Genomic DNA, 49,771 nt, shown 5'->3' with positions numbered 1-49,771 from the left:
TTTATTGAAATTTTCATATTAATTTACAATATTTTCAAGAGGCATAGCCTAAAATTTGAAATAGCTTAACTCCTACCGGAGAAAATATAGCTTTTTGTGGCTTAATCATATAATTGATTCTTTTATAGTTTTAGAATATTTACTAATTTGACAGAATAACCATAGTGGAATAAAATTATTATAGATATAATTTAAATACTCTTTGATATGTGTTAAAATATAAAAGTTGTGGGAAAGATTTGGTTAAGAGTGACTTTCTAAAAATAAACAACTAGGCGATATTTAGACTAATAATAATTATAAACTGTATATAATATTACCTGTTAAAAAGGAGAGCTATAATGAAAACATTTCAAGATTTAGTTAATGAAACAATGGATGTTGAGGATTTAGAAGAATTAGAGTCAGCAGCGGATTTATTTCAATTTGGTATTGAGAAAGGATATTATAATAAACGTCAAGCAGATCAATTTAACGTTACTTATTGGAAAATGAAAAATAAATGTTTGGCTTATGAAGTAGCTAAAGAAATAAAAGGTAATAAACTAGATATAATTACAATGGTTACTAGTGCTCCAACTGAAATAAAAGATAATATACGTGAACTTACTAATTATGTGAATGGACGAGTAAAAGCACTGAAAGGTAAAATGAATGGAATTAGATAGTTGAGTTGCTGTTCATATATGAATGATTAATTTGAAATCCATTAAAAATTATATTAATTATTAGGATTGTGATTCAAATGAGAGTTAAGGGTATATAACCATACAATTGAACAAACTTGTTGGGAATATACCCTTTAATAAAATTATATTCTAAACATTTCGAGCAAAGGTGTAGTTAATTTATAGTTAGTAGTAGCTCGGTGTATCAGTTCTAAATGTCCAGTTATATTTAAGGGTTTGTATAGTATAAAAGGTATAGAATAGTATCTAATTGCAGTATATATATTTATAAACACTTATATGTTAGCCTTATAGAGAAATATAAGGAATAATTTCAAAATGTGGGAAGACTGATGTATAAAGCATCTGCGGTACTTATAGGTATATTAATTGCTATAATGGTTACGTTTAATGGAATTTTATCAAATTATACAAATCAGTATATTTCAATATTAATAATTCATATAGTAGGGCTTTTTGTTGTAGTTACAGTTTTAATATTTAGGAAAGAAAAAATTATAATTCCTAAAATACCTACTATTTATACTACTTTACTTATATTTATGGGTCAACTTTTTACAGGTGTACTTATTGATTTTTTTAAAGATGGGTTTGTTTCAAAAGGAAAGATTATAGGAGGATTATTAATTATACTAGGTTTAATATATAATTCATTTGTTGACAAGAAAGTGGTGCCTGCATAATTGATTTTAAAGTACATAAATTGTTATATTAACATCAAATAAATAAGATTATATAAAAAAAGGTTTATGGAGGATTATATATCATGGAGAAGCTAGTTAAAGAAAGGCTAGATAGGTTAAGTGGTTTGCTTAGCCAAGTGTCTATGCAATATAAAGGGCAACAGCGATCAACTAATCATTTTGTAGCATTAACTTATACATTAAATAAAAAAGAATTTAATAAAGAAAAAATCCAAGATGTAAGAAAACATATCAAGAAAACTACAAATATAATCTCTTCGTATAGAGGCGCTACTATGACGATTTTGTCAGGATTGCTTGCATCTAAATATGGTGATCCCAAACAGAAATTTAATAAAATATTTAAGTATGGTAAAAGAATGAAAAATGCAGGATTCAAAAACAGTATATTTTTGCCATTATCGAGCTATGTTTTATTAGTTACATGTGAAGAAGAACAATCTGAAACGAGAATAAATAAAGCTATCGATATATACAAGAAATTGAAAAAGAATCGTAAATGGTTAACCAGAAGAGAGGATTATCCACTTTCTATATTTTTAGCTAATTCGGATAACTCAGTTAATAATATTATAGATAATATGGAAGAATGTTATAAATTATTAAACACAAATGGGTTTAAAAAGAATAATGAATTAAAAATATTATCTCATATATTAGGATTTTGTAAGGAAGATAATGAAATTAAGGTATCAAGATGTAAAACAATGCTTAACTCGCTTAAAGAAAATAAGATAAAGGTGTATCACGGTGGATATGCAGCAATAGGATTACTAACAGTTTTTGGTGATGAAGGATATAACGCATTAAAGCAAGTTATCGAAGTTGTAAAAACAATTAAATCTAATAAAAAATATAGATGGTTAACAAAGGAGACTTATTTATATACTGCAGTAGCTTTAGTCAGTGATGTTTATATACAAAACATAAAAAACAATAAAAAATTTATTAAATTAAAGAAGCAAATTTCTATTGAAGCATTAATTGAAGTACAAATTATAACTACTTTGGCGGCAGCAAATGTAGCAACATCATCAGCTAGATCAGCATCTTCATATTGACATTTTGCTTGATTTTATTAAAATAGAAAATAAGCTTTAAATAACATAAAAGAAACCTACTTTATATAAACTGTTATCAGCTTAATATAGAGTAGATTCTTTTATGTTATTTTTTTGATTTATAAATTGTTTTCAATATTGCAGGAGATTAAAAGTAGGAAATTATTCTAATGTTTAACAGGTAATTCATCTAGAGTTTTTAACTGATATCCTTGATTTTCCCAATTAGTAATTATATTATCTAGTATTTCAGCGTTAGTTTTTGACACCGTATGTAATAGCATAATACCACCGTTGTGGGTTCTTTCCATGATGCGTTTTTCGGCATCCTCATGTGAGGGTTGTTTATCCTTAATCCAATCCATATAAGCAAAACTCCAAAATACAGTTTTATATCCATAGTCTTTAGTGTATTTTAAAGACAATTCACTATACCTTCCCATTGGTGGTCTGAAATATTTAGACATTTTTTTGTGAATAATATTTTCGTATGCATCTTCCACATCAGACAGTTCTTTATTGAATTTACCTTCATCTTTTATAGAAGCCATTGAAGGATGGTGATTGCTATGATTACATACTAAGTGTCCATCAGCTACCATCTTTTTAATTATTTCAGGATTAGATGTAATATATGGTTTTACAACAAAAAATGCGGCTTTTACATTATGTTTTTTTAGAATATCTAAAATTGGGAGGGTATATCCAGCTTCGTAACCTTCATCAAAAGTTAGGTATAATATTTTTTTTGATGTATCACCTAAATAATAGCACCCGTATTTTGACATGATTTCACTGTTTTCCTTGGGACCTTGAGGAGGAGTATTGTCATTACGGGGTTGAAAATACCAACTATATTCTTTAGTACTTAATCCATCATTATTTTTATTAATAAACACATCATTAAAAAAATCATATATTGTAGGTATGTTAGTATTACATTTGTTAAGGCATTTGATAGATTGATTTTTAGAAACTTTATTTAAATCACTTTTTAATTCGTTGCCATAAGCAATACTTGAAAAATAGTTAACAAAGAGCATTGATGAAATAATAATACTTAACATTTTTCGTTCCATGTAAATCACCTCTAGTTGATTGTATTTTGTTAAATTAATTAATCTATAACTTAGTATGCTCAGAAAATATGTGTAGATATTCATAATTCAGACTTTGTAATATTGGTAACTTTTATTTATATTTGTCTATTTAATTTTTACTATAGTTCAAAATTTATGGTATTACAAAAACAATATATTCAATTCTAGCGCATAACTAATTTGATAAAAGTTTTACTTTAAGGTTATTATTATTGTATACTATTAGTATGTCCACTTTGGAGGTAATTAAATGGAATTAAGTATGCAACAAGAAAAAATAATTCATGACAAACCCTTAAGATACAGCTTAATTAAAGGAAATGAAGGAACAGGTAAAACAACAGTAGCTATTTATAGAAGCCTTTATTTGGAAAATAATTATTGCTTATATCAAGAGGATAAAATATTAATGTTAGCATCTAAAGATGAAGATATAAATCATATTAAAACAACATATAATAGAGCGAAAGAAGAAACTAGATTAGATTATTTAACTTTATTTTCTAATAAAGAAAGAAAATTACATGTGGTTACATTGAAAACCATTTTACATACATATTTTATGAAGTATAAAAGTAAATATAAACTTAATGATGAGATAATTTTAGACAAAATAAAAAAAGAAAGTATTATGAAAGAATGTATACTGGAGATTAAAAGTATTTATCCAAAATTAAGAATATTACATACTGATTATGCTGGCTTTTTTGTAGAAGAAGTAAAGTGGATGAAAAGTTGTGACTATTTAAATCTTGAGTTCTATTTACAAGTAAATAGAACAGGAAGAAGATGCGGAAAAGGTAAAGGACCACAAAAAATTCTTAAAAATTCTAGTGCTAGAAAGGCAATATTTGAACTCATGCTTACCTATAATAAAAAGCTTAGATTAAAGAATTTAATTGATACTGAGGATATGAATGTTTATGCTCTGAAAATGGCAAAAATAATTGTAGACGATAAATATTCTCATATAATAATTGACAAAACTAATAATCTAACTAAGATACAGTTGGATTTTGTTAATGCAATATTTAAACAAAAGGCTTATTCTAGCATGATGTTTATTGTTGACGTTGATAGAGCTCACAATACTAATTCTTGGATGGTAAAAGGAAAAAGAGTTAATGCTAGACCCTTAGGAGAAAAGGTAAAATCTTATATATTTAAAAGCAATTATAAAACACAAGAAAAGATTGTGACAAAAAATAAGAATATAGTAAATGAAAAATTAGATGTTAATGGATTGGAGAATTTTAAGTACTGTGATATAAGACATAATAGAGCATATGATTTTATGAGAGATTATAGTAGAGTATCAGATATTATAGTTAATGATGAAAAAGGTGATTATGAGTATTTAAATGAAGAATTATTAGAAATTCCCGTTTTCAGTGACATAGCAGCTGGTGAACCTATACTTATCAACTCAGAAATAGAAGGTAATTTTTATATCCCAAAGTTTTGGTTAAGAGGAGTAAAAAACCCATTTATTTTAAAGGTTAAAGGAGATAGTATGATTGGTGCTAATATTAATCATGGAGATTATGTGATAATACGTCAAGAACAAACTGCAAACAATAATGATATTGTAGCAGTAGACATAGGTGGAAATGCTACATTAAAAAGGCTTTCCATAAGCAAGGACAAGATATTGCTTATGCCAGCAAATGAAAACTATCAGCCTATTGTTGTTGATAGTGAAGATACATTTATTATTGGCACTGCTGTAGGAATTATAAAACACAAAAAATAGTTTGTGATGGGAGAACAATAAATATGAAATTATTTTTTAGTTCTGATATCCATGGTTCTTTATTTTATTTAAACAAAGCTATAGAACTTTATAAAAAAGAGGAGGCTTAACTATAAAAATAGTACCTCAGAAATTTCTGAGGTACTATTTTTATTTTCTGAGATAATAACTAAATTTATCTTTTGTTGTAGTTGTAACTGATAGATTTCTTTTATGAAGTATATTAGTAAACTCATCAAGTTGTCCATCGCATATATTAGCATAGTCAGTTTTACCATTTTTTACCCAGCTCATAAATACATATGAATGGGAAGGTGAACCTGCTTTTCCTGGCATATCTGTGGTGAAACATATATCACCGGGTTTTAATTGATTAAAGCGAGTATCTTTTTTCCATCCAATAGAAATTAGAGAATCACTCAATTGTTTTACAGTTGTTGTTTTAGCAGGAATGGCAATGGAATTAGATCTCAAAATTTCTGATAAGAGATATATATTAACACCTTTTGTTTTTCCACCATTTAGTTTAACTGCTTTTTTTAAAACAACGTTTCGATTTGCTTCTATCTTTAAATAGTTATATATTTTTGTTGGAGCTATAATAGGTTTTATAGTGCTAGTTTTGGCAACTTTAGTGACAGCTTTAGTTTTAGTAGGTTTAATTGTATTTGAATTTTTTGTAACAGGTTTATTGGCAACCACATTTGTTTTGGGTTTCATTATTGATGTATTCATAAAAAGTGAGAATACTATTATAGATACTACAACTATGAGAAGTCCTACAACAACCACATTGTTTTTAAACTCATTTTTATCGGCTAAATCATGCATTTCCTTTATGTATTTTTCACTATCATCGCCTTGGTTTAACTTCGTTACATTAGCATGTTCGGTGTCTGAAGTCTCTTTTTCTGGAATGGTTTTATTTACATACAATTTATTTATAATTTCGCTATTGTCTTTTTCTTCTTTATTGTCTTTCTTAATTTCTTCATCATCTTTATTCATTTCGTTCTGCTCGCAAATATAGGTAGAAATTTATTGCTTAACCTATATTTATGCAGCACCTCCCTTTGTTTTTTATTGGTTATACTAAATTTTTATTATTCATTTGAAATGACACAATTAACTGAATTATTTATACCACCTACTTTTTACAGTATAAGTATAACATAATATTATAAAATAGCTGAGTGTTATAAGTGAAAATTTAAAATAATTTAACATTTTACGAAACATGATTATCAATTGTGGACATAAATATAATATACTTGTTCATATAATCTACTTTTATGAGATTTAAATTGTACAAAGATATTTTTTTACTATAAAGTATTAAGAATATTAAGCTTTTTTATAGTATTGTTAATTAGAATACTGTAGTATAATATGTTTAGTTGTTAATAATTAGTTAGTGAGGGATAAATAATGGCTGTTAAAATAGTAACTGATAGTACTTCATATATAAATAGTAACTTGATAGAAAAATATGATATTTCTATAGTTTCATTAAGTGTTATCTTTGAAAAAGAGGAGTTCAAGGAAGCTAATATTAAAAATGAAAGCTTTTATGGAAAATTAGAAAAAAGCTCAAGTATGCCTACCTCATCTCAGCCATCACTTGATGAAATGTACAGCACAATAGAAAGGCAGATACAAAACAATAATGATGTGGTGGGGGTATTTCTTTCATCAGATATGAGCGGAACTTATTCTAATGCGTGTATTGCTAAGAGGATGATAATTGAAAAATATCCAAATGCAACAATTGAAATTATAGATTCTAGATCAAATTGCATGCAATTAGGTTTTGCTGCACTAGTAGCTGCAAAAGCAGCAAAACAAAATAAATCAATAGATGAAATAGTTAATTTAGTAAAGGATAATATAAAAAGAAGCAAATTTATGTTTATTCCAAGCACCTTAGAGTATTTAAAAAAAGGCGGTAGAATTGGTGGCGCAAGCGCACTTTTGGGCACTATTTTTCAAATAAAACCTATACTTACGGTAGTAAATGGTAGAACGGAATTGTTTAATAAAGTAAGAACAAAAAAACGTGCCATACAAACTATGATTGATGAATTTAAAGAAGATATAACAAAACATGGATTAGGTGATGTAATGATCCATCACATTAATGATGTGGAAGGAGCATTGGTTTTTGCAAAAATAGTTGAAGAATGCGTTGGTAGAAAAATAGACATAGCTCCAATTGGACCTGTAATAGGAACTCATGTTGGACCTGGTGCACTAGGCATTGTATATTATACAGAAACAGATCTAAAAAAGAACTAAGAAAATATAATATAATATATCACTATTAAGATAGCTAAGTAATGATAAGAGACACTTTACGTGAATATTATTACAGATATAAACGTATAAAAGAAACATATAAATTATGAGATAACTTAGTATAATTATACATAAAACTCTTTAAACAACATCGTTTACATATCTTGTTTTTGTTTTGTTTATATTAGCACATTATCCGTGAAACTGAGGACTCGGGATATTATATTGGACTAAAAATAGTTACATATATTGTTAATAAACTGTTGAATTTGAATAAAGTTGCAATAAAAAACTATAATTATGCATTGACAAATTATAAAATTTAACTTAGAATGAAAGAAATTATAAATATAAAAGTAATAAAATTAAAAAAGATTTAAAAGGAAAAAGTACACTTTTAAGTTAGTCCTGTGAGGCTAGAAAGGAGTATAAATTATTATGAAATGTGTTTTTTGTTCTGCCAATTTTGAATTGAATACTATTAAATGTAATACAGTTATTGATTGTAAAAATAAAACTGTAAGTATGTTTTTTATTTTGTTAATAAATATTATTAACATATTAAGAGGGGTAACAGATTGACTATATTAATAGTCATTTTGTTATCTTTATTATTATATTAGGGAGATATATACTTTTAGGCAATCTAAGGAGGATTTTATATGAAAGGTAAGTTAATTTTAGAGAACGGTATAGTATTTGAAGGTAATTTGTTTGGATATTTAGAGGAAAGTGTTGGGGAAGTTGTTTTTAATACAGGCATGACAGGTTATGAAGAAATTCTAACGGATCCATCTTATTATGGACAAATAGTAACTATGACATATCCTCTCATTGGTAACTATGGAATTAATTTAGAGGATTTTGAGTCTAAGTCTCCCAAAGTGAAAGGTTTCATTGTAAGAGAAAAATGTAATTATCCAAACAACTTTAGATGTGAAATGGAGCTTGATGGATATTTAAAGCAGAATAAAATAATAGGACTTGAAGGAATTGATACAAGAGCATTAACTAAAATACTTAGAAAAAATGGTACTATGAAAGGTATTATTGCAACATGTGAGCTTAGCAAAAGTGAAATTGAGAAAAAATTAAACAACTTCAGTAATAGAGATGCAGTAATGAATGTTACTACAAAAGATTGCCACACAATTGAGGGCAGGGGTAAACATGTTGCTATTATGGACTTTGGAATAAAAGAAAATATAATTCGTTCGTTTAAACAAAGAAATTGTAAATTAACAATATTTCCGGCAGACGTCACAGCAAAAGATATATTAAAGGTTAATCCAGACTTAGTTTTTTTATCAAATGGACCTGGAGACCCAAAGGATTTACAAGATGTAATTAAGACGTTAAAAGAAATTATAGGCAAAAAGCCAATAGTTGGAATATGTCTTGGACATCAACTTTTAGCATTAGCTCTTGGGGGACAAACTGCTAAACTTAAATTTGGGCACAGAGGTTGCAATCACCCAGTTAAAGATATTGAAGAAAATAAAGTTTACATCACATCACAAAACCATGGATATTATGTAAGTAAGCTTCCTGAAAATATGGTAATTACGCATGTAAGTGTGAATGATGGAACAATAGAAGGCATGAAACATAAAACTCTTCCAATTTCTAGCGTGCAGTTTCATCCAGAAGCTTGCCCTGGGCCTAGAGACATTGACGTAATTTTTGATAAATTTCTTTCATTAACAGAGTAGAAACTTAAACTGTTTTTATATTTAATAAATAAACACATACATAAAGGAACATTCAAATAAATAATATTGGAGGATTTATATGCCATTAGATAAGAGCATCAAGAAAGTTTTAGTAATTGGATCGGGTCCAATAATAATAGGTCAAGCGGCGGAGTTCGATTATTCCGGAACGCAAGCATGCCAAGCATTAGAAGAAGAAGGTGTAGAAGTTGTACTTGTAAACAGTAATCCAGCAACTATAATGACAGACAAAGAGATTGCTGATAAAGTCTATATAGAACCATTAACTATAGAATTTTTGGAAAAAGTTATTGCAAAAGAAAGACCAGATAGTTTACTTGCAGGTATGGGTGGACAAACTGGGCTAAACTTAGCTGTAGAATTATCTGATAATGGAATTTTAGAAAAATATAATGTTAGAGTAATTGGAACATCTATAGAAGCCATAAAGAAAGGTGAAGATAGAGAGATTTTTAGAGACTTAATGCAAGAAATTAATCAGCCTGTGGTTGAAAGTGCAATTGCTACAGATATGACTTCTGGATTAAGCCTTGCAAGTGATATAGGTTATCCCGTAATTGTAAGACCAGCTTATACTCTTGGAGGTAGTGGTGGAGGAATTGCTGATACTGAGGAAGAATTAAAAGAAATTTTAGAATTAGGATTACAATTAAGCTCAATAGGTCAAGTTCTTCTAGAAAAAAGTATCAAAGGATGGAAAGAAATAGAATATGAGGTAATGAGAGATGCCCTTGGCAATTGCATTACAATATGTAATATGGAAAATATAGATCCTGTTGGAATACATACAGGCGATAGTATTGTTGTGGCACCAAGTCAAACTCTTTCTGATAAAGAATACCAAATGCTTAGAAGTGCATCTATAGATATTATAAATAGTGTAGGTATAGAAGGCGGTTGCAATGTACAACTTGCACTTGATCCATTTAGTTTTGATTATGCAGTAATAGAAATTAATCCAAGGGTAAGTAGATCTTCAGCATTAGCATCTAAGGCTACTGGGTATCCCATTGCAAAAGTTGCAACTAAAATAGCGTTAGGATATGCGCTAGATGAAATAAAAAATGCAGTAACGCAAAAAACATATGCATGTTTCGAACCATCTCTGGATTATGTTGTTGTTAAAATTCCTAGATGGCCTTTTGATAAATTTGATGGGGCGAATAGGATACTAGGCACAAAAATGATGGCAACTGGTGAAATAATGGCTATAGGGAGTAATTTTGAAGCAGCTTTATTAAAAGGAATTAGGTCTCTCGAAATTGGTCAATATACGTTGCAATATAATTCTTTGGTAAAAAGAAGTTTAAAAGAATTGAAAAAAAGAGTTATGGAACCTGATGACGAGAGAATATTTAATTTAGCAGAAATGCTTAGACGTGATTACAGAGTAGAAATGGTTTCTGAAATTACGGGAATAGATAAGTTCTTTGTAAATAAGGTTAAATGGATAGTGGATGAAGAAGAAAAGATAAAAAAATCGACACTTAAAGATATGAATAAAGAATGGTTACTTCTATTAAAGAAAAAAGGATTTTCGGATAAAGGAATTGCAGATTTATTGAATACAAGTCCAAATGTTATTTATGAACTCAGAAATTCATTGGATATTAAACCTGTGTATAAGATGGTAGATACATGTGGAGGAGAATTTGAAGCATTATCACCATATTACTTCTCAACTTATGATGAGTATGATGAGGTTGAAGTGAGCAATAGAAAAAAGGTTATGGTAATAGGTTCAGGTCCTATAAGGATAGGTCAAGGAATTGAGTTTGATTATGCTTCCGTTCATAGTGTATTTGCACTTAAAAAGCTAGGGATTGAAACTATAATAGTAAATAATAATCCGGAAACTGTAAGTACAGACTTTAATATATCGGATAAATTATATTTTGAACCGTTAACAGAAGAGGAAGTATTTAATATTGTTGAGAAAGAAAAACCAGATGGAGTTATTCTTCAGTTTGGTGGTCAAACTGCTATTAAGCTTGCTAAGTTCTTAGAAGAAAAAAATATATCAATATATGGAACTAAACCGGAGCAAATAGATGCGGCAGAAGATAGAGAAAAATTTGATGCACTTCTAGAAAAATTAAATATAAATAGACCAAAAGGAAAAGCCGTTTGGAATTTAAAAGAGGGACTAATAGAGGCCGGAAAACTAGGGTATCCAGTTTTGGTAAGACCGTCTTATGTATTGGGTGGGCAAGGAATGGAAATAACTTATGAAGAAGATGAATTAAGTTATTATCTAAAAAATGCATTCATAAAAGATAAGAAAAATCCCGTTTTAATAGACAGATATTTATTAGGTAGAGAAATAGAAGTTGATGCTATATGTGATGGCGAGGAAATACTAATACCAGGTATTATGGAACATTTAGAAAGAGCAGGGGTTCACTCTGGAGATAGTATTACAATGTATCCAAGCCAAAACATATCAGATGCTATAAAAGAAAAAATATTGCAATACACAAAGAAAATTGCAATAGGACTCGAAATAATTGGTATGGTTAATATTCAATTTATAGAATTTAAGGATGATTTATATATAATAGAAGTTAATCCAAGAGCCAGCCGTACAGTTCCATATATTAGTAAGGTTAGTAAAGTTCCGATAGTAGATCTTGCTACAAGAGTAATGCTTGGAGAAAAATTAAAGGACTTTGGGTATGGATTCGGAATTTACAAAGAACCGAAATTAGTATCAGTTAAGGTTCCAGTATTTTCAACTCAAAAACTACCTGAGGTTGAAGTGTGTCTTGGACCGGAAATGAGATCAACTGGGGAAGTTCTAGGGATAGGAAGAAATTTTGACGAGGCGTTATATAAAGGGCTTATTGCTTCTGGAATGAAGGTTAAAAAAGAAAAGGGCGTTATACTCGCAACAATAAATCCACAAGATTATGAGGAATTTTTATATATAGCTAAAGCCTTTAATGAGCTTAATTTTAAATTTATAGCAACGAAGGGTACAGCTAAGTTATTAAGAGATAATGGTATCAACGCGAGTGAAGTTAAAAAAATTACAGAAGGAACTCCTAATATAATAGATGTTATAAAGAGCAGACAAATTGATTTGGTAATCAATACACCTACTAAAGGAAATGACTCGAAAACAGATGGGTTTAGAATTAGAAGAACTGCAATTGAGAGTTCGCTTGGGGTAATAACATCACTAGATACTGCTAAAGCGTTGGTAGATCTTATGAAGAAAAATATCAAAAGCGAAAATTTAGAAGTGTTTGACATGGCAGAGTAATTACTAAAGTCCTAAAAATATATTAATAACATTTATTTGTTTTAACAAAATCTCAAATTATAAATTGAAGTGCCCTTGGCATATTTAGATGCTAAGGGCACTTTTGAACTTTTTTATTCACAAAAACAATCATAATCAAGTAGATTAGCAAACTTTTATTATTTAATATGCATAAACACTGTATAAAATGAATATAAAACTAGAAAACAAGAAAATAAACATTGCATTTTTATAAAAAGTAATATATAATTAATAAAAGAAAGCGAGTTAAATCAATAATAAATATTGAGAAACGGATAATGAAGGAAAACAATACAAAAGAAACAGTATTCATAAGAATGTATAAATATTCATAATATTTTATTATAAATGGGGGAATGGTATCATTGAAAAAAATAATGTCAATTATATTAATAGTTACTATGACAGGAATATTACTTGTAGGATGTGGGAAAAAGGGAACAAATAATTCTCTAACAGCAGTTAAGAAAGCTGGTAAGCTTACAGTAGGATTAGATGATTCTTATCCACCAATGGAATTTAGGGATGCTAATAATAAATTAGTTGGATTTGATGTAGATTTGGGAGATGCAGTAGGAAAGAAGTTAGGAGTAAAGACAGAATATATTACCAATGATTTTAATGGAATGGTTTTAGCTCTTGGATCATCAAAATTTAATGTTATAATTTCAGCTATGAGTATTACAGATGCTAGGAAAAAGAGTATAAATTTTTCTGATTCTTATGTAATGGGTGGTCAAGTTGCAATTATAAAACAAGGAAACACAAAAATAAAAAAAATAGATGATTTAAAAGGCAAAATAGTATCTTGTCAACTAGGCTCTACAGGAGATACTGCAGCAACAGCTATGAAGGGACTTAAGGAAGTCAAAAGGTATGACAAAATCACAGATGCATACCAGGACCTATCAATTGGAAGAGTAGATGCAGTAGTTATGGATGCTCAAGTTGGCCAATATTATGTATCCAAGAAGCCAGGTAAATATAAGGTATTATCTGAACAAATTAGTAAAGAACCTATCGGAATTGGATTTAAAAAACAAGATAAGGAATTACAAGCAGCTGTGCAAAAAGCGCTTAATGAATTAAAAGCCGATGGAACTCTTTCTAAGATTTCACAAAAATGGTTTGGATTTGATGCATATAAGAAATAGCTAGTTAGGCTAGGTAACAATCTATAATTGTTACCTGCTTTAAAGGAATTTTAGGAGGATTAAGATGGATATAAGCATTTTAAAGGAAATGTTCCCTGTGTTATTACAAGGAAGTTTGCTTACAATAGAACTAACAATAATATCAGTAGTACTTGGAACTTTAATAGGGATAGTTACAGCATTACTGAAACTATCTAAAAATAAATTAATGGTTGGTATAGCAGGATTTTATACCTGGATATTTAGAGGAACACCAATGCTTCTTCAACTAATTGCTTTTTATTATGTGTTGCCATTTGTAGGTATTATGCTTTCACCATTTCAAACGGCAATAATAGGACTTAGTTTAAATTCAGGTGCGTATATGGCAGAAATTATAAGAGGCGGAATACTTTCAGTAGACAAAGGCCAGTTTGAAGCATGTAAGTCACTGGGATTCACGTATTTTGATACTATGAAAAGAGTGGTATTGCCTCAAACATTTAAAATAATTATTCCGTCGGTTGGTAATGAGTTTATAACAATGCTTAAAGATACGTCTTTGGTGTCAACTATTACCATGTCGGAAGTTATGAGAAAAGCACAGATTTTATCTGCATCAACATTTAGACCAATGGAAGCTTTTTTTATAGCAGGATGTTTATATCTTTTTATGACAACAATTTTCACTACAGTTTTTGCGCATTATGAAAAAAAACTGTCAGTATATTAGTAGAGGTGAGACGCAGTGAATATGATAGAAACTAAAAAATTGACTAAAAAATTTGGTTCATTAACTGTATTTGAAAATTTAAATGTAACAGTTAAAAAGGGTGAAGTGTTAGTTATACTAGGGCCGTCTGGCTCGGGTAAAAGTACATTTTTAAGGTGTTTAAATCATCTTGAACAGCCAAATTGTGGAGAGGTTTTCATTGAGGGAGAAAAGCTAGATTCAAAAAACAAAAAACATATGAGAAATACCATAGAAAAAGTAGGAATGGTATTTCAAAACTTCAATTTATTTCACCATATGACTGTATTACAAAATGTAATTGAGGCACCAATTACTGTTAAACATGAACCTCGCGAAGAAGTATTAAAAAGAGCAAAAGAAATTATTGCGAAAGTTGGGCTTAAAGAAAAGATGGATGATTACCCGTCAAAATTATCAGGAGGACAAATGCAAAGAGTAGCTATAGCAAGGTCACTTGCTATGAGACCAGACATAATGCTTTTTGATGAGCCTACATCATCTTTAGATCCAGAACTTGTTGGAGAGGTTCTAGGGGTAATGAAAAACCTTGCAAAAGATGGTATGACGATGGTTGTTGTAACTCATGAAATGGGGTTTGCAAAAGAAGTGGCAGATAGGGTAATATTCATGGACGGAGGGAAAATAGTAGAAGAAGGAACACCAGATGAATTCTTCACAAATCCTAAAGAACAAAGAACTAAAGCATTTTTAAATAAGATATTATAGGAAGGACCTATTTAATAAATAATGTATCAAACTGTATAATTTAAAATTGAAAGGGGTTAATAAAAATGAAAGAAAAAGTTGTTTTAGCGTATTCAGGAGGATTAGATACTTCTATAATAATAGCTTGGCTTAAAGAAAACTATGATATGGATGTTATTGCAGCATGTATTAATGTTGGACAAGATGATGATATGAAAGCAATTAAAGAAAAGGCTCTAAAATCAGGAGCAGCAAAAATATATATTGAGGATTTAACTGCTGAGTTTATTAAAGATTACGTATTTAAAGGAGTTAAAGCAAATGCTACTTATGAGGGAAAATATTTATTAGGTACAGCCTTTGCAAGACCCTTAATAGGGAAAAAACTTGTGGAAATCGCTCATAAAGAAGGGGCAAAATATATATGTCACGGATGTACTGGTAAAGGAAATGACCAAGTTAGATTTGAAGTTGCAATAGCTGCAATTGATCCTTCTATAAAGATAATTGCTCCTTGGAGAATCTGGGACATTAAATCAAGAGAAGATGCTATAGATTATGCTAATGCTAGAGGTATAGAAACATCAGTTACAAAGGAAAAAATATATTCAGTTGATCAAAATTTATGGCATGCAAGTCATGAAGGTGGAGATATTGAAGATTTTAAAAATGAGCATAAACGTGATATGTATCTTATGGTTACACCTCCAGAGCAAGCTAAAGATGAACCTGTCTATGTGGAAATATATTTCGAAAAAGGAATTGCAAAAAAAGTAAACGGAATTGAACTTGAACCAATGGATATTGTTAAAGTATTAAATAAAATTGGTGGAGAAAATGGAATAGGAATTGTAGATTTAGTAGAAAATAGACTTGTAGGAATGAAGTCAAGAGGAATATATGAAACTCCAGGTGGTACTGTTCTTTATGCAGCACATAAAGAACTAGAGGAAATAACTATAGACAAGGCTACACTTCACTTTAAATATATAGTAGCGCAAGAATATGGAGAATTAGTTTATGATGGACTTTGGTTTACTACTATGAGAGAAGCTCTTGATGCATTTGTAGACAAAACTCAAGAAACTGTAACAGGAAGCGTCAAATTAAAGCTTTATAAAGGAAATATTATGGTAGCAAGTAAAGAATCACCTAATGCATTATATGATGCAAGTATATCTTCATTTGGTTCAAGTGTATTATATGATCATAAAGATGCAGAAGGATTTATTAATTTATTTTCATTACCAAGCAAAATAAAAGCATATAAACATTTAAACAATTATTAAGAATAATTACAAAATATACAGAAGGTAAAGCAGGTGATAGTATGAAACTTTGGGGTGGAAGATTCCTTGAGAAAGAAAGTAAGCTTATGGAGGATTTTAATAGTTCTCTAAGTTTTGATAAAAGATTATATTATGAAGATATTATGGGCAGTATAGCTCATGTTAAAATGCTCGCTAAATGTAATATCCTAACTGATGCTGAAAGTATGACTATAGCTAAAGGATTGACTTCTATTATGTCAGATATTAAAGATGGAAAACTGAAAATCGAAGGTGATTTCGAGGATATTCACAGTTTTACGGAAATAAATCTTACAAAACTTGTAGGTGACGTGGGTAAAAAACTTCATACAGCAAGAAGTCGAAATGATCAGGTTGCAGTTGATATGAGATTATATTCTAAGCATAAGGCATTTGAGGTTATTGATAACTTAGACATTATTTTAAGCACTATTAAAAAATTGGGAAATGACAATGCTGTTATAATGCCAGGGTATACACATATGCAAAGAGCCCAGGTCGTAACTTTTAGACAACATATTATGGCATATTACAATATGCTTAGTCGAGATAAAAAAAGACTCACTAGTGCCACTGAAATTATGGACGAAAATCCTCTTGGATGTTGTGCTCTTGCTGGAACAACCTACGATACAGATAGGGCTTTTACAACAAAAGAATTAGGGTTTAAAAAACCAGTGGAGAATTTTATGGATGGAGTAAGTGATCGAGATTATTTATTAGAACTTCTATCAAGCTTTTCTATTATAATGATGCATTTTAGTAGGTTAAGTGAGGAATTAGTTTTATGGAGTACTAAAGAGTTTAATTTTATTGAAATTAGCGATGAGTTCTCGACAGGTAGCAGTATAATGCCACAGAAAAGAAACCCAGATGCAGCAGAATTAATAAGAGGTAAAACTGGAAGAGTGTATGGAGACTTAATGAGCCTGCTTACAACTATGAAAGGAATTCCACTTGCCTATAATAAAGATATGCAAGAAGATAAAGAACCTTTTTTTGATTCAGTTGATACAGTACTTAAATGTATAAAGGTTATGAATCAAATGCTCGCAACTTTAAAAATAAAAAAAGATAATATGCACAAAGCAGTTAAAAAAGGTTTTTTAAATGCAACTGAAGCGGCAGATTATCTTGTTAAAAAGGGAATGGCATTTAGAGATGCTCACGCAGTTATAGGCAATATTGTAATAAATTGTGAGAAAAAACAAAAAGCTATAGAAGAATTAAATTTAGATGAACTTAAAAGTTTTAGTAATTTATTTGATCAAGATGTATATGAATTTATAGATTATGAAAACACTTTAAGTAGAGGTATAAAAAAAGAAATGTAAAGACTGACTTATAGGTGGTAAAATATCCACTTAGATGAAACACGTAACAGGTAAAGATTTGCCTGCTATGTGTTTTTTAAATTATATGATATAAATTAATATAGAGTACTGCATAATACATTTATTTTTTATAATTGGTTATTTAAAAGAGTTGCTTCTTAGCATTTGATATCTTTTATAATCAGTGTCCCAATTCTTAAGAAAGTCTTTAGCACAAGATTCACCAGAGTTATATAAATCTATAATTTCTTTGCTTCCAATATTAAAATCTGTAGTTTTGACATCGAGAGTATTAATTTTAACAGTACGCAGAAAATCCATTTCTTTTATATGGATATCATCCTGTGCTTCTAGCATAGTTTCTATAATTGAAGAAGTGAAATTTAATATATTTGTGATTTTATGTTCTCGTATTTCTTTGTTTCCTCCAAGTTTAAAACCTATTGTTGGCCAGCGAGGAACACCATTTACATCAAATAACCAAACTGGATAATTACTTAAGACACCACCATCAACAACGAATGATTTTTTATTGGTATTTATATTATTTAATATAACTGGTTGAAAAAAATATGGAATGGATACACTCATTCTGATGGCTAAACTTACCTGGAGATCATCAGGATTTATACCGTATTCTGCAATGTCTTCTGGCAGAATTATCATTTTCCCGTTACTAATATCTGTTGCTATAATATGCAATTTATATTTTCTCTTATATTTTTTATTACTTAAAAGAAAACCATTTTCTTCTGGAATAATTAAATCTCCAAAAGTAACTTTATTTTTATTAGTAAGTTTTAATTTATATGACAGAATCTCATCAACCCAATTTTCTATATAATTGCCTTTATAAATTCCTTTTTTAAAAAGCAAATTGAGAGTATTAGACAATATAGGTATATTAAAATGACTTTTGTCAGTAATTTTAGTGTAGTCAAGTTCTAGCATTAATTTTTTTATTTCTTCAGCGCAGTAGCCTACTGCAACTAGTGCAGCTACAATAGAGCCAGCAGAGTTTCCACAAATATTTTTCCAGCAATAGTCATTATTTTCAAATGCTTTTAAGGCACCTACAAGACCAATACCTTTTACTCCACCCCCTTCAAACACAATGTCTGCAAATTTTATATTATTAGAAATATTCATACATACCACCCCTTACGAGTAATATATGAATAAACATCTTGTGATGACAATATTATAAAAAATATATGAATTTTAAGATGTCTTAGAAAAGTTGACATTAGAAGTAAATTTAGTTAACATATACATATGTTAACTAAATTTAATATTAAAAACTAGGGGAGTCAATAATTTTGTCTGAGAAGAAACATATAAGTTTCGACCCTTATAACCTGAATTGGATAATGCCAACGTAGGGAAACAATAATTTGCAATTAGTTTTATCTAGTAATACATAAATTGTGCAAGTTATATGTTTATAAAACCCTTCGCTTTATTATGAGCAGAGGGTTTATTTTATTGTTTTTATTAATAAGTTTTGAGATATTAAATAAAGTTTCATAAAAAATTTTAGGGGGAATTAGTGTGTCAGTAGTAAATGTAAGTCTTCAGGTTATACCAGTTGTAACAGAGGAAAGAATCTATCCAGTAGTTGATAAGGTTATAGAATATATCCAAGCAAGCGGTGTAAAATATGAGGTAGGTCCAATGGAAACTACAATGGAGGGTGAATTAGATAAATTGTTAAAAATTGTAGCAAAAGCTCAAGAAATTTGTGTAGAGCAAGGAGCAGCGAGGGTTATATCTATGGTGAAAATCGATTATAAAGCTGAAGGCGTGACAATGAATGAAAAAGTATATAAATACAGAAAATAAGTTTATACCAATACTTTTTCAATTGATTATTCTTTTTATATGGCAGATAGCTATAGACAAGTGGAAGGTTCCTCAGTATATACTGCCTTCGCCAAAGGACATTATTATTACTTTAGTTGATATACTACCCAATATTACAAATCATATTTACGCAACTATATATGAAGCATTATTTGGGTTTATAATATCAATTTTGTTTTCATTATTGTTAGCTATATTAATGGATAATGTAAAGATTATTAAAAAGTGTATATACCCAATTTTAGTAGTTTCTCAAACCGTTCCGATTATTGCCTTAGCACCACTTTTTATAATATGGTTTGGTTTTGGTATATTGCCTAAAGTTATTGTGGTAGTGCTAGTATGTTTTTTCCCTATAGTAATTAGTTTGGTTGATGGATTAGAATCAGCTGACTTAGATATGGTAAATCTTTTAAAGACTATGGGGGCAAGTAGACTTCAAATTTTCACCATGGTAAAGTTACCATCATCTACTGTAAATTTATTTTCAGGTCTTAGAATAGCAGCAACCTATAGCATTATGGGAGCGGTTATTGGAGAATGGCTTGGAGGAGATAAAGGGCTTGGAGTATATATGATTAGAGCTAAAAATTCATATGAACTTGATAAAGTTTTTGCGGTAATTGTGATTATAGTGATTTTAAGCATGACACTATTTGGTCTTTTGTATTTGCTACAATATATTTTCACTCCTTGGACCCGAAATTCAATAAATAACAATAAGCAAAATTAAATAGCATTTATTATTTTAGTTGGAGGTAAGGTTATGTTAAAAAAAGTAATTTCAATATTATTAGCGACTTCTATGACTATGACATTGTTTGTAGGTTGCAGCGTGAAAAAAGAAAATGCAAAAAAAGAAGTACCCTTGAAAAAGATTACTGTTATTTTAGATTGGATACCAAACACGAATCATACTGGATTGTATGTAGCAAAAGATAAGGGCTTTTTTAAAGAAGAAGGATTAGATGTGAATATTATTCAGCCAGCACAGGGAAGTACTGCAAGCTTAATTGCTGCTGGAAAAGGAGATTTTGGTGTAAGTTATCAAGAAGATGTAACATATGCAAGAACTGCTAAAGAGCCACTCCCAATCAAGGCTATAGCAACAATTATGCAACATAACACTTCTGGGTTTGCATCTCCTAAGGAAAAAAATATCAAGTCACCTAAAGATTTTTCAGGAAAAACATATGGTGGATGGGGTTCACCTTCTGAAGGTGCTATATTAAAAGCACTTATGCAAAAAGATAATGCTGATTTTTCAAAATTAAAAATAGTCGATGCAGGAACAGATGATTTTTTTGCTGTAACTAAAAAAAATATTGATTTCGAATGGATATTTTACGGATGGACAGGAATAGAAGCTAAACTTAAAAAAATCCCCATAAACTATATTGACATTAGAAAGTTAAATTCAGATTTAGATTATTATACTCCAGTAATAATAGCTAATGAAAATAAGTTAAAACAAGATCCTCAAACGGCAAGAAAATTTTTGAAGGCTGTCACAAAGGGATATGAATATTCTATAGCAAAACCCGAAGAAAGTGCTAATATCTTAGTGAAAAATGCACCTGAGACAGATAAAACTCTTGCGCTTGAAAGTCAAAAATATATGAATACACAATATAAAGCTGAAGCTAAAAGATGGGGAGTAATGAAAGAATCTGTCTGGAACAATTACACTAAATTTCTTTTAGATAGAAAGCTTATAGATAAAGATATGAAAGCAAGTGAGGCATTTACTAATGAGTACTTACCAAACAAATAACGAAAAAATAAGATTAGTAAATATTAAGAAAAACTTTGGAAATATGAATATAATAAAGAATGTTTCTTTTTATGCAAATAACAATGAATTTATAAGTTTGCTTGGGCCTAGTGGAAGTGGTAAAAGTACAATTTTTAATATTATATCAGGTCTTTTAGATTAAGATGCTGGTGAAATTATAATTGATGGAAAGGAATGCAGAAGTCGTCTTAAAAAGGTAAGCTATATGCATCAGAAGGATTTGCTACTTCCTTGGAAGAATATTATTGACAATGTAGCATTACCTCTTATTATAAAGGGTATTTCTAAAAAAAATGCAAGAATTCAGGTTCTTAACTATTTTAAAGTTTTTGGAATTCTAGGCTTTGAATATAAATATCCATTTCAGTTATCAGGAGGTATGAGGCAGAGGGCTGCTTTACTTAGAACATATATGGCATCCTCTGATATTATGTTGTTAGATGAGCCTTTTGGTGCACTTGATGCAATTACTAGGGCGAAGATGCATTCTTGGCTTTTAAAAGTAATTAAAGAGCTTAACGCCACTATAATATTTATAACTCATGATATTGAAGAAGCTATATTTTTGTCTGACAGAATATATGTATTATCAGATAAGCCAGCAACAATAAAAAAAGAAATTATAGTTGAACTTCCCAAAGATAGAACTAAGGATATAATTACATCAATTAAGTTTAATGAAATAAAAAGAGAAATTTTACAAACATTATAAACATAACATCTAACTTAGAATAATTAAGTTGGATGTTTTTTTTATAGTATTATAAAAAAGGTATTATAAATACAAAGTTGTGGAAAAATATAATAAGAATTAAATACTGGAGGAGACTAGATGAAAAAAAATGTATCCCAAAGAGAATTTAAAAAAATAAAGAGTCAAATTAGTCAAATTGAAGACATAGTTCATCATTCAAAGCTAGGAGCTCTTATTGAACATGAAACAGCCATAAGAAAAAAATTAAAAAAGATTAAAGAAATGGAAAACGAAGGTTTCAAGGATTTTGAAAAGGTATATGAGAAATACGAGGAATTATTAGAGGATATATCAAAAAGAATGCTAGAGGATTATAACGATAGGAATGGTACTGATTTTGAGTTTTATAAGGTTTTAAGAGGAAACTATAACACTTTTTTAAATTATGGGTTCATGATATTACTCACAAAGCAACATATACCTAAATTAGTTATTAAGGAGTTTGAAGAAAATTTTCCTGACAACCCCAAGGATGAGTATACAGAAGCTAGAAATATGGATAGGAGGGTATATATTCATTTAGGTGATACGAATACCGGTAAAACTTATAATGCTGTAGAACGTCTAAAAACCGCACAAAAAGGTATATATTTATCACCACTAAGAATTCTTGCTTTAGAGAATTTTGAAAAATTAAATAATGAGGGAATAATTTGTGACCTATTAACTGGAGAAGAACAAATATTAAAGATAGGTTCAACCCATGTTTCGTGTACAATAGAAATGGCTAATTTAAAGGAATATTATGATATAGCTGTAATTGATGAAATTCAAATGATTAAAGACCAACATAGGGGAATGGCATGGAGTAAAGCTTTATTAGGATTAAGATGCAGTGAAATTAATATATGTGGAGCTGCTAATGCAAAAAACATACTAGAAATAATTATAAATGATTGTGGGGATAAGTATGAGATAAAAGAATATACAAGAGATATTCCCTTAAAAGCTGAAAATATAGATTTTAATTATAAGGATATTCGAGTGGGCGATGCAATTGTAGTGTTTTCTAAAAAGAGAGTATTGGAAATAGCAGAAAGGTATTCTAGTATAGGTATTAAAACTAGCATAATATACGGTGATCTACCACCAGAAGTTAGAAAAATGCAATACGAACAATTTACCAATAAGGTGGCGAAAGTTTTAGTAACTACTGATGCAATCGGCATGGGAGTTAATTTACCTATTAGAAGAATTGTTTTTATGAGTATAAAAAAGTTTGACGGTGAAGAAGTGCGTGAACTAACATCACAAGAAGTAAAACAGGTTGGTGGACGTGCAGGCAGGCGAGGTATCTATGATGTAGGGTATGTAGCTAGCGCTGGAAATACTCAAAATTTCATTAAATCTAGATTAGAAGTTCAAGATGAAGAAATAAAGAAAGCAGTTATTGGACCATCAGATGCGATAGTGAAAATTAAAGGGTTACCGTTAATTGAAAAACTAGTTTTATGGAGTACTAGAGAAGAGAAATTAGATTATTATACTAAGATGGATATTAGTGATTATATATTAATTTTAGACAGAATAAAGAATTATAAACTAAAGCAAGAAGTTCAATGGGATTTATTAAAAGTTCCATTTGATATATCAAGAGAAGAATTAATGAATACATTTTTGCTTTATGTAGAAGAGCTATTTATTTATAAACAAGATAGGTTATTTAAACCAGAATGTTTAAAAAGCAATTTAGACGATTTGGAAACATATTATCAAAAAATAAATATCTATTATTCATTCTCTAAAAGATTCAAATTAGAATTTGATGTAGATTGGGTTTATGATGAAAGAGTAAAGGTCAGCAAAAATATAAATGAAATACTAGTGAGAATATAAAAATGGGTGTTTGATATGATTTAAACATACCTAATTCATTGTTATAATTCCAAGTTATAATAATTAATACACTATTTTCTAAAAAAATTTGACTTATACTATATTAAGAGTTATACTATATTTCGTAGTGTTAATACTAAGTACGACTCCTTGGTCAAGAGGTTAAGACGCCACCCTCTCACGGTGGATTCAGGGGTTCGATTCCCCTAGGAGTCACCATTAAATTGTATTGGGGTGTAGCCAAGCGGTAAGGCACTAGACTCTGACTCTGGCATTCGCAGGTTCGAATCCTGCCATCCTAGCCAATATTTTTCATTACATATAAAATGATAATAAGTATAATAACGTATATAGGTAATCCCAGCATAAAATTTATTTTGCTGGGATTACCTTTTTATATTAAATAATAAAATGTGTTACATTTTATAGGGTGAATACTTTCTTTAAATTTGTATTAATAATTATATTGTTTATGTTGAGTGTTTATTTGCAAACAAACCGCAATTTTTATGTATTACATAATATAAATAGTAATATTAAGCACACTAATGTAGAAAAATAAAACTTAAAAAATTTTAGGTGGGTGAAATTTTGATTGATATTGATGAAAAGATTATAGAAAAAGATAGTGAATCAGGAACCTATAAGAGAGGACATGAAGAATATCAAAGTAATAAGGTTAAACATATGGATATAGATATTCAAGAAGCAGGAGACCTTATAGAAACAAAGATAAGTTCAAAAGTAGAGTCTTCAAAGTTTACTCAGTATAAAGTAGATGCGAGTTTTAACAATGTTGATAATTTTATAACATATCATTGTGATTGTAATGCCTATTACAGTTATTATGGACAAACAAACATGTGCGAACATGTAGTTGCTACATTGTTAAAATATGTTCATGAAAAGGAACAGATACTTAAAACCAAAAAAATGGATAAAACAAATAACCTAATTAAACAAATATCTAAAAATATAAGTGATGAACCGAGGACAAAATTATATTTAAATATAGAAATAAAATATGAATGTGAGTCTAATGTTTATAATAGCAAACCTTTTGTGGGTCTTAAAGTTGGTGAGGATAAGTTATATGTGGTTAAAAACATAAAAGAATTCTTTGTTTGCTATAATAAAAGTTATCAAACTATGGAATTTGGTAAGAAGTTCACATACAATCCTTATTTGCATTGTTTTCAAAAAGAAGATTTAAATATTATAGAGCTTTTTAATGAAGTAAGTGAATTACAAGCAGTGGCAAGTTCTGTCGATAAATATAGGGGTAATACTATAAAGTTTTTGTCTGGTAAAAAAGCTTTCTTTACAGATAGCATGATAAAAAGGTTATTTAAATGTTTATACACTAGGGACTTAACAGTGGTAATGGATGGTGAAACGTTTAATAATGTACATATATTAAGGGAGTCTATACCTTTAGAATTTAAAATTATTAGAGAAAATGATAAATTTATACTTAAGCAAAATAAACTTTTGCCTACTGCGTTAACTAGTGATGGTGAATTCTTTTTCTATGAAGGTAAAATATATGAGCCACCAATTAAACAAAGAGACGGGTATTTGCCATTTTATAATAGATTTAAAGAAGAAAATCATAACAGCATAGAATTTTATGAAGAAGAAAAAAATGATGTAGCTTCATTTGTGATTCCAACTTTAAATAAGATAAGTGGTAAGGTTGATATAGACATGTCAATTGAAAAAGAATTCTATATAAAAGAGCTCAAAGCACTTATTTATTTTGAAAAAAAATCCAAAAATGTAGAAGTAAGTATAACATTTAAGTATGGGGATATTGAGATAAATCCTTTTAACGTTAGTGAAAACAAAATAGAAGAAAATAGAACACTTATAAGAGACATGGAAAAGGAAATGAGCATTATAAATCAATTTTATGATTTTGGTTTTACTCGCGTAGGCAAGAAATTTGAGATGAAAGACGAGGATAAACTTCTAAAATTTTTAGTATCAGGATTAGTAAAACTACAAAATGTTGCAGAGGTATACTATTCTGAAGAATTTAAAAAAATCAAGGTGCATGGAAACACTGGATATAAATCAAATATAACTCTTAATAAAAACAATTTTCTAGAGTTTAGCTTTAGTATTGATGGGGTAAATAATACTGAACTTAAAGATATATTTGCGTCACTAAGGGAAAAGAGAAAGTATCATAGGCTTAAAAATGGAAGCTTTGTATTATTAGATTCAGATAATATATTAAAGGTTGCTCAAATGATAGGGTATCTAAATATAAAAGACAGTGATATTTCTAAAAACAAAATTCTACTTTCAAAATATAATGCTATATACATAGAAGAAAAACTAAAAAGAGAACAGATGGATTTCGTTGAAACAAATAAAAAATTTAATGATTTGGTCAATACTGTAAGGAATATAAAGGAACTAAAAACTATAATACCTAAAACTTTAGATAACATAATGAGAGATTATCAAAAGATAGGATTTAAGTGGTTAAAAACACTTGCGAGTTGTGGATTTGGAGGAATTCTAGCAGATGAAATGGGGCTTGGAAAAACACTTCAGGCAATAGCGTTTATACAATCTGAAGTAGAAGAAAATGAGGGTAAAATGCCAACACTTGTAGTATGTCCTACGTCAGTTGTATATAATTGGAAAGATGAAATAGAGAAATTTGCACCTTCACTAAATTGCATTGTTATATCTGGGAGCAAAAGACAAAGAAATGAACAAAAACAAAATATTGATGACTGTGATGTAGTTATTACAACATATGCACTTATTAGACGGGACCTTGAGGATTATGAAAACATAAAATTTAGATACTGCTTTTTAGATGAGGCACAGTTTATTAAAAATTTTAATTCATTAAGTGCACACTCTGTAAAAAAAATACATGCCCAATGTAAATTTGCACTTACAGGAACCCCTATTGAAAATTCGCTTACAGAGCTTTGGTCAATCTTTGACTTCATAATGCCAGGTTATATGTTAAATCATAGTGCTTTTTTAAAAAAATATGAAGTCCCTATAGTGAAAAATAAAAGCAAGGAGGCACTTGAGGAACTAAATAATCATGTTAAACCATTTATACTTAGGCGGACTAAACTTCAGGTTGCAAAAGATTTACCTCCTAAAATTGAACATAGGATCTCAGTAGAAATGACTGAGCAGCAGAAGAAGGTATATCTAGCTTATTTAAGTGATGCAAAAGGTGAACTTAAAGATGATATTAAGGAAAAGGGATTTAATAAAAGTAAGTTTAAAGTATTATCAATATTAACAAGGTTAAGACAGATATGTTGTGACCCTTCAACTTTCATAGAAAATTATAATGGAGGTAGTGGCAAAATGGATGCTTTAGATGAAATCTTGGAGAATAGTTTAGAGCAAGGCCACAGAATATTAATATTTTCTCAGTTCACAAGGGTTTTAAAAAATATTTCAGTTAGATTAGAAAACAAGGTGATAAAGTATATGTATCTTGATGGTTCAACAAAGGCAGAAAAGAGGGTAGAAATGGTTAAAACTTTTAATGCAGGTGATTCGCAGGTATTTTTAATTTCTCTTAAAGCGGGTGGAACTGGCATAAATCTTACTGGTGCAGATATGGTAATACATTTTGATCCTTGGTGGAATCCAGCCGTAGAAGACCAAGCAACAGATAGAGCTCATAGAATTGGTCAGAAGAAAACGGTAGAAGTAATAAAATTGATTGCAAGAGGGACTATAGAAGAAAAGATATTTAAATTGCAAGAAAAGAAAAAACAAATTTCAAAAAGCGTAATCAACAATAAAACGGGAGCAGAATTACTGCTTTCTCAGATGAGCCAAAATGACATTGAAGATTTATTTATCTAAAAAAACAGACACTAGAATCTTTAAGAGATTCTGTGTCTATTTTTTAATTTCATTTGGAATTTTCTAATTTTACAGTTTGTCCAATATCAATAATCTTAATACTACCATCGTTTATTTTTTTTAAAGTTTGATTAGTAACCTCATCATCATCTTGAGCTAAAATATACGTTTTATAATGAATTGGAATCATAATTTTAGCGTTCATCATTTTAAACATTTTAAAGCTTTGCTCAGGTGAGCAATGCAAATTTTGAAATTCATCTGGTTTATAGCAACCTACGGGCATAATAGCAACATCAGCTATTAAATCTCTATATTCATCAGTATAGGCGGTATCCCCAGCAAAAAAAACTTTTCTTGAACATCTTTCAATTACATAGGAGTTACTCTCAGCACTAGCTTCCCAAGGATAACGTTTTCCATCATGGTTAGCTTCTAAAGCTTTTATTTTTATGTAATTATCATTATATATTTGATTATGTGTTAATATAATTATATTTTTAAACCCTAAGATTTTTAAAGAAAATATTAGATTTTCAGGTGCGATAACTATAGCATCTTTATTAATTTTTCTAAGAGTCGAGTAATTCATATGATCCATATGGCCATGGGATAGAAGTATATAATCAATATTAATTTTGGAAAGGTTTAAAGATGGTTTGACTAACCTTTTTATTTGACCAAGATTTTTACTTGTTACAGGGTCGGTTACTATAATTTTATCATTCAAATTGATAACTACAGTAGCGTGTCCTACCCAGTGAATAGAGTTTGTTACTACTGGTTCATGTAATGGATCATGTATGTGTTTAAAGTACAACTTAAAGTTTCTACGATGTAATTGGTACATATAACCAAAAACTTTTGCAATTCTATTAAATTTCATTTATTACCTCTTAATTTTAACATATTTGTTATGAAATATTGTGTATGCTAATTATACCACAACACGGTATATGCTTTATATATGGTTAATAGATATTTCTTTTGAAACGGTAAGAAGGAGACTACTAGCAGTAAAATCTTGATGACAAAGGTAATTTTTTAAGTTCTCAAATTTATAGTTATATACAAATGCCTGAGGAGCATTAATAGGTAGAGAGGAAAAGAAAAGTTTTGCAAAATTAATTGTGAAATGTATATTGTAGTATTTTATAATGCATCCTCAGGATTTATTTAAAATTTACTAAAACTCAAATGGTTCGTAGTCAAAGTCTACATTGGTGGTTATTTCCATACCATCGGAGTTTATATTAGTATTTTCTTTAAAATTTTCTTTGAAATTTTCAGCTAGTTTAGATTTTTCTTCGAATTCTTCATATTGGCTAGAGCTATCATTGATTTTCTCTACTTGCTTAGGCTTATCCTCTAATATCTGAGCTTGTTTAGAATTTTGTCCCCAATTAACTTTAATTGTAAAATTACCATCATTTTTATTACCATTAAATTCGACTTCATAATTTAAGTCCTCATTATCTGGTATTAAAATGTGTTTTCCGTCTATTTTGAGCTTGTCTTTAAATAATTTTATGATTACATCCTTTAAATAAAAGTAAAATTTTTCTTTGTTTCCAGTGTGTTTTTCTTTATAATTCATTTACAACGCCTCCTTACATTATAATAGTATTCCGATTTAAACATAAGGGTGATAATAACAATATATTTTTAAAAAATGATTTCCTGCAAATAATGAATAATTATTCATTATTGAAGTTTTATATTATTGAAAATATGATATATTAATATTAAGATATTTACATACTGAATTTTTATTAGTAAATAGCAAAGAATAAATATAGTATTATAAAATAGCAATATAAGGAAGGTGTTTTTGTGAAAATTTATTCATGGAACGTTAATGGCATAAGAGCTATAAAAAACAAGGGGTTTATTGAATGGATAATTGTTGATCAACCTGAAATTTTATGTATACAAGAAACAAAAATACAAGAAAATCAAATAAGTGAAGAGCTTAAAAACATAAAAGGTTATTACTCGTATTTTTCTTGTGCGCAAAAGAAGGGTTATAGTGGTGTAGCTACATATACAAAGCAAAAACCAATATCTGTGACTTATGGAATTGGAATTGAAAAATTTGATAGCGAAGGTAGGATATTAATAACAGAATTCGAAAATTGTACTGTTTTTAATATATATTTCCCTAATGGTCAGAAAGATGATAATCGATTAAATTATAAAATGGAATTTTATGATGCATTACTCAACTATTGTGAGACATTGAGAAAAAAAGGAAAAAAGTTAATCATTTGTGGAGATTACAATACAGCACATAATGAAATTGATATTAAAAATCCAAAAGCTAACGAAAAATATTCAGGCTTTTTACCTATAGAAAGGGCTTGGATGGATAAATTCATATCTTATGGTTATGTTGATACATTTAGATATCTTCACGAGGAAGAAGTGAAATATTCTTGGTGGAGTTACAGATTTAAAGCTAGGGAAAAGAATGTTGGTTGGAGACTTGATTATTTTTTTGTAACTGAGAATTTAATAAGCGAATTAAAAGAAGCGTCTATTTTAAATGAGGTTGTAGGATCAGATCATTGTCCTGTAAGCATTATTTTATAGTAATATATATAAATTTCTATTAAAAGCAGCATTTTAAAATTACTTTTATTTAAATTATCTCAGCGTATAATAATATCATATGTAACAAGTGTATAATATTAGTTACTGAGGTTTTTAACGACACCTCCAAAGAAATTATTTACTTGTAAGTGGGGAAAATGTAACTAATTAAAATCAAATGTATTAATATCATTTTGAAGGCGTTAATGCTACAGTATCTCAGATGATGATCAAAATAGAAGGGAAGTTTTAACTATGAACAATGAGAAAAATTTGTATCCTGTTAAATATAAAAAGAGATATGGTTATATAGATAATAAAGGAAATGTAGTTATTGAATGCAAATTTAATGATGCACAGGAATTTGAAGGAGAATTAGCAATAGTTAGTATAGATGAAAAATGTGGATTTATTAATAAAGATGGAGAATTTATTATAGAGCCTAAATATGATGAAGTTAAGCAGTTTAATGAAGGTTTTGCTGTAATAAAGTTAGATGGTAAAAAAGGATATATTAATTTAAATGGGGACCTTATAGTTGAACCCAAATATGAAGAGGCTAATTCCTTTATTGAAGGAAGAGCATCAGTTAAGAAAGGTTACATGTGGGGGTATATTGATAGACAAGGTACAGAGGTAGTAAAGCCAAACTTTTTAGATGCTAACGATTTTAGTGAAGGATTAGCGGCAGTACAAATAGGTGGTAAAATAGCTTATATAGATAAAAATGGCAAGATTATAATAGATGCAATTTATGACTATGCATATGAATTTAATAGTGGAATGGCATCTGTATGTGCTAATGGTAAATATGGTTATATAGACAATAAGGGAAAAACGATTATACCACTTAAATATGCTGTATGTGGAGAGTTTAGTGAGGGATTAGCGCCAATTGAAATGAGAGAAAAATATGGATTTATAAATCTTAGTGGAGAAATAATTATAAAACCTAAATTTCAATGGGCAGATAATTTTTATAATGGTACAGCAGTAATTTGTGAAAATGAAAAATACGGTTGCATTGATAAAAATGGGAGTAATACAATATCAGCAAAATTTGAAGAAATAGATATTATGAGCGAGGGGTTAATAGCTGTTCAAATAGGAGAAAAGTGGGGTTACATAGATAGTACAGGTAAAATAATTATAGAGCCTAATTTTGAAGAGGCGTATGGATTTGTTGATGGAATTGCAAGAGTTGAGGTTGGCAAAAGAATAGGATATATTAATAAGTTAGGTGAATATGTTTGGAAATTGCAATCTTAGATTTTAGATATTATTGCTTTTGGACGTAGAGCAGGATCATATGCAGGTAAAAATCGCAAAAATGTTAATGTGAAAGAACTTAGTCTTGACCATGTTAAAAAATATCATATGAGTCTTGAAGAAAATAGACCATTGCTTGGAAAATTAAAAAAATGGAAGGAGTTGTTGATTCATGCGTAAAGTTGATGTAAAAGAAATTGAAAATGCTTTAAAAGACATGAGTATTAAGACTAATTTTTATGTTGGAGAAGACGTATTAAGCGCCTTTCATAAAGCTGAAAAGGAAGAAACATCCCCTGTAGGAAGAGATATAATAAGTAATTTGCTTAAAAATGCTGAAATTGCGAAAAATGACCAAGTCCCAATTTGTCAGGACACAGGTATGGCTGTAGTATTTGTAGAGGTAGGCCAAGAAGTACAGTTAATAGGTGGAAATATTACAGATGCTATTAACGAAGGAGTACGACGTGGATATAAAGAAGGATATTTAAGAAAATCTGTTGTTGGAGATCCTTTAAAACGAAAAAACACAGGAGATAATACTCCTGCTGTAATCTATTATGATATTGTTCCAGGTGATAAAGTCAAAGTAACATTAGCTCCAAAAGGTTTTGGTAGTGAGAATATGAGTAGATTAAAAATGCTTAAACCATCAGATGGGTTAGCTGGTGTATTTGATTTTGTTGTAGAAGCAGTTTCACTTGCAGGTCCAAATCCATGCCCACCTATCGTTGTAGGTGTTGGAATTGGAGGTACATCAGATAAAGCAATGTATCTTGCTAAGAAAGCATTAACAAGAGATATTGGTAGTCATAATAAAGCAGAGCATCTAAAAGAAATTGAGTTAACTTTACTAGAGAAAATTAATGCATTAGGAATAGGACCTCAAGGACTAGGTGGGAACACTACAGCTCTTGCCGTTAATGTGGAAGCTTTTGCAACACATATTGCTGGATTACCAGTGGCAGTAAATATTAACTGTCATGTGGCAAGACATGCAATGACAATAATATAGGGAGTGGTAATAATGGAAATTAAGCATATAACTACTCCGTTAACACAAGAGAAGTTAAAAAAATTAAAATCAGGAGATAGTGTCTTAATATCAGGAACTATGTATACAGGAAGAGATGCAGCTCATCAGAGGTTAGTAGATGCAATTAATAATAGTGAAAAACTACCTTTCAATCCAAAAGATGCTATTATATATTATGTAGGACCCTCTCCAACTAAACCAGGAAATGTAATAGGATCTGCTGGTCCAACTACTAGTTATAGAATGGATGATTTGACTGTTCCACTTCTTGAATTAGGTCTTACTGGAATGATTGGAAAAGGGCTTAGAAGCAAAATAGTAGTAGATTCAATGAAGAAAAATGGCGCTATTTATTTTGCTGCAATAGGAGGAGCTGGAGCTCTTATTTCTAAATCAATAAAAAAATGTGAAATTATTGCGTTTGAAGATTTGGGCCCAGAAGCCGTTAGAAAACTAACTGTAGTAGATTTTCCGGCTGTTGTTGTAATAGATAGTGAAGGTAATAATCTTTATGAAACAGAAAGAAAAAAATATCAAAAATAGAATAGTAAAATAACATAAAAATTATGGATATATTACCCAAGGAGTTTTTGATGTGTGTGTAGAAAGAACTACTATTGCAGTAAGAACATACCAAAATTAAGATATTGTTAACTAACTTATGAAAAAGCAAGAATTAGATATTATGATAAAGCAGCTATATATGTTATAGGTGCTTTTATTATATCAGAACCATATATTTGATACTTAATTATATTAACATATTGAATATTTAATTTAGTTATAAGCGAGTCCTATCAATCATATATAAATTTAATAATGAACTTTACTTAATTATGTAGAAACATTTACAGCATAAACTAATAGTATATAAATAAAAGTAGAGAGAATAAAGTTAACATACTGAGTATGTTTGCCTAAATGGTTAAAAAATGTTATATAGTGAAACTAGTAAGCCTATAGGGGGAAATGCTTAATGAAAGTTTTATTGTGTGTTCGACAAGATTATTATAGAAATTTTGCAGCGGATTCTATTAAGGTAATTAAGACAGCTGAATATTTACGTAAATTAGGGGTAACAGTAGATATAAATAATGGTGGTATATATGATTATAAAGATTATGATATAGTGCATTTGTTTAATATTGATAATGCTGGGGAAATATACAGATATTACAAAATTGCTCATTTTTACAAAAACAACATTGTAATATCGCCTATGCACTGGGATATGAAAAAATATCATATGATAAATAATAAAATTGAAAATATGAAACTATATGAAAAATGCAGTAGTTATAAAGAGGAAATATTAAAAAAGAGTAAGATTATAATATGTAATAGTGAATTAGAAAAAGAGCTTATTCAAAATGAATTTAATGTTGAGACCAAATGCACTGTTATCTATAATGGTGTAGAAGTTGAAGATGAAGATATACCTTTATATAATTTTACAGAGCGATACAATTTAAACAATTACGCCTTATGTGTTGGAAGAATATGTGAGAGCAAAAATCAACTTGCTTTATGCAGTATATGTGCAAAACTAGGAAAGCAGTTAGTTCTAATAGGAAGTGTAGATGACAACGAATATCTTAAACAATGTACTAGCTTTTCAAATGTAGTATATTTAGGTTTTGTGGATAACTATAATGTATACAATGCATATAGATTTGCACAGGTTCATGTAAATCCAAGTTTTGTAGCAATGCCAGGATTATCTTCACTTGAGGCAGCAGCAAGTGGCTGCAATGTAGTATCATCCAATGAGGGGTGTGCAAAAGAATATTTTAAGAATATGGCTTTATTTTGTGACCCATATAATAATGATAGTATCGAAGATGCAGTAAAAAAAGGATTTGAAAAACGTAAGGATAGTATTCTTAAAAATCATGTAAATGAAAATTACAAATGGGAAAAATTAATAAATGATTTGCATAAAACTTATTTAGAAATTCTTAGTTGAAAATTTTTTGGATAATTCTATAACGAAAATTATATATTGCTAAGGTTGCTTAAATGCATTCTGTGCAATATATAATTTTGATACATAATATAAGTAAAAACTTTAATACCATCTAATATATAATCTTTTATAATACATTCCTAACAGAAAGTATATATTTAGCTCTATCCAAAGGGTTGACACCAATTCTTTCCCTTGTGGACCCAGTTTCTATAGAGCAGGGCTCAAAACCGTAAAAGTGAGTGGTCATGATACCTTTTCCAGAAGATATCTTTCCTAAGTCCACTGGATATTCAAGTGAGGTGGATACAGGTATTTTCCCTTCTATAGTAAAATACCATTGTGTATAAATGGAGTAATAAAACTTCCACGCATTTTTATAATATCATTTAAAACCCTTCCACCTATAGTTTCAGGTACTGTAATCCTAAACTTAATTATGGGTTCCAACAATGTAGTGCCTATTTCATTTAGGCCTCTCATGATGCCAATAGCGGCGGAAGTAGCGAAGTCACCAGAACGGGAATGCATAACATGGTCTTCACCTTTAATAAAAGTTATCTTTAAATCTGTTATTTGCCATCCATAGATTCCTTGACTTAAAATTTTATCTATATTATCTTCTATTTCTCTTTGATACTTTATTTTAACATCTTCAGTTCTTACAGTAGATTTATAAATAAGTCCTGTCCCTTTTGGTAGTGGTTCAATTAAAAATTTGACTATAGCCCAGCAAGGTTTGGGCATTGTATACCGTGATTCACCATATACACTAGCAGTTGGAGTTTCTTTGTAGATAACAGAAGGCATACCAAAGGTAACCTCTAAATTAAACCTTTCTTTTAAAACGGCTTCTATATATTTCTAATACTATTTTTTATTGTCATATTTATATCTCCATATCTAAATTTAAAAACAGGTTTTTTAAATAATAGTTAGTAAGTAACTATTCTTTTTTTATTATATTCGATTATATTTATTGTGTCTATTCGTATGTAACTTCAAAACTAGTAATAAATGTAATTTTTGGATAGAATTATTAAAAAAAGTTTAGAAACTGTGTTATATTAATGTAATATTTTTTAATCTCTTAAATTATTTCAACATTTATTGTATAATAAGAATTAGAAGACATATTAGGAGAGATGCAAATGAAAAAGATCGAGTTATTAGCTCCTGCTGGTAGTATGGAAAGTGTATACGCAGCAGTACAAATGAAGGCAGATGCAATTTATATAGGAGGAAGTAAATTTTCGGCAAGGGCGTATGCTTTTAATTTTGATGATGAAAACATAATACTTGCAGTAGATTATTGTCATATTTATGGTGTTCGTGTTTATGTCACTTTAAATACATTAGTAAAGGACAATGAAATAAAAGAAATTATGGAGTATGTGGGATTTTTATATAGCATTGGGGTAGATGCTTTATTACTTCAAGATACAGGATTAATATATTTGATAAGAAATAATTTTCCTGATTTTGAACTCCACGCATCAACACAAATGACAATTCATAATGGTGAAGCTGCATTATTTCTAAAACAAATTGGATTTAAAAGGATAGTTCTGTCAAGAGAGCTCAGTTTAAAAGAAATTAACTACATATCTAATGTATTAAAAGTTGAAACAGAAGTTTTTGTTCATGGAGCATTGTGCATATGCTATTCAGGGCAGTGTCTTATGAGTAGTATTATTGGTGGTAGGAGTGGAAATAGGGGTAGGTGTGCTCAACCTTGTAGATTACCTTACACATTAATAGATAAAAGCAATAACAAAGAACATAAAGCATACTTATTAAGTCCAAAAGATATTTGTACATTAGATAATTTAAAAGACATAGTTGCAAGTGGAACATCTTCACTTAAAATTGAGGGAAGAATGAAAAGAGCAGAATATGTATCAGGCACAGTGGAAATATATAGACGAGCACTAGATAATTTATATAATAATAAAATACAAAAATCGGATAAAGATAAAAAAGTTTTGACACAATTATTTAACAGAGAAGGATTTTCAAAGGCTTATTTATATGGTAATACGGGAAAAGATATGATGGCTTATAAAGTTCCTAAAAATTCTGGAATTCTAATTGGCAGTGGATCTAATGATTTACTAATAACACTTTCTGAAAATATTGCTTTAAAAGACGGTATAATGTTTGGTGACAATGGATTTATTTTAGAAAAGATTATAAAAAATGGAATAGAAGTAGATTCAGCGCTAAAAGGTGATAGAGTTTTATTAAAACCAACTAAATATAAAGCTGGAGAGTTATTATATAAAATCTCGGATGCACATTTAATGGATGAACTAGCACAGAGCTATAGTGATAAATTTAAAAGAAAGATACAAATAGATCTTTCAATAGAATTTAGTATAAATAAGCCTCTAAAAATAAGCACGAGCTACCTTGGAAAAATATTTACTGCTAATGGTGATCTTGTTCAAAAAGCAATAAATAAACCACTAGATACACAACGTTTAATAAAAAATGTATCTAAAACAGGTGATACGCCTTTTGTAATAAATGAAGTGATTTTTAAAAGCTTTGATGAAGGGTTTATGTCAATGTCATCATTAAATTTAGTAAGGCGGGAGCTAATAGAATCTGTTCAAAATCATATAATAGGAAAGTATAAAAGAGAGAAACATAGTACTCAGATTAATTACAATAAAGGACTTAATATACAAGTTAATAAGGAAGAAATAAAATCAAATGAGAATATAGATAACATAATGCCTAAGACTATTATAGTTGTTTCAAGTAATGAGCAATTAAAGGCTGTAATAGAAATGGGTTTTAATAATATTGCTATTAATCCTTTTATGCGAGGGTGTAATATTAATTTAGACAAAAGTGGTATAAATACTTATCTTAAGATTCCCAATATTATTAAGGGCGAATTTAAAAGTATATGTGAATTTATAGAAAGTAATTTGGGGAATATAAAAGGTATTATTACTGCTAATTTAGGGATAATTAGTAGATTCAATAAAAAAACAAGCATTATTGGAGACTATAAATTAAACATTTTTAACAACTATGCAAGTGATTTTTATAAAAGCTTTCTTGTGGGAACTTGTATTAGTGCTGAATTAAACGCAGCAGAAATAAAAAAGATATCATATAAAAGTTCACTTCCACTTCAAATCATGGTTTATGGGAAATATGAACTTATGGTTAGTGAATATTGTGCTATAGGTAGTGTTTTTGGTAACAAGAGTGAAAATAAAGCTTGCTCACAGAATTGTACTAAAGGATCTTATATTCTTAAGGATAGAAAAGATGTGGAATTTAGTATTAATACCGACAAATATTGCAGAAGCTATATTTATAATAATGTACCTGTTAATTTGATATCTAACATGGAAGAGATAGAAAAAAATGGAATAGTATCTTTTAGATTGGATTTTATTCATGAAAATTATAAAGAAACTATTGAAGTCCTCCAAAATTATATTAATAAAAACTGGCAAGGGGATTTTAAGAATTATACTAGAGGGCACTATAAAAGAGGAGTAGAATAAATAGGAATATACAATTAAGTTTATTAACATAAGAAAGACGGTGTAATTGTGAATAAAAAATCATTAAGGGTTTTAGAATATTATAAAATCAAAGATAAAATTAAGAAACACGCAAAAACTATGGCAGGTAAGGATATTATTGATAGTTTACAGCCTTATACTAATATTTATGAAGTTAGAGAGCATTTGCAGGAAACCAATGAGGCATTACTTCTTTTATCAAAAAAAGGAGGCGCACCTTTTGAAGGTATATACGATGTTCGAGATGCAATAATTCGAGCATCTAAAGGAGCTTCACTTATGCCAATGCAGCTTTTGCGAATAGCACAGATGCTTAAATGTGCTAGATTATTTAAAAATTATGTTGGCAATAATGAAGAGGACAATACTTTTAGAGTACTTAATGATATATGTATTGGAATTGTTCCAATTAAAAAATTAGAGGATGAAATTTTTATAGCTATTATAAGCGATGAAGAAATTTCTGATAGGGCTAGTAGTTTACTTTTTAGTTTAAGAAAATCTTTAAAAGAGAAAAATGCATCTGTAAAAGAGAGAGTAATTTCTCTAGTTAGATCTAATGCAAAATATCTTCAAGAAAGTTTATATACAATACGGGGAGATAGATATGTAATTCCAGTTAAGGTAGAACATAAAGGTAGCGTTCCAGGTATTGTGCATGATCAGAGTTCTTCTGGATCTACATTGTTCATTGAGCCAATGAGTCTTGTTAATTTAAATAATGATATAAAGGAAATTATGTTAAAAGAAAAAGCTGAGGTTGAAAGAATTTTAAGAGAATTATCATACCAAATATATGAAAATATAAATATTGTTCAAAACAATGCAGATATAGTATGGGAATTAGATTTTATATTTGCAAAGGCGATGTATGCAATAGACATTAATGCTATTATCCCGAGTGTTAACGAAGAAGGAGAAATAGATATAGTTCAAGCAAGACATCCATTGATAGATCCTAAAGTAGTAGTGCCAAGTAACATTTATTTAGGAAAATATTTTACATCTTTGGTAATAACAGGACCCAATACTGGAGGTAAAACAGTAACATTAAAAACTGTAGGGTTAATTGAAATAATGGCTATGAGTGGAATTTTAATTCCAGCAAGTGAAGGTTCAATAGTAAGTTTCTTCAATGAAATTTTTGCAGACATAGGTGATGAACAAAGTATAGAACAAAGTTTATCTACTTTTTCATCTCACATGACGAATATAGTAAACATTATTGATATAGCAGATAAAAAAACATTGGCTCTATTTGATGAATTGGGAGCTGGAACAGATCCTACAGAGGGAGCAGCGCTTGCTGTTTCGATACTTGAGAATCTAAGAGCAAGAGGCACGAAAGTAGTTGCAACAACGCATTATAGTGAATTAAAAGGATATGCTTTAAAAACCACAGGCGTAGAAAATGCATCTGTAGAATTTAATGTAGATACATTAAGTCCAACCTACAGATTAATAATAGGAGTGCCAGGAAAATCAAATGCTTTTGAAATATCTAAGAGATTAGGTCTCCCAGATTATATTATAAAAAGTGCAAGAGAAAATATTTCTAAAGATACTTTAGAATTTGAAGAATTAGTTCAAACTTTGCAAGAAAAAAGTATAAAAGCAGAAGAAGACGCAAGACTTGCAGAAAGTTTGAAATTACAAGCAAGCACGTTAAAAGATAAATATCAAGTAAAGTTGCATAAACTTGATAACATAAGAGAAAATGCAATGTATGAAGCCCAAAGGGAAGCAAAGAGATTAATAAAGAATGCAAAGGAAGAATCTGATGTCATTCTTAAAAATATGAGGCAGTTAGAAAATTTGGGGTATTCTTCTGAAGCAAGACAAAAACTTGAAGAGGAAAGGACAAAAATTAAAAACAAGCTTGAAACATTAGAAAGACATGTAGAAAAAAGCAATGATGAACTTGGCGAAAAACTAAAAAGTGTAAAACAAGGTGAAAAGGTATATTTACCATCTCTTGACCAAAAGGTTATTGTAATTTCGAAACCTGATAAGAAAGGTGAACTTCAGGTTCAAGCTGGTATTATGAAGATAAATGTTAAATTAGATGATCTGCGCAAATCAAAGCTTACTGATGAAGATAAGAAAAAGGCAAAGATAATTAAGAGAGAGCTTAAGCTAAACACAAGAAGTGTATCAACATCTGTAGATTTACGAGGCATGGATTCTCAGGAGGCTATTTATACTGTTGATAAGTATTTAGATGAAGCTTGTTTGGGTGGTCTTAAAGAAGTAACAATTATTCATGGTAAGGGTACAGGAGTTTTAAGAAAAACTATTACAGACATGTTAAAAAGACATAGTCATGTTAGTACGTATAGATTAGGAAACTATGGTGAAGGTGGTAGTGGAGTTACTATAGCAGAACTGAAGTAGATAAGATTTTAATAAAGGGTGGTTATGACATGATTATTGTAAGTGCTTGTTTGTGTGGTATTAACTGTAAATATGATGGCGGAAATAATCTAGATGTACGTATTCTTAAACTAGTAAAAGAGGGAAAAGCTCTTCCTATTTGCCCAGAACAACTTGGAGGGCAAGAGACTCCTAGGGATCCGCAAGAAATTACAAATGGGAATGGATTTGATGTAATAGAGGGTAATGCTAGAATTCTTGGATTTAAAAATGACGATTTAACCTCAAAGTTTTTAAAAGGTGCTTATGAATCTCTTAAAATAGCAGAGGCAGTTGGGGCTACCATAGCTATTCTAAAGGCGCGAAGTCCTTCTTGTGGAGTTTCTCAAATATATGATGGGACTTTTAGTGGAACTAAGAGAAATGGTAACGGAGTTACTGCGGAGCTATTATTGTCAAAGGGAATAATAGTTTTTACAGAAGAAAATCTAGAAAAATTAGAATCCTTATTAATGGGGGAAATATAAATGGCATTATACTCACTAGCATCTAAAGTTTAAATACTTAGAAACTATTGAAAAAGGAAATATTGATAATAGAGTAAAATTAAACAGAAGTAAAAAGAACTCCAAATTGGAGTTCTTTTTACTTCTAGTCAACAGTTATATGCACAGCGTCTTCTTCACGAACAACCTTTATATATTCAACTTCAGGATCTTCGGTTCCTTGTACATACAATCCAGTGTTTTTTAATTTTTCAACATAATCTACAATTTCTTGAGTTATTCTCTCACCTGGGCATAATACCGGAATGCCTGGTGGGTAGGCCATTAAAAATTCACCACTTATCATACCAACACTTTTCTTAATCTCTACAGCAGTATTTACACTGTTAAAAGCCTCACGAGGAATTTGAACCTGCTCAGGAATACTAGGAATATCAATAAAATCTGTTTTCTTTGATCCTTTACCATAGTATTCGCTACTTATTTCTTCTAGAGCCTTTAGTAATTTATCCATTCCATCTCTTGTGTCTCCAAAAGAACCAACTGCTAATATGTTGTAGAGGTCAGATAACTCCATTTGAATATGATACTTATTAGAAAGGATCATATCTAAATCATAACCCGTTATACCTAAATCTCTACAAGTTATTGTAATTTTAGTTGGATCAAATGCATAGGCACCAAAACCATTTAAAACCTCTTCACCGAAGCAATATAATCCTGGTATTTTATTTACTTCACTTCTTACATAATTACATAAATCTATAGTTTTTTCTAACAACTCTTGACCGTGTAATGCAATTTGTCTTCTTGCACAATCTAAGGATGCCATTAGTATGTATGATGGAGAGGTAGTGTGCAGTAAGTTTATTAGCTGTTTAACCCTTGAAGGGTTAACACGTTTTGAATTAACCTGTAGCATTGAACTTTGAGTTAATGAACCTATTATTTTGTGTGTGCTTTGAGCACAGATATCTGCACCAGCTTCCATAGCGGACATTGGTAATCTACTATTAAAATTAAGGTGGGGACCATGAGCCTCATCAACTATTAAAGGAATATCATATTCATGAACTATGCCAGCAATTTTTTCTATATCTGTGGAGACACCATAGTATGTGGGATTAATTATAAGTACTGCTTTTGCATCAGGATTATTCTTTAATGTTTCTTCAACAGTTTCTGGAGAAACCCCATGGGCAACACCTATTTTTTTATCTAGTTCTGGTTGCATATAAACTGGTATAGCACCTGACAAAATGATACCACCAGTTATGGATTTATGAACATTTCTTGGAACAATTATTTTGTCACTGGATCCAACTACAGACATAATCATAGCTTGAATAGCACCAGAAGTCCCATTAACAGAGAAAAATGAAGCATCAGCACCATAAGCATCAGCTGCGAGCTCCTGTGCCTTTTTAATAACTCCAGTGGGATGGTGAAAACTGTCAACAAGTTTAAAAACTGTAACATCAATTTTAAAAGGGTTATCGCCCATAAATTTTTTGAATTGTTCATCGGCGCCTATTCCCTTTTTATGACCAGGTACATGAAAAGGTAAGGTATCTCTATCTACATACTCCATTAGAGCATCGAATAATGGAGTTTCATTTTGATTTAATCTATACATTTATACACCCCTTTCATTAGAATTTATATTAATATTTTAAAATTACTGTTTTAGTTTATTCATTCAGCCAATTAATAATTATATAGGATTATATATGCAAATGCAATTATAATAATTTTTAATCTTAAAATAACACAAAATAGCCTCAAAAGTGTTTTGTAATTATGGTTTTGTAAGGAAAAAATACTATTAAGAATGTCTAAAAACAGGTTATTTGTCAAAAATGCCTTTTATTTGTAATGATTTGATAGTATAATATGATAGACTAAAGGGAGATTAGCGAGAATAGCAACGGGGGAACGATTGTTATCTGCTTTAAAGAATCACAAGGAGGATAATGTATGACTTACAAAGAGAAGTATAAAAATTGGATTAATTCTAATTTTATAGATTTAAAATTAAAGAGGGAGCTTGAGAAGTTAGTAGATGAAAAAGAAATCGAGGATAGATTTTATAAAGATTTAGAGTTTGGTACTGGCGGACTAAGAGGTGTTATGGGTGCTGGGACAAACAGAATGAATATACATACCATCGGTAAGGCTACTCAAGGGCTTTGCGATTATTTAAACTCGAAATACAAGAAAAATATATCAGTTACTATAGCCTATGATTCAAGAAATATGTCTATTGAATTTGCAAAAGCGGCTGCAGAAACTCTTTGCGCTAATGATATTTCTGTTAATTTATTTGAAAAATTAACACCAACACCAATTTTATCTTATGCTGTTCGTGAATTGAAAAGTAAGGCTGGTATTGTTATCACGGCTTCACATAATCCTAAGCAATATAACGGATATAAGGTTTATGGTGATGATGGTGGACAAGTTACTGATGAAGCTGCAAGTCAAATTACAACATGTATAGGTAACATTAAAGACTTTTCTAAAGTGAAAACTATGGAGTTTAATACTGCAAAAGAAAATGGACTCTTAAATATTATCGGAGAGAACCTATATTTGTCATATATAGATAAAACTAAAAATTTAACTATAAGAAAAGATATGGTTAAAAAATATGCCAATAATTTAAAAATAATTTATACTCCTATTCATGGTTCTGGGAATTTGCCAGTAAGAAGAGTCTTAGATGAATTAGGTTATAAAAATGTATTTGTTGTAAAAGAACAGGAAATGCCAAATGGCAATTTTCCCACATCACCATATCCTAATCCAGAAGACCCAAATGTATTTAAATTAGCACTGAATATGGCAAGTGATATTAATCCAGATATTATTTTTGGCACAGATCCAGACTGTGATAGGATTGGAGTAGTAGTAAAGTGTGACGATGGGAAATATAAAGTTTTGTCAGGCAATCAGACAGGGGTATTATTAGGCAATTATATTTTGAAATCATTAAACGAAAATAATCAAATCCCTAAAAATGGAGTAATAATAAAAACTATTGTTACCACAAATTTGATAGAAAGTATCGCACAAAAATATAATGTAGAAGTGTTAGAAGTGCTTACAGGATTTAAATATATTGGAGAGAAAATTAAAGAGTTTGAACAAAATAACGAAAAAAACTTTATATTTGGATTTGAAGAAAGTTTTGGGTATTTAGCAGGTAACTTTGTTCGTGATAAAGATGCAGTTATAGCCGCAACTTTAATTTGTGAAATGACACTTTATTATAAAAATAAAGGCATGAGTTTGTATGATGCTTTGATGAACATTTATAAAGAATACGGTTATTATGAGGAAAGTTTAGTTTCAATAGAACTTAAGGGAAAAGATGGAGCAGAAAAAATAAGTAATGCGTTAGAATATTTGAGATCTTCAATGAAAGGTTCAATAGGAAACAATAAAATTACAAGAAAAATGGATTATAAAGCAAGTATAGAAACGGATTTAATTAATAACACGGAGAAAACTATTAAATTGCCGAAATCCAATGTATTAAAGTTCCTCTTAGAAGATGGCTCTTGGTTTGTAGTTAGACCATCTGGTACCGAACCAAAGATGAAAATCTATTTATCAGTTAAAGGAAATTGTTTAGAAAATTCATCTAAGAAAATGATTGTTCTAAAAGAAAATGTTATGTCTATAGTTAACAATGCATGCTTAAATTAACACATTAATTAATACCAAACTATAATCCCACTGCTATGATTTAATATGTTTACAAATTATCATCATTATATTATTATTAATAGTAGACATTACGACGTAAATATTTTAGAGTAGTAGAAAGGAGTAAGCATGGACACTAAAGCATATTTTTCTGAAAAATTGGCAGCACTTCTTTTTTTAGAAATAAAAAAGAACAGTAAAATTAAAGACTTTACAATTTTGGAGGATATCTATTTTCCAGTGAGAACTAATGAAATAATCCAAAAGGTAAAGAAAAAAGAAGATTTTGACAATATATCCGTTAATTTATTTATTCAGGGGATGTTCTATGTTTTAGGAGCAGATGAGCACTTTAAATATAATGAACAGTATAAAGTAATTATAAATACTGTCCCAAATTCAATAGGATATATCAAGGGTGTCATATTTAAAGAAATTGAAAAAGAAAATTACGAGGAAGCATATATTATTTTAAAAGGATTATTAGTTATAGAAGAAAATAAAGAAAATTATGACAAAATTTTTATATTAGTTGATAAATTAAGATTAACTAATGTTATGTTTAAGGATGAAGAGCTAAGGCTTGTTGAAAAAGCTAAAAAGATTTCTCACTATAGTAATCCATATTTATATGAATCATTAGTTCTTAATAGTGAAAATAAATATGACTTAGCATTATTGGCTTTAAGAAACTATATTGAGAATGGAGGAGAACAAACAACTGATGTTATTGAACTTAAAAATGAATTAGAAACTATAACAGGTTTTAATAAAGCAAAAGAAATGGTGCCTGAGAATCCTAAGGGTGCACTTGAAATTTTAATACCATTGATAGACCAATTAGGAGATCGTCCGGATATATATTATCACATTGCTGTAGCTTATAGAATCCTAAAAAATCATGAGAAAGCTATATATTATTTAAATGAGGCTGTAGCAATTGATAAGGATCTAATTGAGGTAATAAATGAATTTGGTATTAATTATGCTTGTCTTGAAAATTATGAGGTAGCTATTAACTATTTTAGGAAGGCATTTGAAGTTACTAAATCTATTGAGATATGTACAAATCTTATTATGTGCTATATAAATGTCAAAAACTTTAAGCAGGCAAAGCTACATTTAGATATAGCTAAAAAAATAGATGCAAAAGATGAAATTGTATGTCAGTTAGAAAAACTATTCACGGAGGGTAAATAATGGAGATAATTGAATATTTAAATATAATAAAAAAAAGAATCCTGTTAATAATTTTAGTAACGATAGGAGCAACGGTGCTAAGTGGAGTTTTAAGTTATTTTGTTATTACGCCTTCATATAAATCTGACATATCAGTAATAATTGGTAAACCAGATAGCAAATCTCAAGTGTCACAAGATGCCTATAATGATGTAATGATGTATCAACAATTAGTTAGTACTTATAGTGAGTTTGTTACATCAAGAAAAGTTTCAGAAAATGTAATTAAAACTCTTAAATTAGATATGACTTCTGATGATCTTCAAAAAATGGTAACAGTAACACCTAAAGCAAATACTGAGTTTTTAACTATAGCAGTTAAATCCACGGATCCTAAACAGGCTATGGACATTGCTAATCAGTTTGCTAAATCATTAAAATCTGTAAGTTATGATGTTAAAAAAGTGGATAATGTGCAAATCTTAGATAACGCAATCGAACCTATTGTGCCAACTAGCCCTAATCCAAAATTAAATATGGCAATTGCTTTTTTCATTGGACTTATGGTATCACTTGGAATAGCATTTTTATTAGAGTACTTAGATAATACTGTAAAAACGCAAGAAGACATAGAAAAATTAATGGGAGTACCAGTTATAGGTATTATTCCTTTAACTGACGATAAACAATAGGAAGGTGAGAATATGTTAAAAAAATTAATAACATTAAAAAATCCAAAATCTAGAACGGCCGAAGCATTTAGAACATTAAGGACTAATATTCAATTCTCTTCCTTAGATAAAGCATTGAAATCTATTGTAGTTACATCCTCTGGAGCTGGAGAAGGTAAAAGTACAGTAATGGCTAATTTAGCTATAACCATGGCTGAAAGTGGTATGAAGATTATTCTTATAGATTGTGATTTAAGAAAACCATCAATACACAAAAAAATGGGAATTACCAATTCTGTAGGACTAACAAATGTACTAGTTCAAGGGGTGAAAAAGGAAGAGTGCGTTGTTAAGACAACTGTTAATAATCTTTTTGTACTAACAAGTGGTCCTATTCCACCAAACCCAGCAGAATTATTAGGAAGCAAAAAAATGAGAGATTTTATTGAGGAACTAAAAGGTGAATTTGACTTAGTTCTTATTGATGCTCCACCAGTTCTTGCAGTAACTGATGCGCAAATTCTATCAACAATCGTAGATGGTGTTATTTTTGTTGCATCTTATGGAGAAGCTCAAAAAAATGCATTAGTAGATGCAAAACATTTAATTGATAAGGTTGGCGGAAAGATACTTGGAGTTGTATTTAATAAAGTACCTGAAGCAGTAACTGGTTATCATGGCAAGTATTATAAAGGGTATTATGGAAAAGAAAATTAAAATTTTAGAAGGTGTAATTTTATGATAGATTTTCATAGTCATATAATTAATGGTGTTGATGATGGAGCAAAAAATTTAAATACATCTCTAAAAATGTTAAAATTCTCAGAAAATGAAGGTGTAGAATATATTTGTGCTACTCCTCATTTTATAACTGAGGAATATGAAATTAATCGAAGTGATTATGTTAAAAAGTTTGATGAGTTAGTTACTGCATCAAAACAAGAAAATATGAATATTAAAATTTTATCTGGACTTGAGATATATATGCATCCTAATTTACCAAAACTTTATAAGGAAAAGAAAATATGGGGAATAAATGATTCTGAGTATTTACTTATAGAGCTTCCAATGGGACAATTTCCTATTTATACTGAGAATGTATTTTACGAATTAATGTTACTTGGTGCAAAACCCATTTTAGCACACCCAGAGAGAAATCTTAAAATCATCAAAAATCATGATTTAATTATTAATTTAATAAATCAGGGTGTAATGATGCAAATTAATTGTGCTAGTTTACTCGGAGATTATGGTAAAGAAATAAAAAAAACAGCACATGTATTTTTAAAAAGTAATATGATACATATGTTGGGTAGCGATGGTCATAATACTACAAGTAGAAAAACTAAACTAAAAGAAGCATACGCAATAGTTAAAAATGAAAATAAGGAAGTATATGATTGGATTATTGAAAATCAAACTAATATTATTAATAATATCTCTGTAAGTGAATTTTTAGAAATAAAACTTAAAAAAGCAAAAGGGAAAATTTCATTTTTAAACATTTTCAAGTAATCTTTAACAGGTTTATAATATGAAAAATGTGTTTTTGAGGGGAGAAAAATTATGAAAGTTAAAAAGGCTATAATACCAGCAGCAGGACTTGGAACAAGATTTCTACCAGCTACAAAGGCACAACCTAAAGAAATGTTGCCTATCGTTGATAAACCTACAATACAGTATATTATCGAGGAAGCTGTTGCAGCTGGAATTGAAGAAATATTAATTATAACAGGAAGAAATAAGAGAGCTATTGAAGATCATTTTGATAAATCAGTTGAACTTGAACAACAATTAGAGAAAAACGGTAAGGAAGATACCTTAGCAATGGTTAGAGATATATCTAATATGGCAAATATCTATTATATACGTCAGAAAGAACCTAAAGGTTTAGGGCATGCCATAGGTTGTGCAAAAACATTTGTTGGAAATGAGCCATTTGCAGTAATGCTTGGTGATGATGTGGTAGATAGTGAGGTACCTTGTTTAAAACAACTTATAGATTGTTATGATCAATATAATACTTCTATTTTGGGAGTTCAAAAAGTTCCTATGAGCGAAGTTAACAAATATGGTATAGTAAATGGAACAGCAATAAAAGATAGAGTTTATAAAGTTAAGGATGTTGTAGAAAAGCCTAACGTTTCTGAGGCACCATCAAACGTAGCAATACTTGGAAGATATATTATAACTCCTAAAATATTTGATATTTTAGAAAATACAAAGCCAGGTAAGGGTGGAGAAATTCAACTTACAGATGCTTTAAAAACTTTGATATCACAGGAAGATATGTATGCTTATAATTTTGAAGGTAGAAGATATGATGTAGGTGATAAGGAAGGATTTTTAGAAGCAAATGTAGAATATGCTCTTAAAAATGATAAGCTTAACAAAACGTTTATGAAGTATCTTTTATCCATTAAGGAGAATGAAACGTTTAAGAATATTTATAATGAATGTAAAAACAAATAATATTATAAAAAAAGCCAAATACCGGGCTTTTTTTATTTTACCTCATCTCATATATTTTAATATTGACCTGTTGTAAAATGAAGTTGAACCAATAAGAAATCCATAGTGGATTAATTCTGTGTTATGCTTTAATCGCCTAAACTAAAACACACAGGAGGATAATCACTATGGAATACCCAAATAATAACACAGAATCACGTAAAAATAAACACTTGAACTTGGAAGAACGCGTTATGATTGAAATTCGTCTTAAAGATGGCTTTTCACCATATAAAGTAGCTAAGGAACTTAAACGTCCAATAACCACTATTCTTAATGAAATACAACGCGGTACTACAACTCAAATGATACAAGGCAAACCAGTTGAGATGTACCTTGCAGATACCGGTGAAGCTATTTACAGAAAGAATCGTTTAAATTCTTGTCGTACCTTTAAGCGATTAGAATGCTCTAAATTTATAAACTTTGTAGTGGATAAA

General features: G+C 29.5%; 40 protein-coding genes, 2 tRNA genes, 1 pseudogene and 1 riboswitch. Of the genes and pseudogenes, 35 read left to right on the top strand and 8 right to left on the bottom strand.

Translation table 11 applies throughout. The annotated features are described in order from the left end of the window. The first annotated feature begins 341 nt into the window (after nt 1-341). The 3 genes from KPL38_RS07180 (at nt 342) to KPL38_RS07170 (ending at nt 2,454) form a co-directional block, all read left to right on the top strand. The gene (locus KPL38_RS07180; protein WP_216288466.1) at nt 342-668 is read left to right on the top strand and encodes a hypothetical protein; all 327 of its coding nucleotides are present in this window, start codon (nt 342-344) and stop codon (nt 666-668) included. Between the two features lie 353 nt (nt 669-1,021). Further along, nucleotides 1,022-1,372 (top strand): DMT family transporter, encoded by a 351-nt coding sequence (locus KPL38_RS07175; protein WP_216288465.1) that lies wholly within the window; start codon nt 1,022-1,024, stop codon nt 1,370-1,372. Between the two features lie 83 nt (nt 1,373-1,455). Next, nucleotides 1,456-2,454 (top strand): DUF4003 family protein, encoded by a 999-nt coding sequence (locus tag KPL38_RS07170; RefSeq protein WP_216288464.1) that lies wholly within the window; start codon nt 1,456-1,458, stop codon nt 2,452-2,454. 167 nt (nt 2,455-2,621) lie between these two features. Here the strand turns inward: KPL38_RS07170 and pdaA are convergent, their stop codons facing one another. Then, nucleotides 2,622-3,533 carry a delta-lactam-biosynthetic de-N-acetylase gene (pdaA, locus tag KPL38_RS07165; RefSeq protein WP_216288463.1) on the bottom strand — a complete coding sequence of 304 codons (912 nt, stop codon included), beginning with the start codon at nt 3,531-3,533 and terminating at the stop codon, nt 2,622-2,624. A gap of 271 nt (nt 3,534-3,804) precedes the next feature. Here pdaA and KPL38_RS07160 point away from each other — a divergent pair, with 271 nt between their 5' ends. Further along, nucleotides 3,805-5,307: a S24 family peptidase gene (locus KPL38_RS07160; RefSeq protein ID WP_216288462.1), complete on the top strand. Its 1,503-nt coding sequence runs from the start codon at nt 3,805-3,807 to the stop codon at nt 5,305-5,307. Nucleotides 5,308-5,457: 150 nt separating this feature from the next. Here the strand turns inward: KPL38_RS07160 and KPL38_RS07155 are convergent, their stop codons facing one another. Beyond that, nucleotides 5,458-6,315 carry a hypothetical protein gene (locus tag KPL38_RS07155; RefSeq protein WP_216288461.1) on the bottom strand — a complete coding sequence of 286 codons (858 nt, stop codon included), beginning with the start codon at nt 6,313-6,315 and terminating at the stop codon, nt 5,458-5,460. A 420-nt stretch (nt 6,316-6,735) separates the two neighbouring features. Here KPL38_RS07155 and KPL38_RS07150 point away from each other — a divergent pair, with 420 nt between their 5' ends. The 8 genes from KPL38_RS07150 to argH all read left to right on the top strand — a co-directional run bounded on the left by KPL38_RS07150 (nt 6,736) and on the right by argH (nt 17,857). Next, nucleotides 6,736-7,602: a fatty acid kinase binding subunit FakB gene (locus KPL38_RS07150; protein ID WP_216288460.1), complete on the top strand. Its 867-nt coding sequence runs from the start codon at nt 6,736-6,738 to the stop codon at nt 7,600-7,602. A gap of 662 nt (nt 7,603-8,264) precedes the next feature. Further along, on the top strand, nt 8,265-9,314 hold the full coding sequence (locus KPL38_RS07145; protein ID WP_216288459.1) for a carbamoyl phosphate synthase small subunit: 1,050 nt from the start codon (nt 8,265-8,267) through the stop codon (nt 9,312-9,314). A 79-nt stretch (nt 9,315-9,393) separates the two neighbouring features. Beyond that, the gene (carB, locus tag KPL38_RS07140) at nt 9,394-12,600 is read left to right on the top strand and encodes a carbamoyl-phosphate synthase large subunit (protein WP_216288458.1); all 3,207 of its coding nucleotides are present in this window, start codon (nt 9,394-9,396) and stop codon (nt 12,598-12,600) included. Between the two features lie 386 nt (nt 12,601-12,986). Continuing rightward, on the top strand, nt 12,987-13,775 hold the full coding sequence (locus KPL38_RS07135; RefSeq protein ID WP_246577853.1) for an ABC transporter substrate-binding protein: 789 nt from the start codon (nt 12,987-12,989) through the stop codon (nt 13,773-13,775). Nucleotides 13,776-13,839: 64 nt separating this feature from the next. Beyond that, nucleotides 13,840-14,487 (top strand): amino acid ABC transporter permease, encoded by a 648-nt coding sequence (locus KPL38_RS07130; protein ID WP_216288456.1) that lies wholly within the window; start codon nt 13,840-13,842, stop codon nt 14,485-14,487. A gap of 15 nt (nt 14,488-14,502) precedes the next feature. After that, nucleotides 14,503-15,234, top strand: coding sequence for an amino acid ABC transporter ATP-binding protein (locus KPL38_RS07125; RefSeq protein WP_312884169.1), 732 nt, complete (start codon nt 14,503-14,505; stop codon nt 15,232-15,234). A 65-nt stretch (nt 15,235-15,299) separates the two neighbouring features. Further along, nucleotides 15,300-16,502, top strand: a complete 1,203-nt coding sequence (locus KPL38_RS07120) for an argininosuccinate synthase (protein ID WP_216288455.1) — start codon at nt 15,300-15,302, stop codon at nt 16,500-16,502. A 41-nt stretch (nt 16,503-16,543) separates the two neighbouring features. After that, a complete protein-coding gene (gene argH / locus KPL38_RS07115) occupies nt 16,544-17,857 on the top strand; it encodes an argininosuccinate lyase (RefSeq protein WP_216288454.1) in 1,314 nt (437 codons plus the stop codon). Nucleotides 17,858-17,995: 138 nt separating this feature from the next. On the opposite strand, the gene KPL38_RS07110 is transcribed toward argH, so the two are convergent. Continuing rightward, nucleotides 17,996-19,006: a patatin-like phospholipase family protein gene (locus tag KPL38_RS07110; protein WP_216288453.1), complete on the bottom strand. Its 1,011-nt coding sequence runs from the start codon at nt 19,004-19,006 to the stop codon at nt 17,996-17,998. Nucleotides 19,007-19,150: 144 nt separating this feature from the next. Then, nucleotides 19,151-19,260: riboswitch (TPP riboswitch) on the top strand. 148 nt (nt 19,261-19,408) lie between these two features. Here KPL38_RS07110 and KPL38_RS07105 point away from each other — a divergent pair. The 8 genes and pseudogenes from KPL38_RS07105 to KPL38_RS07070 all read left to right on the top strand — a co-directional run bounded on the left by KPL38_RS07105 (nt 19,409) and on the right by KPL38_RS07070 (nt 27,966). Continuing rightward, nucleotides 19,409-19,699: a thiamine-binding protein gene (locus tag KPL38_RS07105; RefSeq protein ID WP_216288452.1), complete on the top strand. Its 291-nt coding sequence runs from the start codon at nt 19,409-19,411 to the stop codon at nt 19,697-19,699. After that, nucleotides 19,671-20,453, top strand: coding sequence for an ABC transporter permease (locus tag KPL38_RS07100; RefSeq protein WP_216288451.1), 783 nt, complete (start codon nt 19,671-19,673; stop codon nt 20,451-20,453). The genes KPL38_RS07105 and KPL38_RS07100 overlap by 29 nt, the downstream gene beginning before the upstream one ends. Before the next feature lie 33 nt (nt 20,454-20,486). Continuing rightward, nucleotides 20,487-21,494 carry an ABC transporter substrate-binding protein gene (locus KPL38_RS07095; protein WP_216288450.1) on the top strand — a complete coding sequence of 336 codons (1,008 nt, stop codon included), beginning with the start codon at nt 20,487-20,489 and terminating at the stop codon, nt 21,492-21,494. Further along, a pseudogene (locus KPL38_RS07090) lies at nt 21,472-22,227 on the top strand (ABC transporter ATP-binding protein). Before KPL38_RS07095 ends, KPL38_RS07090 begins: the two are co-directional and overlap by 23 nt. 120 nt (nt 22,228-22,347) lie before the next feature. After that, entirely contained in the window at nt 22,348-24,105 is a 1,758-nt protein-coding gene (locus KPL38_RS07085; RefSeq protein ID WP_216288449.1) for a helicase-related protein, read from the top strand. Between the two features lie 144 nt (nt 24,106-24,249). Beyond that, a tRNA-Glu gene (locus tag KPL38_RS07080) sits at nt 24,250-24,324 on the top strand. 11 nt (nt 24,325-24,335) lie between these two features. Continuing rightward, nucleotides 24,336-24,410: transfer RNA gene (locus KPL38_RS07075), tRNA-Gln, on the top strand. A gap of 289 nt (nt 24,411-24,699) precedes the next feature. Then, nucleotides 24,700-27,966 (top strand): SNF2 helicase associated domain-containing protein, encoded by a 3,267-nt coding sequence (locus KPL38_RS07070; RefSeq protein WP_376769024.1) that lies wholly within the window; start codon nt 24,700-24,702, stop codon nt 27,964-27,966. 49 nt (nt 27,967-28,015) lie between these two features. Here KPL38_RS07070 and KPL38_RS07065 read toward each other — a convergent pair whose 3' ends face one another. Together KPL38_RS07065 and KPL38_RS07060 are read right to left on the bottom strand one after the other, a co-directional pair. Beyond that, nucleotides 28,016-28,852, bottom strand: coding sequence for an MBL fold metallo-hydrolase (locus KPL38_RS07065; protein ID WP_216288448.1), 837 nt, complete (start codon nt 28,850-28,852; stop codon nt 28,016-28,018). Nucleotides 28,853-29,152: 300 nt separating this feature from the next. Continuing rightward, nucleotides 29,153-29,563: a hypothetical protein gene (locus KPL38_RS07060; RefSeq protein WP_216288447.1), complete on the bottom strand. Its 411-nt coding sequence runs from the start codon at nt 29,561-29,563 to the stop codon at nt 29,153-29,155. Between the two features lie 236 nt (nt 29,564-29,799). Here KPL38_RS07060 and KPL38_RS07055 point away from each other — a divergent pair, with 236 nt between their 5' ends. The 5 genes from KPL38_RS07055 (at nt 29,800) to KPL38_RS07035 (ending at nt 34,829) form a co-directional block, all read left to right on the top strand. After that, nucleotides 29,800-30,558, top strand: a complete 759-nt coding sequence (locus KPL38_RS07055; protein ID WP_216288446.1) for an exodeoxyribonuclease III — start codon at nt 29,800-29,802, stop codon at nt 30,556-30,558. 255 nt (nt 30,559-30,813) lie between these two features. Further along, complete coding sequence (locus tag KPL38_RS07050) at nt 30,814-31,827, top strand: WG repeat-containing protein (RefSeq protein WP_216288445.1); 1,014 nt, start codon at nt 30,814-30,816, stop codon at nt 31,825-31,827. Nucleotides 31,828-31,999: 172 nt separating this feature from the next. Next, a complete protein-coding gene (locus KPL38_RS07045; RefSeq protein ID WP_216288444.1) occupies nt 32,000-32,842 on the top strand; it encodes a fumarate hydratase in 843 nt (280 codons plus the stop codon). Between the two features lie 12 nt (nt 32,843-32,854). Next, entirely contained in the window at nt 32,855-33,406 is a 552-nt protein-coding gene (locus KPL38_RS07040; protein ID WP_216288443.1) for a Fe-S-containing hydro-lyase, read from the top strand. A gap of 433 nt (nt 33,407-33,839) precedes the next feature. Next, the gene (locus tag KPL38_RS07035; RefSeq protein WP_216288442.1) at nt 33,840-34,829 is read left to right on the top strand and encodes a glycosyltransferase family 4 protein; all 990 of its coding nucleotides are present in this window, start codon (nt 33,840-33,842) and stop codon (nt 34,827-34,829) included. A gap of 127 nt (nt 34,830-34,956) precedes the next feature. Here KPL38_RS07035 and KPL38_RS19565 read toward each other — a convergent pair whose 3' ends face one another. After that, nucleotides 34,957-35,115: a hypothetical protein gene (locus tag KPL38_RS19565; RefSeq protein ID WP_312884168.1), complete on the bottom strand. Its 159-nt coding sequence runs from the start codon at nt 35,113-35,115 to the stop codon at nt 34,957-34,959. A gap of 38 nt (nt 35,116-35,153) precedes the next feature. Next, nucleotides 35,154-35,639 carry a hypothetical protein gene (locus KPL38_RS07030; RefSeq protein WP_246577851.1) on the bottom strand — a complete coding sequence of 162 codons (486 nt, stop codon included), beginning with the start codon at nt 35,637-35,639 and terminating at the stop codon, nt 35,154-35,156. A gap of 341 nt (nt 35,640-35,980) precedes the next feature. On the opposite strand from KPL38_RS07030, the gene KPL38_RS07025 reads away from it, so the two are divergent. Genes KPL38_RS07025 through KPL38_RS07015 form a run of 3 tightly spaced genes read left to right on the top strand, consistent with a single transcriptional unit; the run spans nt 35,981 to nt 41,280 of the window. Beyond that, the gene (locus KPL38_RS07025; RefSeq protein ID WP_216288441.1) at nt 35,981-38,359 is read left to right on the top strand and encodes a U32 family peptidase; all 2,379 of its coding nucleotides are present in this window, start codon (nt 35,981-35,983) and stop codon (nt 38,357-38,359) included. A gap of 48 nt (nt 38,360-38,407) precedes the next feature. Next, entirely contained in the window at nt 38,408-40,774 is a 2,367-nt protein-coding gene (locus KPL38_RS07020) for an endonuclease MutS2 (RefSeq protein WP_216288440.1), read from the top strand. Between the two features lie 29 nt (nt 40,775-40,803). After that, a complete protein-coding gene (locus KPL38_RS07015; protein WP_216288439.1) occupies nt 40,804-41,280 on the top strand; it encodes a 2-thiouracil desulfurase family protein in 477 nt (158 codons plus the stop codon). A gap of 124 nt (nt 41,281-41,404) precedes the next feature. On the opposite strand, the gene KPL38_RS07010 is transcribed toward KPL38_RS07015, so the two are convergent. After that, on the bottom strand, nt 41,405-42,895 hold the full coding sequence (locus KPL38_RS07010) for an aminotransferase class I/II-fold pyridoxal phosphate-dependent enzyme (protein WP_216288438.1): 1,491 nt from the start codon (nt 42,893-42,895) through the stop codon (nt 41,405-41,407). A 341-nt stretch (nt 42,896-43,236) separates the two neighbouring features. Here KPL38_RS07010 and KPL38_RS07005 point away from each other — a divergent pair, with 341 nt between their 5' ends. The 7 genes from KPL38_RS07005 to KPL38_RS06975 form a co-directional block, all read left to right on the top strand. After that, entirely contained in the window at nt 43,237-44,970 is a 1,734-nt protein-coding gene (locus KPL38_RS07005) for a phospho-sugar mutase (RefSeq protein ID WP_216288437.1), read from the top strand. Between the two features lie 129 nt (nt 44,971-45,099). After that, the gene (locus KPL38_RS07000; protein WP_216288436.1) at nt 45,100-46,170 is read left to right on the top strand and encodes a tetratricopeptide repeat protein; all 1,071 of its coding nucleotides are present in this window, start codon (nt 45,100-45,102) and stop codon (nt 46,168-46,170) included. Beyond that, nucleotides 46,170-46,841 (top strand): YveK family protein, encoded by a 672-nt coding sequence (locus tag KPL38_RS06995; RefSeq protein WP_216288435.1) that lies wholly within the window; start codon nt 46,170-46,172, stop codon nt 46,839-46,841. The genes KPL38_RS07000 and KPL38_RS06995 overlap by 1 nt, the downstream gene beginning before the upstream one ends. 12 nt (nt 46,842-46,853) lie before the next feature. Beyond that, nucleotides 46,854-47,537 (top strand): CpsD/CapB family tyrosine-protein kinase, encoded by a 684-nt coding sequence (locus KPL38_RS06990; RefSeq protein WP_216288434.1) that lies wholly within the window; start codon nt 46,854-46,856, stop codon nt 47,535-47,537. A gap of 21 nt (nt 47,538-47,558) precedes the next feature. Then, on the top strand, nt 47,559-48,335 hold the full coding sequence (locus tag KPL38_RS06985; RefSeq protein WP_216288433.1) for a tyrosine-protein phosphatase: 777 nt from the start codon (nt 47,559-47,561) through the stop codon (nt 48,333-48,335). 51 nt (nt 48,336-48,386) lie between these two features. Next, complete coding sequence (gene galU / locus KPL38_RS06980) at nt 48,387-49,292, top strand: UTP--glucose-1-phosphate uridylyltransferase GalU (protein ID WP_216288432.1); 906 nt, start codon at nt 48,387-48,389, stop codon at nt 49,290-49,292. Between the two features lie 167 nt (nt 49,293-49,459). Continuing rightward, nucleotides 49,460-49,771 (top strand): helix-turn-helix domain-containing protein (locus KPL38_RS06975; protein WP_216288431.1); only part of this gene is annotated, 312 nt, incomplete at its 3' end.

It is taken from the genome of Clostridium psychrophilum (assembly GCF_018861705.1).
In the GTDB taxonomy this organism is placed as follows: Bacteria; Bacillota; Clostridia; order Clostridiales; family Clostridiaceae; genus Clostridium_AD; species Clostridium_AD psychrophilum.
The sequence above is the reverse complement of the archived record's forward strand: the minus strand, read 5'-3'. Positions and strand labels throughout refer to the sequence as shown.

Excerpts from the sequence above, each read along its gene's own strand:
- KPL38_RS07030 (WP_246577851.1), bottom strand. The coding sequence starts at position 35,639 with ATGCCTTCTGTTATCTACAAAGAAACTCCAACTGCTAGTGTATATGGT.
- KPL38_RS07035 (WP_216288442.1), top strand. The coding sequence starts at position 33,840 with ATGAAAGTTTTATTGTGTGTTCGACAAGATTATTATAGAAATTTTGCA.
- KPL38_RS07145 (WP_216288459.1), top strand. The coding sequence starts at position 8,265 with ATGAAAGGTAAGTTAATTTTAGAGAACGGTATAGTATTTGAAGGTAAT.
- KPL38_RS07170 (WP_216288464.1), top strand. The coding sequence starts at position 1,456 with ATGGAGAAGCTAGTTAAAGAAAGGCTAGATAGGTTAAGTGGTTTGCTT.
- KPL38_RS07045 (WP_216288444.1), top strand. The coding sequence starts at position 32,000 with ATGCGTAAAGTTGATGTAAAAGAAATTGAAAATGCTTTAAAAGACATG.
- galU (WP_216288432.1), top strand. The coding sequence starts at position 48,387 with ATGAAAGTTAAAAAGGCTATAATACCAGCAGCAGGACTTGGAACAAGA.
- KPL38_RS06990 (WP_216288434.1), top strand. The coding sequence starts at position 46,854 with ATGTTAAAAAAATTAATAACATTAAAAAATCCAAAATCTAGAACGGCC.
- KPL38_RS07065 (WP_216288448.1), bottom strand. The coding sequence starts at position 28,852 with ATGAAATTTAATAGAATTGCAAAAGTTTTTGGTTATATGTACCAATTA.
- KPL38_RS07015 (WP_216288439.1), top strand. The coding sequence starts at position 40,804 with ATGATTATTGTAAGTGCTTGTTTGTGTGGTATTAACTGTAAATATGAT.
- KPL38_RS06985 (WP_216288433.1), top strand. The coding sequence starts at position 47,559 with ATGATAGATTTTCATAGTCATATAATTAATGGTGTTGATGATGGAGCA.
- KPL38_RS07130 (WP_216288456.1), top strand. The coding sequence starts at position 13,840 with ATGGATATAAGCATTTTAAAGGAAATGTTCCCTGTGTTATTACAAGGA.
- KPL38_RS07150 (WP_216288460.1), top strand. The coding sequence starts at position 6,736 with ATGGCTGTTAAAATAGTAACTGATAGTACTTCATATATAAATAGTAAC.
- KPL38_RS07085 (WP_216288449.1), top strand. The coding sequence starts at position 22,348 with ATGAAAAAAAATGTATCCCAAAGAGAATTTAAAAAAATAAAGAGTCAA.
- KPL38_RS07060 (WP_216288447.1), bottom strand. The coding sequence starts at position 29,563 with ATGAATTATAAAGAAAAACACACTGGAAACAAAGAAAAATTTTACTTT.
- KPL38_RS07100 (WP_216288451.1), top strand. The coding sequence starts at position 19,671 with ATGAAAAAGTATATAAATACAGAAAATAAGTTTATACCAATACTTTTT.
- KPL38_RS07010 (WP_216288438.1), bottom strand. The coding sequence starts at position 42,895 with ATGTATAGATTAAATCAAAATGAAACTCCATTATTCGATGCTCTAATG.
- KPL38_RS07000 (WP_216288436.1), top strand. The coding sequence starts at position 45,100 with ATGGACACTAAAGCATATTTTTCTGAAAAATTGGCAGCACTTCTTTTT.
- KPL38_RS07040 (WP_216288443.1), top strand. The coding sequence starts at position 32,855 with ATGGAAATTAAGCATATAACTACTCCGTTAACACAAGAGAAGTTAAAA.
- KPL38_RS07180 (WP_216288466.1), top strand. The coding sequence starts at position 342 with ATGAAAACATTTCAAGATTTAGTTAATGAAACAATGGATGTTGAGGAT.
- pdaA (WP_216288463.1), bottom strand. The coding sequence starts at position 3,533 with ATGGAACGAAAAATGTTAAGTATTATTATTTCATCAATGCTCTTTGTT.
- KPL38_RS07095 (WP_216288450.1), top strand. The coding sequence starts at position 20,487 with ATGTTAAAAAAAGTAATTTCAATATTATTAGCGACTTCTATGACTATG.
- KPL38_RS07160 (WP_216288462.1), top strand. The coding sequence starts at position 3,805 with ATGGAATTAAGTATGCAACAAGAAAAAATAATTCATGACAAACCCTTA.
- KPL38_RS07025 (WP_216288441.1), top strand. The coding sequence starts at position 35,981 with ATGAAAAAGATCGAGTTATTAGCTCCTGCTGGTAGTATGGAAAGTGTA.
- argH (WP_216288454.1), top strand. The coding sequence starts at position 16,544 with ATGAAACTTTGGGGTGGAAGATTCCTTGAGAAAGAAAGTAAGCTTATG.
- carB (WP_216288458.1), top strand. The coding sequence starts at position 9,394 with ATGCCATTAGATAAGAGCATCAAGAAAGTTTTAGTAATTGGATCGGGT.
- KPL38_RS06995 (WP_216288435.1), top strand. The coding sequence starts at position 46,170 with ATGGAGATAATTGAATATTTAAATATAATAAAAAAAAGAATCCTGTTA.
- KPL38_RS07120 (WP_216288455.1), top strand. The coding sequence starts at position 15,300 with ATGAAAGAAAAAGTTGTTTTAGCGTATTCAGGAGGATTAGATACTTCT.
- KPL38_RS07175 (WP_216288465.1), top strand. The coding sequence starts at position 1,022 with ATGTATAAAGCATCTGCGGTACTTATAGGTATATTAATTGCTATAATG.
- KPL38_RS07155 (WP_216288461.1), bottom strand. The coding sequence starts at position 6,315 with ATGAATAAAGATGATGAAGAAATTAAGAAAGACAATAAAGAAGAAAAA.
- KPL38_RS07005 (WP_216288437.1), top strand. The coding sequence starts at position 43,237 with ATGACTTACAAAGAGAAGTATAAAAATTGGATTAATTCTAATTTTATA.
- KPL38_RS07050 (WP_216288445.1), top strand. The coding sequence starts at position 30,814 with ATGAACAATGAGAAAAATTTGTATCCTGTTAAATATAAAAAGAGATAT.
- KPL38_RS07110 (WP_216288453.1), bottom strand. The coding sequence starts at position 19,006 with ATGAATATTTCTAATAATATAAAATTTGCAGACATTGTGTTTGAAGGG.